At 60.5% G+C, this 54,597-nt stretch carries 59 protein-coding genes and 2 tRNA genes (2 of these 61 cut by a window edge); 33 read left to right on the plus strand and 28 right to left on the minus strand.

Going from position 1 to position 54,597, the window contains the following annotated elements; translation table 11 throughout:
• Together MUY21_RS07690 and MUY21_RS07695 are read right to left on the minus strand one after the other, a co-directional pair.
• Positions 1-191, minus strand: the 5' end (the start) of a protein-coding gene (locus MUY21_RS07690) for a cation-transporting P-type ATPase (protein ID WP_248409736.1). Its footprint begins 2,503 nt before the window's first position; the window shows 191 of its 2,694 coding nt (coding positions 1-191); its start codon is at positions 189-191; its stop codon lies beyond the left edge, outside the window.
• A 237-nt stretch (positions 192-428) separates the two neighbouring features.
• Positions 429-1,103 (minus strand): helix-turn-helix domain-containing protein, encoded by a 675-nt coding sequence (locus tag MUY21_RS07695; protein ID WP_248409737.1) that lies wholly within the window; start codon positions 1,101-1,103, stop codon positions 429-431.
• Positions 1,104-1,271: 168 nt separating this feature from the next.
• On the opposite strand from MUY21_RS07695, the gene MUY21_RS07700 reads away from it, so the two are divergent.
• Positions 1,272-2,027, plus strand: a complete 756-nt coding sequence (locus MUY21_RS07700) for a response regulator transcription factor (protein WP_248409738.1) — start codon at positions 1,272-1,274, stop codon at positions 2,025-2,027.
• Here the strand turns inward: MUY21_RS07700 and MUY21_RS07705 are convergent.
• Both MUY21_RS07705 and MUY21_RS07710 read right to left on the minus strand, forming a co-directional pair.
• Positions 1,994-3,544: a PAS domain S-box protein gene (locus MUY21_RS07705; protein ID WP_248409739.1), complete on the minus strand. Its 1,551-nt coding sequence runs from the start codon at positions 3,542-3,544 to the stop codon at positions 1,994-1,996. The genes MUY21_RS07700 and MUY21_RS07705 overlap by 34 nt on opposite strands.
• A gap of 162 nt (positions 3,545-3,706) precedes the next feature.
• The gene (locus MUY21_RS07710; protein ID WP_248409740.1) at positions 3,707-4,843 is read right to left on the minus strand and encodes a site-2 protease family protein; all 1,137 of its coding nucleotides are present in this window, start codon (positions 4,841-4,843) and stop codon (positions 3,707-3,709) included.
• 400 nt (positions 4,844-5,243) lie between these two features.
• Here MUY21_RS07710 and MUY21_RS07715 point away from each other — a divergent pair, with 400 nt between their 5' ends.
• From MUY21_RS07715 to MUY21_RS07735, 5 genes are all read left to right on the plus strand, one after another.
• Entirely contained in the window at positions 5,244-5,624 is a 381-nt protein-coding gene (locus MUY21_RS07715) for a hypothetical protein (protein ID WP_191284576.1), read from the plus strand.
• Positions 5,625-5,694: 70 nt separating this feature from the next.
• The gene (locus MUY21_RS07720) at positions 5,695-6,723 is read left to right on the plus strand and encodes a BMP family ABC transporter substrate-binding protein (RefSeq protein ID WP_248409741.1); all 1,029 of its coding nucleotides are present in this window, start codon (positions 5,695-5,697) and stop codon (positions 6,721-6,723) included.
• A gap of 9 nt (positions 6,724-6,732) precedes the next feature.
• A complete protein-coding gene (locus MUY21_RS07725) occupies positions 6,733-8,244 on the plus strand; it encodes an ABC transporter ATP-binding protein (protein ID WP_248409742.1) in 1,512 nt (503 codons plus the stop codon).
• Positions 8,241-9,365, plus strand: a complete 1,125-nt coding sequence (locus MUY21_RS07730; protein WP_248409743.1) for an ABC transporter permease — start codon at positions 8,241-8,243, stop codon at positions 9,363-9,365. The genes MUY21_RS07725 and MUY21_RS07730 overlap by 4 nt, the downstream gene beginning before the upstream one ends.
• Positions 9,362-10,603: an ABC transporter permease gene (locus MUY21_RS07735; protein WP_248409744.1), complete on the plus strand. Its 1,242-nt coding sequence runs from the start codon at positions 9,362-9,364 to the stop codon at positions 10,601-10,603. Before MUY21_RS07730 ends, MUY21_RS07735 begins: the two co-directional genes overlap by 4 nt.
• A gap of 34 nt (positions 10,604-10,637) precedes the next feature.
• Here the strand turns inward: MUY21_RS07735 and ppsA are convergent, their stop codons facing one another.
• Positions 10,638-13,025, minus strand: coding sequence for a phosphoenolpyruvate synthase (gene ppsA / locus MUY21_RS07740; protein ID WP_248409745.1), 2,388 nt, complete (start codon positions 13,023-13,025; stop codon positions 10,638-10,640).
• 181 nt (positions 13,026-13,206) lie between these two features.
• Here ppsA and MUY21_RS07745 point away from each other — a divergent pair, with 181 nt between their 5' ends.
• Genes MUY21_RS07745 through MUY21_RS07755 form a run of 3 tightly spaced genes read left to right on the plus strand, consistent with a single transcriptional unit; the run spans position 13,207 to position 14,393 of the window.
• Positions 13,207-13,566, plus strand: coding sequence for a spore germination protein GerW family protein (locus MUY21_RS07745; protein WP_248409746.1), 360 nt, complete (start codon positions 13,207-13,209; stop codon positions 13,564-13,566).
• Between the two features lie 9 nt (positions 13,567-13,575).
• Positions 13,576-14,136 (plus strand): DUF2953 domain-containing protein, encoded by a 561-nt coding sequence (locus tag MUY21_RS07750; protein WP_248409747.1) that lies wholly within the window; start codon positions 13,576-13,578, stop codon positions 14,134-14,136.
• On the plus strand, positions 14,133-14,393 hold the full coding sequence (locus tag MUY21_RS07755) for a hypothetical protein (protein WP_248409748.1): 261 nt from the start codon (positions 14,133-14,135) through the stop codon (positions 14,391-14,393). The genes MUY21_RS07750 and MUY21_RS07755 overlap by 4 nt, the downstream gene beginning before the upstream one ends.
• Positions 14,394-14,433: 40 nt before the next feature.
• Here the strand turns inward: MUY21_RS07755 and MUY21_RS07760 are convergent, their stop codons facing one another.
• From MUY21_RS07760 to MUY21_RS07810, 11 genes are all read right to left on the minus strand, one after another.
• Entirely contained in the window at positions 14,434-14,679 is a 246-nt protein-coding gene (locus tag MUY21_RS07760) for an acyl carrier protein (RefSeq protein WP_248409749.1), read from the minus strand.
• Positions 14,676-15,905: a dihydrolipoamide acetyltransferase family protein gene (locus MUY21_RS07765; protein WP_248409750.1), complete on the minus strand. Its 1,230-nt coding sequence runs from the start codon at positions 15,903-15,905 to the stop codon at positions 14,676-14,678. The genes MUY21_RS07760 and MUY21_RS07765 overlap by 4 nt, the downstream gene beginning before the upstream one ends.
• On the minus strand, positions 15,902-17,908 hold the full coding sequence (gene pdhA, locus MUY21_RS07770; RefSeq protein WP_248409751.1) for a pyruvate dehydrogenase (acetyl-transferring) E1 component subunit alpha: 2,007 nt from the start codon (positions 17,906-17,908) through the stop codon (positions 15,902-15,904). The genes MUY21_RS07765 and pdhA overlap by 4 nt, the downstream gene beginning before the upstream one ends.
• Positions 17,905-19,650, minus strand: coding sequence for an acetate--CoA ligase (gene acsA, locus MUY21_RS07775; RefSeq protein ID WP_248409752.1), 1,746 nt, complete (start codon positions 19,648-19,650; stop codon positions 17,905-17,907). The genes pdhA and acsA overlap by 4 nt, the downstream gene beginning before the upstream one ends.
• Positions 19,651-19,683: 33 nt before the next feature.
• Positions 19,684-19,941, minus strand: coding sequence for a hypothetical protein (locus tag MUY21_RS07780; RefSeq protein ID WP_248409753.1), 258 nt, complete (start codon positions 19,939-19,941; stop codon positions 19,684-19,686).
• 30 nt (positions 19,942-19,971) lie between these two features.
• Positions 19,972-20,667 carry a class I SAM-dependent methyltransferase gene (locus MUY21_RS07785; RefSeq protein WP_248409754.1) on the minus strand — a complete coding sequence of 232 codons (696 nt, stop codon included), beginning with the start codon at positions 20,665-20,667 and terminating at the stop codon, positions 19,972-19,974.
• 166 nt (positions 20,668-20,833) lie between these two features.
• Positions 20,834-21,553, minus strand: a complete 720-nt coding sequence (locus tag MUY21_RS07790) for a hypothetical protein (RefSeq protein WP_248409755.1) — start codon at positions 21,551-21,553, stop codon at positions 20,834-20,836.
• Between the two features lie 57 nt (positions 21,554-21,610).
• Entirely contained in the window at positions 21,611-21,826 is a 216-nt protein-coding gene (locus MUY21_RS07795; RefSeq protein ID WP_248409756.1) for a DUF1127 domain-containing protein, read from the minus strand.
• A gap of 74 nt (positions 21,827-21,900) precedes the next feature.
• Positions 21,901-23,331 carry a cytochrome c peroxidase gene (locus MUY21_RS07800; RefSeq protein WP_248409757.1) on the minus strand — a complete coding sequence of 477 codons (1,431 nt, stop codon included), beginning with the start codon at positions 23,329-23,331 and terminating at the stop codon, positions 21,901-21,903.
• A 70-nt stretch (positions 23,332-23,401) separates the two neighbouring features.
• Entirely contained in the window at positions 23,402-23,968 is a 567-nt protein-coding gene (locus tag MUY21_RS07805; RefSeq protein ID WP_248409758.1) for a hypothetical protein, read from the minus strand.
• A 121-nt stretch (positions 23,969-24,089) separates the two neighbouring features.
• Positions 24,090-25,025, minus strand: coding sequence for a homocysteine S-methyltransferase family protein (locus MUY21_RS07810; protein ID WP_248409759.1), 936 nt, complete (start codon positions 25,023-25,025; stop codon positions 24,090-24,092).
• 161 nt (positions 25,026-25,186) lie between these two features.
• Here MUY21_RS07810 and MUY21_RS07815 point away from each other — a divergent pair, with 161 nt between their 5' ends.
• Entirely contained in the window at positions 25,187-26,749 is a 1,563-nt protein-coding gene (locus tag MUY21_RS07815; protein ID WP_248409760.1) for a winged helix-turn-helix domain-containing protein, read from the plus strand.
• Here the strand turns inward: MUY21_RS07815 and MUY21_RS07820 are convergent.
• Positions 26,709-27,773 carry a hypothetical protein gene (locus MUY21_RS07820; protein ID WP_248409761.1) on the minus strand — a complete coding sequence of 355 codons (1,065 nt, stop codon included), beginning with the start codon at positions 27,771-27,773 and terminating at the stop codon, positions 26,709-26,711. The genes MUY21_RS07815 and MUY21_RS07820 overlap by 41 nt on opposite strands.
• Before the next feature lie 637 nt (positions 27,774-28,410).
• Here MUY21_RS07820 and MUY21_RS07825 point away from each other — a divergent pair.
• The 12 genes from MUY21_RS07825 to MUY21_RS07880 all read left to right on the plus strand — a co-directional run bounded on the left by MUY21_RS07825 (position 28,411) and on the right by MUY21_RS07880 (position 38,172).
• Positions 28,411-29,643 carry a site-specific integrase gene (locus MUY21_RS07825; RefSeq protein ID WP_248409762.1) on the plus strand — a complete coding sequence of 411 codons (1,233 nt, stop codon included), beginning with the start codon at positions 28,411-28,413 and terminating at the stop codon, positions 29,641-29,643.
• Positions 29,640-30,335: a hypothetical protein gene (locus tag MUY21_RS07830; RefSeq protein WP_248409763.1), complete on the plus strand. Its 696-nt coding sequence runs from the start codon at positions 29,640-29,642 to the stop codon at positions 30,333-30,335. The genes MUY21_RS07825 and MUY21_RS07830 overlap by 4 nt, the downstream gene beginning before the upstream one ends.
• 77 nt (positions 30,336-30,412) lie before the next feature.
• On the plus strand, positions 30,413-30,604 hold the full coding sequence (locus MUY21_RS07835) for an AlpA family phage regulatory protein (RefSeq protein ID WP_248409764.1): 192 nt from the start codon (positions 30,413-30,415) through the stop codon (positions 30,602-30,604).
• Positions 30,605-30,666: 62 nt separating this feature from the next.
• Complete coding sequence (locus MUY21_RS07840; RefSeq protein WP_248409765.1) at positions 30,667-31,104, plus strand: hypothetical protein; 438 nt, start codon at positions 30,667-30,669, stop codon at positions 31,102-31,104.
• 248 nt (positions 31,105-31,352) lie between these two features.
• Entirely contained in the window at positions 31,353-31,889 is a 537-nt protein-coding gene (locus tag MUY21_RS07845) for a hypothetical protein (protein WP_248409766.1), read from the plus strand.
• A gap of 91 nt (positions 31,890-31,980) precedes the next feature.
• Positions 31,981-33,513 carry a terminase large subunit gene (locus MUY21_RS07850; protein WP_248409767.1) on the plus strand — a complete coding sequence of 511 codons (1,533 nt, stop codon included), beginning with the start codon at positions 31,981-31,983 and terminating at the stop codon, positions 33,511-33,513.
• Positions 33,504-33,854 carry a phage head closure protein gene (locus MUY21_RS07855; RefSeq protein WP_248409768.1) on the plus strand — a complete coding sequence of 117 codons (351 nt, stop codon included), beginning with the start codon at positions 33,504-33,506 and terminating at the stop codon, positions 33,852-33,854. Before MUY21_RS07850 ends, MUY21_RS07855 begins: the two co-directional genes overlap by 10 nt.
• Entirely contained in the window at positions 33,851-34,174 is a 324-nt protein-coding gene (locus MUY21_RS07860; protein ID WP_248409769.1) for an HNH endonuclease, read from the plus strand. The genes MUY21_RS07855 and MUY21_RS07860 overlap by 4 nt, the downstream gene beginning before the upstream one ends.
• Complete coding sequence (locus MUY21_RS07865) at positions 34,167-35,396, plus strand: phage major capsid protein (protein WP_248409770.1); 1,230 nt, start codon at positions 34,167-34,169, stop codon at positions 35,394-35,396. The genes MUY21_RS07860 and MUY21_RS07865 overlap by 8 nt, the downstream gene beginning before the upstream one ends.
• Positions 35,396-35,956: an HK97 family phage prohead protease gene (locus MUY21_RS07870; protein ID WP_248409771.1), complete on the plus strand. Its 561-nt coding sequence runs from the start codon at positions 35,396-35,398 to the stop codon at positions 35,954-35,956. The genes MUY21_RS07865 and MUY21_RS07870 overlap by 1 nt, the downstream gene beginning before the upstream one ends.
• 2 nt (positions 35,957-35,958) lie before the next feature.
• Positions 35,959-37,002 carry a phage portal protein gene (locus tag MUY21_RS07875; protein ID WP_248409772.1) on the plus strand — a complete coding sequence of 348 codons (1,044 nt, stop codon included), beginning with the start codon at positions 35,959-35,961 and terminating at the stop codon, positions 37,000-37,002.
• A 150-nt stretch (positions 37,003-37,152) separates the two neighbouring features.
• A complete protein-coding gene (locus MUY21_RS07880; protein ID WP_248409773.1) occupies positions 37,153-38,172 on the plus strand; it encodes a hypothetical protein in 1,020 nt (339 codons plus the stop codon).
• Between the two features lie 110 nt (positions 38,173-38,282).
• Here MUY21_RS07880 and MUY21_RS07885 read toward each other — a convergent pair.
• Together MUY21_RS07885 and MUY21_RS07890 are read right to left on the minus strand one after the other, a co-directional pair.
• A tRNA-Asn gene (locus MUY21_RS07885) sits at positions 38,283-38,357 on the minus strand.
• Between the two features lie 59 nt (positions 38,358-38,416).
• Positions 38,417-39,322 carry an MBL fold metallo-hydrolase gene (locus tag MUY21_RS07890; protein WP_248409774.1) on the minus strand — a complete coding sequence of 302 codons (906 nt, stop codon included), beginning with the start codon at positions 39,320-39,322 and terminating at the stop codon, positions 38,417-38,419.
• A 166-nt stretch (positions 39,323-39,488) separates the two neighbouring features.
• Between MUY21_RS07890 and MUY21_RS07895 the strand changes: the two genes are divergently transcribed.
• Positions 39,489-40,778 (plus strand): ATP-binding protein, encoded by a 1,290-nt coding sequence (locus MUY21_RS07895; RefSeq protein ID WP_248409775.1) that lies wholly within the window; start codon positions 39,489-39,491, stop codon positions 40,776-40,778.
• 182 nt (positions 40,779-40,960) lie between these two features.
• Positions 40,961-41,395 (plus strand): RidA family protein, encoded by a 435-nt coding sequence (locus MUY21_RS07900; protein ID WP_248409776.1) that lies wholly within the window; start codon positions 40,961-40,963, stop codon positions 41,393-41,395.
• 101 nt (positions 41,396-41,496) lie between these two features.
• On the opposite strand, the gene MUY21_RS07905 is transcribed toward MUY21_RS07900, so the two are convergent.
• A tRNA-Ile gene (locus tag MUY21_RS07905) sits at positions 41,497-41,572 on the minus strand.
• A 123-nt stretch (positions 41,573-41,695) separates the two neighbouring features.
• Between MUY21_RS07905 and purM the strand changes: the two genes are divergently transcribed.
• The 3 genes from purM (at position 41,696) to rnd (ending at position 44,610) form a co-directional block, all read left to right on the plus strand.
• Complete coding sequence (gene purM, locus MUY21_RS07910) at positions 41,696-42,745, plus strand: phosphoribosylformylglycinamidine cyclo-ligase (protein ID WP_248409777.1); 1,050 nt, start codon at positions 41,696-41,698, stop codon at positions 42,743-42,745.
• A complete protein-coding gene (gene purN / locus MUY21_RS07915; RefSeq protein ID WP_348984584.1) occupies positions 42,742-43,353 on the plus strand; it encodes a phosphoribosylglycinamide formyltransferase in 612 nt (203 codons plus the stop codon). Before purM ends, purN begins: the two co-directional genes overlap by 4 nt.
• Positions 43,354-43,449: 96 nt before the next feature.
• Positions 43,450-44,610, plus strand: coding sequence for a ribonuclease D (rnd, locus tag MUY21_RS07920; RefSeq protein ID WP_248409778.1), 1,161 nt, complete (start codon positions 43,450-43,452; stop codon positions 44,608-44,610).
• Between the two features lie 24 nt (positions 44,611-44,634).
• Here rnd and MUY21_RS07925 read toward each other — a convergent pair whose 3' ends face one another.
• Positions 44,635-45,114: a hypothetical protein gene (locus MUY21_RS07925; protein WP_191284564.1), complete on the minus strand. Its 480-nt coding sequence runs from the start codon at positions 45,112-45,114 to the stop codon at positions 44,635-44,637.
• Between the two features lie 139 nt (positions 45,115-45,253).
• Here MUY21_RS07925 and MUY21_RS07930 point away from each other — a divergent pair, with 139 nt between their 5' ends.
• Positions 45,254-45,664 (plus strand): SufE family protein, encoded by a 411-nt coding sequence (locus tag MUY21_RS07930; RefSeq protein ID WP_191284563.1) that lies wholly within the window; start codon positions 45,254-45,256, stop codon positions 45,662-45,664.
• On the opposite strand, the gene MUY21_RS07935 is transcribed toward MUY21_RS07930, so the two are convergent.
• The 3 genes from MUY21_RS07935 to MUY21_RS07945 form a co-directional block, all read right to left on the minus strand.
• Positions 45,665-46,303 (minus strand): DUF1638 domain-containing protein, encoded by a 639-nt coding sequence (locus MUY21_RS07935; RefSeq protein WP_248409779.1) that lies wholly within the window; start codon positions 46,301-46,303, stop codon positions 45,665-45,667.
• The gene (locus tag MUY21_RS07940; protein ID WP_248409780.1) at positions 46,300-46,485 is read right to left on the minus strand and encodes a hypothetical protein; all 186 of its coding nucleotides are present in this window, start codon (positions 46,483-46,485) and stop codon (positions 46,300-46,302) included. Before MUY21_RS07940 ends, MUY21_RS07935 begins: the two co-directional genes overlap by 4 nt.
• A 78-nt stretch (positions 46,486-46,563) precedes the next feature.
• Positions 46,564-47,268 carry a B12-binding domain-containing protein gene (locus MUY21_RS07945; protein ID WP_191284560.1) on the minus strand — a complete coding sequence of 235 codons (705 nt, stop codon included), beginning with the start codon at positions 47,266-47,268 and terminating at the stop codon, positions 46,564-46,566.
• Between the two features lie 179 nt (positions 47,269-47,447).
• On the opposite strand from MUY21_RS07945, the gene MUY21_RS07950 reads away from it, so the two are divergent.
• Positions 47,448-48,533 (plus strand): PA0069 family radical SAM protein, encoded by a 1,086-nt coding sequence (locus MUY21_RS07950; protein ID WP_248409781.1) that lies wholly within the window; start codon positions 47,448-47,450, stop codon positions 48,531-48,533.
• A gap of 76 nt (positions 48,534-48,609) precedes the next feature.
• Here MUY21_RS07950 and bmt read toward each other — a convergent pair whose 3' ends face one another.
• The 4 genes from bmt to MUY21_RS07970 form a co-directional block, all read right to left on the minus strand.
• Positions 48,610-49,629, minus strand: a complete 1,020-nt coding sequence (bmt, locus tag MUY21_RS07955) for a betaine--homocysteine S-methyltransferase (RefSeq protein ID WP_248409782.1) — start codon at positions 49,627-49,629, stop codon at positions 48,610-48,612.
• A 235-nt stretch (positions 49,630-49,864) separates the two neighbouring features.
• On the minus strand, positions 49,865-51,238 hold the full coding sequence (locus MUY21_RS07960; protein ID WP_248409783.1) for a phosphatidylglycerol lysyltransferase domain-containing protein: 1,374 nt from the start codon (positions 51,236-51,238) through the stop codon (positions 49,865-49,867).
• A gap of 27 nt (positions 51,239-51,265) precedes the next feature.
• Positions 51,266-51,832 (minus strand): hypothetical protein, encoded by a 567-nt coding sequence (locus MUY21_RS07965; protein ID WP_248409784.1) that lies wholly within the window; start codon positions 51,830-51,832, stop codon positions 51,266-51,268.
• A gap of 198 nt (positions 51,833-52,030) precedes the next feature.
• Positions 52,031-52,342 (minus strand): DUF1476 domain-containing protein, encoded by a 312-nt coding sequence (locus MUY21_RS07970; protein ID WP_248409785.1) that lies wholly within the window; start codon positions 52,340-52,342, stop codon positions 52,031-52,033.
• 241 nt (positions 52,343-52,583) lie between these two features.
• Here MUY21_RS07970 and purC point away from each other — a divergent pair, with 241 nt between their 5' ends.
• The 4 genes in view from purC to MUY21_RS07990 are tightly spaced (at most 35 nt apart) and all read left to right on the plus strand, a layout consistent with a single transcriptional unit that may run on beyond the window.
• Positions 52,584-53,348 (plus strand): phosphoribosylaminoimidazolesuccinocarboxamide synthase, encoded by a 765-nt coding sequence (gene purC / locus MUY21_RS07975; protein WP_248409786.1) that lies wholly within the window; start codon positions 52,584-52,586, stop codon positions 53,346-53,348.
• Between the two features lie 12 nt (positions 53,349-53,360).
• Positions 53,361-53,591, plus strand: coding sequence for a phosphoribosylformylglycinamidine synthase subunit PurS (purS, locus tag MUY21_RS07980; RefSeq protein WP_248409787.1), 231 nt, complete (start codon positions 53,361-53,363; stop codon positions 53,589-53,591).
• The gene (gene purQ, locus MUY21_RS07985; RefSeq protein WP_248409788.1) at positions 53,591-54,259 is read left to right on the plus strand and encodes a phosphoribosylformylglycinamidine synthase subunit PurQ; all 669 of its coding nucleotides are present in this window, start codon (positions 53,591-53,593) and stop codon (positions 54,257-54,259) included. The genes purS and purQ overlap by 1 nt, the downstream gene beginning before the upstream one ends.
• Positions 54,260-54,294: 35 nt before the next feature.
• Positions 54,295-54,597: the start of an ATP-binding protein gene (locus MUY21_RS07990; RefSeq protein ID WP_248409789.1), read on the plus strand. Its footprint extends 1,467 nt past the window's final position; the window shows 303 of its 1,770 coding nt (coding positions 1-303); the start codon lies at positions 54,295-54,297; the stop codon falls past the right edge of the window.

The following is a 54,597-nucleotide window of genomic DNA, read 5'->3' on the forward strand; positions in this document are numbered from 1 at the left end:
TGATGCGCCAGGATCAGAAACGGGCTTTGCCGTGCGTGCGCGCGCAACTGGTTCGGGCCGTGGCGGTCGCGTCGAAGAGCAACGGTGTGCGCATCAAGCCCGCGCTCTGGATCCACATCAAGTGCTTTCGCCACGGAGATGACGGATTGGGCATATACGGCATTCTGGTTTTCGTCGTTCATAACCGCCATCGGGTCTGCTGTTGCGCTTCCGGATGGCGCACGCCCCCGAAAACCTTGAAGGGGCCATCTGCACTCGGCTGACCCGATAGGGTGTTTTCATGACAAGCTTATCACAATCACGGGGTGTTGAGTGGCGCGCGGGCGTTGCTTCTTGCTCCATCGCCGCCCACATGCGCTGTATGAGAAGACGGGTCATGCAGGCACATTCGCCCGTCCCGGCCCGGTGTTCGGGGTGACAGCCGACCCCTAGTCAGCATCGCCTTTCGACAGCGCGACAAGCGCCTCGGGCTGCAACAGGATGATCGTATAGATATTGTCGACGGCAATGATCCCGCGTCTGTGAAACTGTGCAAATGTCCGGCAAACCGTTTCGGTCGACAAGCACAGAAAATCGGCGATATCGGCGCGGGGCATGGGCAGGTCGATCTGGCGCTTGCCGTCCTGGTCCGTGCCATGGCGCGCGATCAGCACGCTCAGAAACGACGCGACTTTTTCGACTGCTGATTTATGTCCAAGCATCATGAAGTGATCCTGCATTGCGCTGATCTCGCGCATTGCAGCTTCAAGCAGCAGGGCGTGCAGTTTGTCATCCCGGCCGCCATGTTCCAGTGCGGATCTGTGAAGAGGCTGCAACCGGGCATCCGCAAGAGCGTCGCAATCGGTATGGTGGAGACCATCGGATGGGAAGCCGACGACATCGCCCGGATAACCGAAGGCAATGACCTGGCGTCGACCGTCCTCAAGCAGTCGTGCCAATCGCAATACACCCGACTTGACCTGATACAGCCAGTTCACCTTGTCCCCTTCGTAATACAAGTATGACCCGGCTTTCAGACGAGTCTCGGCCTGATTGCGGTGGGATGTCTGAAGGCTGAGAACCGGTCCAATGGTGCTGTTTACAGTCGGAAGGGTGACATACATCGCAGGGGTCTCCTCTGTTCGTCCAGAAGGAACCATGAACTGCGTTCGTATCAGCGATCGTGGTCAGCCTGCGTAGATTTGTATCATTTTGTATGCAGCCCTTTTCTTATAGGGTTCCGGCACCAACCTATTGGTTTTCATCGGCAGTCACCGAAAAAGGGGACAAAGATGTCGGCACAAACCATTCTTGTCGTGGAAGACGACGCGAAAATCAGAACGCTTCTTCGGAATGTCTTTGAAGCGGAAGGGTTTGCAGTGCTTGAATCAGCGCGCGGGCAATCTGTTCTGGACCTGATCAGAACCAAGCGCGTTTCATTGGTCACTTTGGATATCCATCTTGGGTCCGAGAATGGTCTGGACCTGGCCCGCCAGATTCGACGTGTCTCGTCGGTTCCCATCATCATGGTGACCGGACAGGACGACGTGATTGACCGCGTTGCCGGGCTGGAAATCGGCGCCGATGATTATATCACGAAACCGTTTCACATCCGGGAAGTGATTGCGCGGGTACGCAGCGTCTTGCGACGCGCGGCGATCACGGCAGAGGTCGCGCATTCCACGGCAGCCGGGGAAGACACAAAATACATCTTTGACGGAATGACGGCTGACCCTGACCGGCTTGCGCTTGTGGACCGCGTGGGAAAGGATTGCGGCCTGACAAGTGGAGATTTCAAGCTGCTGATGGTCTTTCTGAAACACCCGAAACGGGTCTTGTCGCGTGATCAGCTGATGGATCTGACGGGCGGACGGGAATGGAACCCCCTTGATCGGGCCATTGACAATCAGGTCGCCCGTTTGCGCAAGAAAATCGAACACGACCCGGCAGAACCAAGGCTGATCAAGACCGTGCGCGGTATCGGATATACGTTTTCAAGCGACGTTCAGGTCATTCAATCGTCCGGGTCGTCCGCAAAAAGCGCCTGAAGGCTTTCGATCAGGTCAGCCTGTCGATAGGGCTTGTGCAAAATGTCGTAGGTCTTGCCCTGCGACAGTTGAGTAGTAACCACATCGCTGGCGTAACCGGATGTCAGCAGCACTTTCACATCGGGAAACTCTCTGGATGCCAGTGCGGCAAGATCATATCCGTTCAAATCGCCGGGCATGACAAGATCGGAAAACAGAATGTCAGCCCGCATTCCCCCGGCAAGCATCGCATAGGCCGCGTCACCGCTTTGCGCTTCTTCCACATCGAAGCCCAGTTCGCGAATCCGCGCAACCGACAGCTTGCGCACCTTGGCGTTGTCCTCGACCACGAGCACGGTCTTGCCTTGCCCAAACGGCGCGTTCGACCGTGTCTTCTGATCTGTTTCAGAGGGGGCGGGGGTCGCGGTTTCCTCAAGGGCAGGGAAGTATAACCCAAAGCTGGTTCCCAATCCCTCTTCGCTGTACAGCGTGATGTGACCACCGGATTGCTTTACGAACCCGTAAACGGTTGCCAGCCCGAACCCGGTGCCGCCACGATCGGCTTTGGTTGTGAAAAACGGTTCAAACACATGCTCTTGCGCCCTGGGGCTCATCCCCTCGCCATTGTCGCTGACCGACAGGCATACATAGTCGCCGGTTTCGACATCAACCTCTTGCGCCATATAGTCATCGTCGATCCTGACATTCTTCACCGAGATCAAAAGCTCACCACCATCGCCCATCGCGTCCCGGGCATTGAGGGCCAGGTTCATCAAGGCCGACTGAAGCTGAACGGGATCAACCATCACCAAACTGATCACCGGTGCAAAGTCTGTCTTGATCTGGATTTTTGCACCAAGCGTCCGCTTCAGGATCACCAGCGTATCCTCGCAAAGCGCCTTCAGATCGACCCTGACCGGGTTAAGGTCGCTTCTGCGCCCAAAGGCACTGAGCCGCGCAATCAGATCAGAGCCGATCGTGGCGGCGTGAAGCGCGTCGCGGATCAAATTCAAGTCGCGCTGATCTGCATTGCGCATCTCAAGCAATTCAAGATTGCCGATGATGACCGTCAACCAGTTGTTGAAATCATGGGCGATCCCGCCGGTCATCTGGCCGATGGCATTCAACCTTCGCGATCGCGCCAATGCGGCTTCGGTGGCCTTTCGCTGGGTAAGGTCATGCAAAATACCGATGAAAACGCGGCTCTCACCCACTGTGGCACTTCCAACAGACAGGTGCAGCGGAAAACGCGTTCCGTCTTTGCGCACCCCTTCAACGTCACGGCCTTGGCCGACGATCCGGTCTTCGCCTGTCTCGATATGCTGTTTCAGATAGCGGTCATGGAGCGCCCCGGCCGCTTGCGGCATCAGCTCGTTGACACTGTGCCCGACCAGGTCCTGTTCCGTATGTTGAAACATCGCAATGGCTGCCGGGTTGGCCCGCAGGATCAAGCCCTTCTCGTCTGACACGATGATGGCGTCCGCGGCCGCATCCAGGATTGCATCGACCAGTGCCTTGTCGTCACCCGTGCTGTTCATTGCGGTGCTCCACCGTTGGTTTCCATCTGTCAAATCGCATCGCGTTGAAGCAAGGGTAAATACTTGGCGTTGTCTTGTCATTCGGCGAAACCACGATCTTTGCCGGGAGATGGGATTGACGGCACGCTGTCATGCGCGGCCGGTTGTGGTGCATCCGCGGTCTTACCTTTCTGCTGCGATGCTCAGGTCAGAGAGCTGTAGATGCCGAACTAGGTCCGACAGCGAGATGATCCCAACCAATCGGTGCCCTTTGACAACAAGAAACTTCCGCCTGCCGGTTTTCGTTATGATCGCCATAAGCTCCTGGATGGGCAGGTCGGGTGACACCGTCGATGTGTCGTCCAATCCGGCAAAAATGTCATCGACACGGGTGCTTGGCCAGTGTTCGCGGTCGATGCCGGTGATCATTGCCTGGTCGATATGGCCAAGCAGCGTTTCGCCTTCGACCACAGGGACAAAGTTTCGTCCGTGCCGCAGCATCACGTGGTTGACGAATTCGGCCAATGTGACCTCTGGCCCGACGGTAACGGGATGATCCTGCATCAGATCGCCAACGGTCCGCGAGGCAAACACGGCGCGGGCCAGTTGGTCATTGTAGCTTGCACGCGCCGCCATCAAGACAAAGCCGCCGATCATCATCTGCCACAGCGCCGTGACAAGGGCGCCCTGAAACAAGGTCAGCAACCCCAGCATCATCAGAACATAGGCAAAGATCGTGCCGGATCTTGCCGCCGTTTCGGTCGCTCGCAACAGGTTGCCATGCCTGTGCCAGAGATAGGCGCGAAGGACGCGGCCCCCGTCCAGCGGGAATGCCGGCACGAGATTGAACAAGGCGAGGATCAGATTGATGGCGGCCAGATAGGACAGAACGGTGGCAATGGTTTCAAGGCCACTGACAAGCCCGGCAAGCAAGGCAAGCGAACCGAAAGCGAGCGACAGAAGCAAGCTCATGACCGGCCCGGCCAAGGCGATCCAGAATTCGGCCCGTGCCGATTGCGGCTCTGCCTCCAATTCAGCGACACCGCCGAACAGGAAAAGCGTGATGCCTTTGATGGGCACGCCCAAACGACGCGCAACGATCGAATGAGCCAACTCGTGCAGCAGAAGAGAGGCGAAGAAGCACAGCGTGGCGGTCACGGCCATGAACAGATAGACGCCCCTGGTTTCCCCCGGATGTGCGGACGGAAAATAGTGTTGCGACAAGCTCCATGCGATCAATGCCGCGATGATCAGCCAGCTCGGATCAATCTTGATGTCGAACCCTTTGATCTTGAAGATTTTCAACGCGTTTTCGAACATTGGACAACTGACCTCTGCCCTGAAGCTATCGAAAATTTGCGATGATGGATTGATTTAGCTCACACGCGTCGCCCGGCCCGATTGACCGAGGTCAATGGATGGCACGGCGCCACTGCTACGCTTTCCAAGAAACAGTGATCCAAAGGACCGGGCGCATGAGGGCCGATCGTTTTGCGACAGGAAATATGATCCACGAAGAAACCGGCCCGTGCGGCGTCAGTGGTTTTGTGTCCGGATCAGGGGCCGCCTGCCATTCCCGGTCCTTTCGTCAAAGCGGTCGAATGCGGGCATTTATGTTTGAACCGGCCCATCCCGGATGCCTCAGGACGCATGGTGCCACCTTGTCGCCGGGATTGTCGCGTTCAGGCCTGGCAAACCTAAACAATCGGAGCGATTTACGATGAAAGACCCTGAACTGGATATCCTGATCGAAGAACTTGAAACACAGGCTGATATGCCGATTGCGGATTTCGCGGGCGCGGTTCATGCGCTGCGGTTTCTGCTTCCCGGCCAGATCGGCCAGGAGGTGACCGCCGAGCGCATATCCACGACAGATGGGGCCCTTCTGGTCGCTGATGACGCCTATCCCAATTGGGCGGTGAGCATTCACGGTCGGGCCAATGACCGCGACGGTCACTGGCGCTGTTCCTTGCGCGAAAACGATGCGCGCGACAATGATGAAGCCATCGGCATCGGGCGGTCGCCTGTATTGGCACAGGCCATATTGGCCGCGGTGCTGAGGCTGTCGATGATCTTCAAGAAAGACACTGGCGACGATTGATATGCCTCAATCGACCGGGGGAAGGGCGCGCTAGTCTTCAAAGCAATCTTGCTTGAGGAGGAAGTGCATCATGAAACGGACGCTATGGACAAAACCGCCGGCGCTTGGCGCTGCGCTGGTGTCGCTGCTGCTGGCGGGGCCAGCCCTTGGGTTCACCGCCTGTCAGGTCACGGACACGGGCGGCATTGACGACAACAGCTTTAACCAGACGGCCTGGAAGGGCGTGCTGGATGCGCAGGAAAGTCTTGGCATTGAAGGGCGTTTTCTGGAATCGCAGGCCGAGACGGATTACGACGCCAACATCAACTCGCTGATCGAAGGTGATTGCGACATCATCATCACCGTCGGCTTTTTGTTGGGTGATGCCACCGCGAAGGCCGCAAAAGGCAACCCGGATCAGCCGTTCTCGATCGTCGATTTCGCCTATGATCCGCCCATCCCAAACGTTCTGGGGCAGGTCTATGCAACCGATCAGGCCGCGTTTCTGGCAGGCTATCTGGCGGCTGGCATGACCAAGACCAAGATCTTGGGCACCTTCGGAGGGATCAACATCCCGCCCGTGACCATCTTCATGGACGGGTTTGTCAAAGGCGTGAACCACTGGAACGAGACGAAAGGCGACAGCGTGGTGGTGTTGGGATGGGATCTTGAAACCCGCGAAGGGCTGTTCACCAACAACTTTGATAACCTCGATGACGGCCGTGCATATGCACAGAACCTGTATGACGAAGGCGCGGACATTGTCCTGCCGGTGGCCGGTCCGGTTGGGCTTGGGTCTGCGACGCTGGCTGATGAACTTGGGGTCGACAAGCTGAAGATCATCGGTGTGGATGCAGACTTGTATTTCACCGACACCGAACGGCAGCATGTCTATCTGACCTCGATCACCAAACGCATGGATGCGACCGTTACGCGCGTGATCGAAGACACAATGAAAGGCGCATTTTCGGGCGGTGTCCTTGTCGGCACGTTAGAAAATGGCGGCGTCGATCTTGCCCCGTTCCATGACATGGGAAGCGCAGTTTCAGACGGCTTGAAGGCCGAACTTGACGCCCTTCGCGCCGGGATTATCGACGGCAGCATCTTGGTCTCGGACTAGGTCGGGATCATGCGGGTCGAGCTGAAAAATATCACGAAACGGTTCGGCCCGGTAGTCGCGAACAAGGGGGTCAACCTGACGATTGAACCTGGTCAGGTTCTGGGGCTTCTTGGCGAAAACGGCGCGGGCAAATCAACGCTTATGAACGTGCTTTGCGGCCTTTACAGCCCGAACGAGGGTGAGATCCTGATTGACGGTCAACCGGTGCGCTTTGCCGGACCGGGCGATGCGATCCGCGCAGGCATCGGCATGGTGCATCAGCACTTCATGCTGGTGCCTGTTTTTACGGTCGCGGAGAACGTGATCCTTGGGATCGAACCGGTTGGTCGGTTCGATCATCTGGATCTGGCGACGGCGCGGTCCGAGGTCAGTCGTCTGAGTGCCGATTATGGTCTGGCTGTCGACCCCGATGCGATCATCGAAACACTTCCCGTCGGCATCCAGCAACGGGTCGAGATCATCAAGGTTTTGTTTCGCGAGGCCGACGTCTTGATCCTGGACGAGCCAACAGCGGTTCTGACCCCGCAAGAGGTTGACGAGTTCTTTCAAATCGTCCGGTCGCTTTGCGAGGCGGGCAAGGCGATCGTCTTCATCACCCACAAGCTGAACGAGATTCTTGACATATCGGACCGTATCGCCGTCATCCGCCGTGGCGAGATTGTCGGAACCGGCGATCCGAAAAAGCTGACACGCCCTGATCTGGCTGAGATGATGGTCGGTCATCCGGTCGATTTCGACGTTGCCCGCGCCCCGTTTGCGCCCGGCGACGTCATTCTGGACATTCAGGATTTGACCGTTCTCAGAGATGACGGCGCCGTGGCTGTCGACGACATCTCGATTCAGGTGCGAAGTGGCGAGGTGGTCGGCATTGCTGGGGTGCAAGGCAATGGACAATCGGCACTGATCGAGGCGTTGGCGGGTCTGCGTCGGGTCGTATCTGGTCAGGTGCGGTTCGATGGCACGGATATCACCCACGCTTCGCCACGTGAACGCCACCGTATGGGCATCGCGCATATCCCCGAAGATCGGCAGCGTGCGGGGCTGATCAGCACCTTCACGGTTGCCGAAAACATGGTTCTGGACAGCTATTATGCCCCACCTTATTCGGCGGGCACCAGCATCGACTGGGGCCGCGTTCATACCGACGCCGCGACCGTGGCCGAGCAGTATGACGTGCGCACGCCCTCGGTTCATGCGGCGGCGGCGCATTTGTCGGGTGGCAATCAGCAAAAGCTGGTCGTGGCGCGGGAGCTGTCGCGCGACACCCGTTTCGTGATCGCCGGGCAGCCGACACGCGGGCTGGACGTGGGGTCGATTGCCTTTGTCCACGAACGCCTGATGGCTGCGCGCGACGAAGGCGACGGCCTGTTGATCGTGTCGTCCGAACTGGACGAGATCATGGCGCTGTCCGACCGGATCCTTGTGATGTTCAAGGGTCGGATCGTGGCGGAGTACGCCCCGCATGACGCACCTGTCGACAAAGGGGACATCGGACTTGCTATGGCGGGGGCGGGGGCATGAGCGACATGACCGATCACGCCACGAAAGGCAGGCTGCTGGGACGCAGCCAAGTCGAAGATCTGGTGATCGTGCCGGTGTTCGCCCTTGTCGCGGCCTTGATCCTTGGGGCCGTGGTGATGGTCGCCACCGGGGTTGATCTGGCCACAATCGGCCGGTCCTATCTGGCCTTGCTGCAAGGCTCGGTCGGGTCGGTCAATGCGATTTCGGAAACGCTGACGGCCGCGCTGCCGCTGGTCCTTGCGGGTCTGGGGCTGGCACTTGGTTTCCGCGCCGGGCTTTTCAATATCGGGGCCGAGGGGCAAGTTGTCATGGGCGGGCTTGCCGCCGTGGTCGCCGGGGTGGCTCTGGGGGATCTGCCCGCCGTCATCGCGCTGCCCGGTGCGATATTGGCCGGTGCCGTGACCGGCGCATTTTACGCAGGCATTGCAGGCTGGCTTCGTGCCGCAACCGGTGCGCACGAGGTGATCTCGACCATCATGCTGAATTTGATCTCGTATCGGCTTCTGGATTATCTGCTGCGCACGCCGCTGATCCAAAAGGAAGGGCGCGCCGATCCGATCTCGAAATCCGTGCCTGAGGTCGCCGAGCTTCCCAGACTTCTGACTTTCATCGACCCCAATCTGCGCCTCCATGCGGGCATCTACCTGACGCTTGCCATGGTGGCGCTTGCCTATTGGTTGCTGTTTCGCAGCAAACTGGGGTTCGAATTTCGCGCCAGTGGCGAGAATGCCGTGGCCGCGCGGTTTGCAGGCATGAACGCCAGTCTGACCATCGTGTTGGCCATGGCGATTGCCGGGGCGCTTGCCGGTATCGCGGGGGCGAACCAGACATTGGGTGTGCTTGGCCGCGCCACGCCGGGGTTCTCGGCGGGGATCGGCTTTGACGCGATTGCGGTCGCACTTCTGGGCCGATCACACCCGGTCGGTGTGCTTTTTGCGGGCATCCTGTTCGGCGCGTTGGAGGCGGGCGGGCGGCAGATGCAGGTGGACGCGGGCGTCAGCATTGATCTGATCGGCATCATCCAGTCACTTATCGTCGTCTTTATTGCGGCACCTTTGCTGGTCAAAGCGCTCTTTCCATGGGGATTTCGCCGCAACCAAGCAAAGGAGGGCGGATCATGAGCGCCCTTCTGGACAAAGTCCGTCAACGGCAAACCCGCATCAGCGGCGCAATCCTGATCGCGCTTGGTGTTCTGCTGGCCGTTTTCATGGCCCCGGATGCAACCGGGGTTGCCACCTTTCGCCTGTCACGACCGACTGATGTCTGGCCTGTGCCGAACCTCGTGGTGCCCGGTGGTCCGTTCATCTATGTCGTTTCGGCCTTGCTGGCCTTTCTGGGCGTGCGCCTGTTTCTGCGCGGGGGCGCAAAGTGGGCCGCCATGATCCTGGGCATAGGCCTTGCCATCGCGGTTGCCGCGTTTCTGGTCTGGGCGACGGCAGGCAAGTCCTTTTCGCTGACCGGCATGTTGCAGGCGACGCTGGTACGCGCCGTCCCCATCGCGCTTGGAGGGTTGGCGGGGGTGTTGTCCGAACGGGTGGCCGTTGTGAATATTGGCATCGAGGGGATGTTGCTGGCAGGCGCCTTTACCGGCGCGCTGGTCGGATCGCTGGCGGGCGGGATCGCCGGGCTGGTCGCCGCCGTCGCGGTTGGCGGCATGTTCGGGTTTATTCTGGCCGCGCTGGTGGTGACGTACCGGATGGATCAGATCATCGCGGGCGTCTTCATCAATCTATTCGTGCTGGGGCTGACCAGCTACATCTCAAGCCAGGTGTTTCAGGAATACCGCGCGCTGAACAATGCGCCCGTGTTCCGGACCATAAAGATACCCCTTCTCAGCGACGTGCCGGTGATTGGGCCGGTGTTCTTCAACCAGAATATCTTTGTCTACGGCGCTTTCATTCTGGCGGGGCTGGCAACTTATTATCTGTTTCACACCCGCCACGGGCTGCGCGCGCGTGCCGTCGGGGAACAACCACGCGCCGCCGACACGCTGGGGATCGACGTCTATCGCACGCGCTATGTCAATGTGACGGTTGCGGGCATGGTCGCGGGGTTTGGCGGGGCGTGGTTCACGCTTGGGTCGGTCGGGCGGTTTGACGAAGGCATGACCGGCGGGCGGGGGTTCATCGGGCTTGCGGCGATGATCTTCGGGCGCTGGCATCCGGTGGGGGCCTTGCTGGCCGCTTTGGTATTCGGTTTTGCGGATTCGTTGCAGCAGAAACTGGCACTTCTGGGCACACCGATCCCGTCGGAGTTTCTGGCGATGGCGCCCTATGTTGCAACGATTGTTGTGGTGGCTGGCGTGGTGGGCCGCGCCCGTCCTCCAGCCGCAGATGGCAAGCCTTACGTGAAAGAGTAGGGCAGGGGGACGATAGGAGCGGCTGATAGCGCCGTCACTTTCCTCGCTTTTCTTCCGCGTCCGATACGTTGCGCAAGACCTGAACGAAGCTGTCCGGCGTCACCGAGATTGAATCGATCCCATATCCGACCAGATGACGGGCATAGGAGGCATCATTGCTGGGCGCTTGGCCACAGAAGCCGACCTTGGAGCCCACCTTATGCGCCTCGCGGATGACCGTTTCGATCATCTGAAGCACGGCCGGGTCATCCTCGCGGAACAAATCTGCAAGCGCATCGGAGTCCCGATCGACGCCCAGGGTCAGCTGCGTCAGATCGTTCGAGCCGACAGAGAACCCGTCAAACCGCGTGGCAAATTCCTTGGCGCGCAAGACGTTCGTCGGGATTTCGCACATCACATAGATTTCCAACCCATCCTCGCCGCGGGCAAGGCCATGCACTGCCATGACAGCCTGAACCTTGTCGGCTTCCTCAGGGGTGCGGCAGAAGGGGATCATGACGATGACATTGTCGAAACCCATTTTCCCGCGCAGTCGCGCAATTGCCCGACATTCAAGCGCAAATCCGTCCCGATACAACTTGGAGTAATAACGCGACGCCCCGCGGAACCCGAGCATCGGGTTTTCCTCGCTCGGTTCAAAATCGCGACCGCCCAGCAGATCGGCATATTCGTTGGTCTTGAAGTCGCTCATCCGCACGATGACAGGCTTGGGATAGCAAAACGCCGCGATCCGCGACAGACCGCGCGACAGGCGGTCGACGAAATACTCGGGCATCGTGTCATACCCCGCGGTCAGCTGTTCGATCTTCGCCCGCGCCTCGGGGTCGCGCACCTTTTCGATATGCGCCAAAGCCATCGGGTGAACTTGGACCGAATTGTTGATGACGAACTCCATCCGGGCCAGCCCGACACCATCGACCGGCAAACGCCACCAGCGCAGCGCCGCACTGGGATTGGCGAGGTTCAGCATGACTTTCGTATTCGTCGTGGGCAAAGTGTCGAGCGTTTCTTCCGTGACCAGGATCTCGGAAATGCCGGCGGTTACGATGCCTTCTTCGCCTTCCGCGCAGGATACCGTGACGTCCTGTTCGTCGTGCAGGATATGCGTGGCGTTGCCGCAACCCACGATGGCTGGCAACCCCAGCTCGCGGCTGACAATGGCGGCGTGCGAGGTGCGTCCGCCATGATCGGTCACGATCGCGGCCGCGCGTTTCATGATCGGAACCCAGTCAGGGTCAGTCGTGCCCGTCACCAACACAGACCCGTCGATGAACTTGTCGATATCGGCAGCACTTTCGATGATCGAAACGCGCCCGGCAACAGCGGCACTGCCCACGCTCAGGCCGCGCAGCAATTCTGCTCCGGCCTCTTTCACCGCATAGGATTTCAGGGTGCCCATATCGGCGCGCGACTGAACCGTTTCAGGGCGGGCCTGAACGATGAACAAATCACCGCTTACACCGTCGCGGGCCCATTCCATATCCATGGGTTGACCATAATGCGCCTCGATCACTTTGGCCTGGCGGGCAAGATCAAGGATTTCGGCATCGCTCAGAACGAAGCTCTGCCGTTCTTCGCGTGACGTGGGGACATTGCGCGGTGTACCGTCGCGGTCGTGGATCATCTTGATGGCCTTGGCGCCCAGACGTTTTTCAAGGATCGGCGCCAGATCGGGATTGTCCAGAAACGGCTTGAAAACCTGATACTCATCGGGGTCCACCGCACCTTGCACGACGTTTTCGCCCAATCCCCACGCGGCATTGATCAGGACCGCATCGGGAAACCCGCTTTCAGTATCAATCGAGAACATGACCCCCGACCCGCCGGTGTCAGCGCGCACCATCTGCTGGACACCAACAGACAGGGCCACCTGATCATGCGCGAACCCCTGCATCTGGCGATAAGAAATGGCGCGGTCGGTATAGAGCGACGCATAGCATCGTTTGCAGGCATCCAGCAAAGCCTCTTCGCCAATGATGTTCAGAAAGGTCTCTTGCTGCCCTGCGAAACTGGCATCGGGTAAATCTTCCGCCGTGGCGCTGGAGCGAACCGCGACCGGCACATCGGTTTCGCCCGCCGCATCACAAAGCGCCCGATATTCAGACCTTATGGCTGCGGCGATATCATCGGGCCAGTCGCCGTTCAGCATCCGCTTGCGAATGCGCTTTCCGGTTTTCTGAAGCGAGGTTTTGCCTGACGACAGCGCCTCCAGATCATTCGCGATCTTCCGGTTCAGGCCATTGCTGACCAGATAGGCGCGAAATGCGTCCGAGGTCGTGGCAAACCCCGGTGGCACGCGGATCCCTTTCGGTTGAAGCGCACCGATCATTTCACCGAGCGAGGCGTTTTTGCCGCCCACGGTTCCGACATCAGTTCGCTTCACTTTCGAGAAATCCACGACGAGCTGCTTGGATTGTGTCATGTGCCACCGTCCTTCGATCTGTTTCGGTCCAAGCATGAAGGTTTTTGGGAATGGCGCGTTGACACAGATCAGCCGGTCAGGGTGCGAAATCATGCTTCGATTGAGAGAGATCATTCGGTTTCGACACCTACCTGTCAGACTTGCTGCATCAAAAATCATCTAGAAATTGCGAGGACGGATCATGGAAAATGTTGAACGCCTGTTGAAAGGCACCGTTGAAGAACTGGACCGGCTGCTGAACGCCAAGAACGTACTTGGTGCCCCCATTGAAAAGGGAAACTCGACCGTTATTCCCATCGTCAGCTATGGCTTCGGGTTTGGGGCCGGTGGCGGTGTGAACACAAAGTCAGGAGACGGAGCAGGCACCGGGGCAGGGGGTGGCATCAAACCATTGGGTGCGATCATCATCGACGATGAAGGCGCGCGTGTGGAATCGGTGCAAGGCCCGATGACCACACTGGCCGAGGTGTTGGGTCAAACCGCGGGAAAAGCCATCGACAAGGCTGCCGTGGCGGCGAAATCCAGCAAAAAAGACGCCTGAGTCAGCGATATGGCAACGGCATTTGTCATCGTGCTGTGGACTTTGGCGGCGCTTCTGGCGCTGCTGTTGGCGGCCATCCTCATGCCGCTGCGTCTTGAACTGAGTGCTACGCGCGAAGAGTGTTGGCACGTCTTTCTGGCACTCAGGCCATTTGGGCGGTTTGGGCCGCGCATTCCGTTGCGGCGTAACGTATCCAAGCGCGAAGAAAAGCCCGAAAAGGTGCCGGGCAAAGCCAGAAGTCGCCGACACGGGCGACGCGATCCACGCAGGCTCGTGCCCGCGGCGATCCGACTTCTAAGTGATGTTCTTGGCTCTGTTCGGGTGCACAAGGCATCCGTGGACCTGCGTTTCGGCTGTGAGGATCCCGCCGATACGGGGCAGACGTTTGGCCTTATGGCCCCGCTGATCTATGGCACAGCAGGGATGTCACGGTTTGATGTCAGGGTCGAGCCGGTGTTTGACCGCGCCCTGCTTGCTGGCCGTGCCGCGCTGGATATCTCGATCATCCCCGCACGTCTGGTGCCACCTTTCATCCGCTTTGGCTGGTCGGCATTTGGTCCGAGGCGATGACTTGGTCCATTGATCCTCCGATACAAGTCGGCGGATACGCTTGTGCGGCTGTTGTCGAGGTCGATTTCTCGGTTCGGCCGTTCGCAGGAATGCTTGCGGGCCATGGCGACAAACGTCCCCTTTTACTGCTTCTTCTCAGGGATGGGGTGGTCAGAGGGTTCGACCTGAACGGGCAGGTCTTTCAAAGGGATGAGATCGAAAACCTGTTTCCGGACGCGATTGTGCGGATGAAAAACCTGTTGTCCGACACGATTTAACGCGACCGCAGACGATTACGCGCCATCCGCCGTCGCGCGATCAATCTGTCTTGCGTGAAAGATACCGCGCCATCGCATCAAAACTTGCCATCTGGGGATAGTCTGCTTCGGGCATCGGAAGATCGAACCGTTTTCCCAATGCCGTGACAAGCCGCAGGAAATCCATCGAGTCGATGTCGAATTCCTCAAGCAGATCAGCGCTCTTGTCGATCTCGTCCAGCGTTACATCGGGCGCGATCTTGTGAAGTTCATCTGCCAGGGCAGTCTGGATGTCTGACTCTGTCATAGGGTGTCTGGCTCCTGTAAGTTGGCGGTGACGGCTTGCAAGAACATGGCCCCCCGGTGCCCGTCGCTGACCCGGTGATCGGCTGCAAGCGAAAGCGTTGCGACACGCCCTGGCACGATCTGACCTTCGTTGACGGTTGGGGCAAATCGCGGTGTGCCAATGCCAATGATGGCGACCTGCGGCGGATAGATGACGCCCACGACCTGATCCACACCCCGTTCCCCCAGACTTGTCAGCGTGACGGTGGCCTCACTTAGCTCGCGCGCCTTGAACCGACCCTTGCGGACACGAGAAACCAGATCGCCAAGATCTTGCATCACCTGATCCGTCGATTTCGTATCTGTGTCGAAAATCGCGGGCGCGACCAATCCGCCAGATCTGATGCGAATTGCAATGCCCAGATGCACGGCGTCTGACGGTTGAAACCCATTGTCGCTGTAATGCCCGTTCAGCTCGGGAAATTTTTGCAAGGCAACGGCCACCGCGCGGGCGTAAACGGCGCCGGCAAGCAGCCGGTCTTCTGGTGTGCGGTCTGCGTTGACCGCCTTCAGATAGGCGTCGACATTTTCAAGATTGACCTGATGCGTCAGATAATAGTGGGGAATTTCACGTTTGGACCGGCTCATCGCTGACGCAATGGCCGCGCGCATGCCTGTTTCAGCCTCGGACGATCGGTCGGTCGTGCCCGGGGGCGAGGCCGTGCCAGAGGTCAGAACCGCTTCGACATCCTTCAGGGCGACCGTCTGCCCCTTGGCCCCGTCTATCGACGCAAGATCAACCCCATGCTGGGCCGCAAACCGCCGTGCTGCCGGTGTGATCCGCCTGCGAGCGAGCGACGATGGTCGTGGGGCAGGGGGGCGCGCGACAGGTCGAGTTTTCCGGTCCGACACAGGGTCGGTGTCCAGCGGGGCGGGAGCGGGTTCGCCAAGCGGTTCGGGGGAAGCAGGTGCCGGAGCGGCCGGGATTTCGGGCGTTTTAGTTTCCGGCTCACCTTCCTTGCGAAGCTGGGCAAGCGGTGCACCGACCGGCACTTTTGCCCCCACCTCGACCAGCCACTGATCCAAAATTCCATCTTCGTAAACCTCGACCTCGATCACCCCTTTCTGCGTTTCGACGGCTGCGATCACGTCGCCCCGGTGAAACGCCTCACCGACCGCAATCGTCTGTTCAACCAGCGTCCCGGCGGTCATATCTGACCCAAGCGAAGGCATCAGGAAAAGTGTCATGGCTCCTCCTTCACCAGTCGCAGCACTGTCGCGATGATCTTTTCGGTTTGCGGAATGGCCGCCTGTTCCAGATGGTGCGGATAAGGGATCGGCACCTCTTCGCTGCAGACACGGGCCAGCGGCGCGTCAAGCTCGAAAAACGCCTCTTCCGCCAAACGCATGCCGATTTCGGCAGAAAGGCTTCCGCTGCGCCAGCCCTCGTCCACGATCACCGCGCGACGGGTCTTCCGGACCGAGGCCAGTATCGTGTCCATGTCAAGCGGTCGCAGCGTGCGCAGGTCAATGACATCGCTGCTGATCTGGTGTTCCTCGCCCAGCCGTTGCGCCGCGATTAAGGTTTTGGACAGGGACCCGCCATAGGTGATCAGCGTTACGTCATCACCAACATGGCGCAACGCCGCGCGGTCGATATCAACCGGCCCCGCGTTCTGCGCAAGTGCGCCTTCGCTGTTGTAGAGCATGACATTCTCGAAGATCAGCACCGGGTCGGGGTCTTGTAATGCCGTCCACAGCATCCCTCGTGCGTCCTCAAGCGTGGCCGGGGCCACCACCCTGAGACCGGGAATATGCGCATACCAGCCCTCCAAACTGTGCGAGTGCTGGGCGGCCAGTTGCTTGCCCGCGCCGGTGGCCATGCGGATCACCAAAGGGACGCCGAACTGGTTGTTTGACATATGCCGCATCGTGGCGGCGGTGTTCAGGATCTGATCCAATGCGAGCAGCGAAAAATTGACCGTCATGATTTCGACGATCGGTCGCAGTCCTGCCATCGCCGCTCCGATCCCGGCCCCGGTGAACCCGGCCTCGGAAAGGGGGGTGTCGCGGATACGCGCAGGCCCGAACTGGTCAAGCAATCCCATGCTGACCGCATAGCAGCCGCCATAGTGCCCCACATCCTCGCCCATCAAAAACACCCGGTCATCACGTTGCAGCGCGTCGATCAGTGCCTCGCGCATGGCGTCGCGATAGGTTGTGGTGCGCAACGTATCGGCGATCACAGGCGACGGCGGGTCAGGTCGGTCGGGGGACATCACGTATCGGGTCAGATCCTCAACCGGTTCGTCGGTTCCCGCTTCGGCAAAGGCAACAGCGGTTGCGATTTCGGCATCCACCTCTGCCTCGATCTGGGACACCTCGTCGTCATGTATCAACCCGTTTTCGATCAGCCATGTCTGGAATCGAACGATCGGCCCCTTGGCGCGCCATTCCGCGACCTCGGCCTTGTCGCGATAAAGCTGGGCGTCAAACATTGAATGGGCGCGAAAACGGTAGGTCTTGCATTCAAGGAAGCGCGGCCCGCCGGTCTCCGAGATGGCGCCGAGCGCCCGGCGCGCTGCGACTTCGACGGCAACGACATCCATTCCATCGACGGTCTCGGCCGCCATGCCGTAACTTTGCGCGCGACTGGTCAGATCCGTCGCAGCCTCGGTTAAGTCCAGGGCCGACCCCATCGCATAGCCATTGTTTTCACAGACAAACAGCACCGGAAGGTTCCAAAGGGCAGCCAGGTTCATCGCTTCGTGAAACTCGCCTTCTGCGACCGCCCCTTCGCCGAAAAAGCAGACGGTGACAGCGTTGGTGTTTGTCATCCGGTCGGCAAGGGCAAGGCCGGCGGCCATTGGCAAGCCACCCCCCACAATCGCATTGCCGCCATAGAAATTGTGATCGCGGCTGAACAGGTGCATCGAACCACCCCGCCCGCCAGAACACCCTTCGCTTTTGCCAAACATCTCGGCCAATACCGGCCCCATCGGCACGCCCTGAACCAGAGCGTGCGCGTGTTCGCGATAGGTCGCGACTATGCGGTCAGCCTTGCCGAGAAGCGGAATGATCCCGGCGGCGATCGCCTCCTGCCCGTCATAAAGATGCAAAAACCCTCGGATCTTCTCGCGGGTGTAGTATTCGGCGCAGGTATCCTCGAACCGGCGAATGCGGATCATCGTTTTCAGAAGCTCGCGCACATGTGCATGGTCGAGACGGGGTTTCAGGTCGCTCTGGCTCATGTCTCGTCACTTTCAAGGGTTGATATGTCGCCTTCGGGCAGGCCGAGTTCACGGGCCTTGAGAAGGCGGCGCATGATCTTGCCGCTGCGCGTCTTGGGAAGGTTCTGCCGAAACTTGATCTCTTTCGGAGCCACGGCTGGGCCAAGCCGCTTGCGTGCGTGCCCGGTCAGGTCCAGTCGCAAATCGTCAGATGCGTCAAAGCCCGGCTTCAGGGCAACGAAGGCTTTGACGATCTCGCCTGCGGTGTCATCCGGTATGCCGATGACGCCTGCCTCGGCCACAGCCGGATGTTCCATCAGGGCGCTTTCAACCTCGAACGGGCCGATCAGATGGCCTGCGCTTTTTATCAGATCATCACCGCGCCCGACGAACCAGAAATACCCGTCGCCATCGCGCATCGCCAGATCGCCTGACAGATACCAGCCGTCCCGAAAACACTTTGCATACCGCGCCTCTTCATGCAGATAACCGCGCATCATCGAAGGCCAACCGGGGCGCAATGCCAGTTCGCCCACCGCCAAGGGTTCAGTCAGTTCCCGAAGCCCTGTGTCGTCAATGTCGACAATCCCCGCGTCGATCCCCGGCAGGGGCTTGCCCATCGACCCCGGACGCACATCCATCGCAGCGTAATTTGCGATCATGATGCCGCCGGTTTCCGTCTGCCACCAGTTGTCGTGAAACGGCTTGTCAAAGGTGTCGTTCGACCAGATCACCGCCTCGGGATTAAGGGGTTCGCCCACGCTGGCCATGAAGCGAAGGGCAGGGAACGCATGTGCTTTCGCAATGTTTGCCCCGGCTTTCATCAGCATTCGAATGGCCGTCGGCGCGGTATACCAGACATTCACCGCTTCGCGCTCCAGCGTCTGATACCACCGCTCGACGTCAAACTCGGCTTCGTCAACGATCATCGTCGTGCGATTGGTCAGGGGGGCGATGATCCCATAGGACGTGCCCGTCACCCAACCGGGATCAGCCGTGCACCAATAGACATCGCCGGGGCGAAGATCGAGCGCCATTTGCCCGGTCGCATGGTGCGCGACCACTGCCTGATGGACATGCACGACGCCCTTGGGTTTACCGGTGGTGCCCGAGGTGAAATGAAGCAGCGCCGTGTCCTCGGGGTCCATGCGCTCGACCGTAAAAGCATCACTGGCCGCTTCCATCGCCGCATTCACAGATATGGTGTCAGGCAGGTCTCCGTCCGTCAGGAAAACGCGACGCAAATCCGGAAGACTGTCGCGTATACTGCTGATCTTGCGTCTGAAAAGCCGCGATGACGTGATAATTGCATTTGCCTGTCCGATCTGCATTCTCGATTGTATCGGCTCTGGCCCGAAGGCCGAGAAAAGTGGGCAGAATACACAGCCCGCCTTCAGGCTTCCAAGTGCTGCGATATACAGCTCCGGCACTCGCCCCAGCAAGGAATAGACCCTGTCTCCGCGCACCAGACCTTCGTTTCGCAGGGCATTGGCAAAGCGATTGGTGCGCCGTTGAAGCTCGTCATAGGTTATGTCCAGGCGGGCGCCAGACTTGGCAATCCAGCGCAACGCGACCTGCGCACCGTGACCGGCCTCAACATGGCGGTCCACGGCCTCGTGTGCGATGTTGAGCCTGCCGCCTTCGAAGCCATCAATGTTAGCTTGCGCCGTCGTCCAGGTGAAGGTGTCGCGCGCGGCGGCATAGTCAGGCATGTTGGCGCTGTCACGCATCTCGCGGGTCTTTTTGATCGAAGGTGTCTGCAAGGCCAATGCTCCGTTGCCGGTTCTGAAAGAAGGCTAACAGTCGGTGGTGCTGTAAAAGTGACGCAGATCAATGGCACAGGCTGGCGTCGCGCCACGCCGGGTTTCAACCGTTTCCATCCGTGCAAGCGACAGATCCACGACCTTCGACCGAAAGGAGAGGAGGGTTTTCACCGATCCCGGGTTCGGATGAACCGCCGAGAGGCCGCAAGCGGTCAGCGCCGTTTGAAGCGCACGCAGGATCGACGGACCGGGAAGGACCGGAAACGCGGCCAGTACGGCACGATTAGTCAAACGTGTCGCAAGTTTCGGGGATGTGGCGATCTACGTTGCGGCATCGACGCCACTGACCCAGCAACGATACCACAATGTGCGAAACACCTCGCGCGGGGGGGCAAGACCGGCCTCACGGAACAGCGCGCGGGTGCGCGACGGCGTGATGATCGGTAGCCGCGATATCGCGTCAGTTTCAAGGTTGATGACGTGCTCAGCGACCCCGGCGGATTTTGCATGAGCCACATATGCCGGGCGCAACGCCTCGAACTCATCCGCCCCGTCGCATGAGACATCCGCGTGGATCAGCAGACCGCCGGGGGCGATCCGGGCTTTCAGGGCTGTAAGATAGTCCAGCTTCGCGCCGTCATCTTGCAGCTGTTGCATGACCAGCAACGACGTTGCGGCATCGAACCGTGGTTGTATCGGCAATGTGTCGATTGTTCCTGTGACAAAATTGACCCTGTCGCATGCCCCGGCTTTTTCGGCCGCCAGCCGCGACAATTTCAGGTTTTCATCGGACGGGTCAAGCGCCACCAGATCGAGCGTCCGCGCCCGTGCCCCAAGCGCCTCGATTTCGCGACCACCCCCGGCACCCGTGATGAGCACGCGGCCACCCGGGGGGACATGTTGAGAAATCAGCGCGGCGGCGAGGTCATACATGCCGCTCAGCCCGGGGACCGAGCGCAGGATATCCCGATATAAAGCCACACGATCAGTGCTTTGTCCGGGTGACTGCGGTTTCATTGGTTTCCCCCCAGATGGCGCACGCGGGTGTCCTTTGCGTCTTTGCGACCGGATTGCGGTCGACGCCGAGATTTTAGCATCCCTGCAGCATTCGGCCAGTTTTTTGACGGCAAGGCATCACTGACGGCAGGTCGCGCCCGTGCGCGACGGGTGATACTTCATCAGATCACCGAAACACCCGTGGAACCAACTTCGGCACGTGTTTTTGATAAACCCGATAATCCGCGCCAAACTCCCGGACCAGATCGCGCTCTTCACAGGTGAGGCCGATCAGTATGTAGGCGAGCATGACGCCGGCCAGAAGCAGACCGTCCACAGTCATTGTGGGCCTGCAGAACAACATCAGGACCAGACCCAGTTGCAGCGGATGGCGGACCACCCGATAGAGCCATGGCGTTCGGAACTCGGGCGTCGCGCGGCTGTGCCCGCGCAGATGGCTCCAGGCCTGGCGCAATCCGGTGAACTCGAAATGATCGAGCGCGAATGTCGACAGGACGATCACCGCCATTCCGCCGAAAAACGCCGCGTAAAGTGCGGCGGCAAACATGCCGTCGGCACACCAGACGGTGCCCCCGATCGGTTGCCAATGATAGATGATCGTGCCGAGCAGGATCGACGATTGCAGCACAAAGGTCGACCGCTCGGCAGCCGTGGGGATGATCCTTGTCCAGACCCGCTTGAAACCGGGGCGCGCCATGACGCTGTGCACCAGCCCGAAAAGCGCGATCAGGGCAACGTCGAAACCAGCCGCAAGCGGGATCGGCAGGCCAAGTCGGGCGTTTTGGATTGTATTTAGACCCAGCAGGAATGCTGCAAACCACAGAAACACGGTCAGGAAGGCCGCATAGGCCGCGATGGCATAAAGCAGGATAAGAAATCTTTGCATCTGATGTCCTTTATTTTTCTGGTGCCGCAGCGCTTCACCGGCCTTTTGGGATTGCCGCTACCAAGTGTTGAGCCGGATCGCTGGGATGCGTCGTTCCTTGACGCGCTCCATTCCGATGTCGCGCAGCAGGTGGTCGGGCAGTTGCGCAAGTGCGTGCATGACGCGCTGATCGCGCCGTCTGCGCGTGGCGCTGCTGATCAATCTGGCGGTGGCGGCCAGCAGGGCTTTTGTCGGGTGAGGTTTTGCACCAGTTTCGATAACATTCATGGTCATATCGTTGATCCTTTGCGTTGCCGCCCGAAAGCGGACCGGTTTGTTCGAGGTAAGACGGGAAAGTGCGTGCATTTTCACTTTGCAGGGGAAGGTTGCGGCGGCAGACCGGACGGGACCGTCGGCGGCACGAGATGGGAACGGTCAACCGCCGTCGGGTCGGTGAGCGTCTCCAGAAATACGAGAATGCTCGCGATTTCTTCCTCGGACAGATCCACCGGTGCAAGCATGTTGGCACTGGCAATCCTGCTTCGCAGCGGTGTCGAACTGTGCACCCAGGTGTCGCGCAGATCATAGGCCCCGCGCTGCATCGGGCTCAGGACCTGATAGCTGACGCCGGTTCGGTTGCGCACCGGCTGGATGACGGTCTCCAACGGCGGAAGATCATTCGGGACGTAACTTGCCAGCGAGGCCACCGTATCAAGATGGTGACGCACCATATCCTCGAGCGATGCGAAGGCACCGTTGTGCCCCCATGGACCGGTGAGCGCGACATTCCTGAGTGACGGGGTGCGAAAGCCAAACAGGTCTGCCGCGTCACTGGTTACGTTGAAGCGGCCTTCATCCTCGACCCTATGCGGGTGCCCGGTATGCGCCGCATAGCTGCCGTCCACCCCCTGATACTTTCCGGGGCCGATTTGTGGAACGGCGATGGCGTGAAATTCATGATCCGTCAGCAAAGGGCCGTTGTGACAGGAACTGCATCCGGCTTTGCCAAAGAACAGCTCCAACCCGGCCTCCTCGGCTGCGTTCATCGGCCAGCCCGCAAGACGTGCGTCGAACCGGCTCTGGTCAGACCGGAACGCCACCGTTTCAAAAGCGGCAATCGCCCTGGCCGCGTGATCGAACCGGATGTCATCCGGTTCCTTTATGTCATCAAAGGCACCGATAAACTGTCGGGCATAGTCCGGGGTCGCGGACAGCCGCTCGGCCAGAAGGCCCCAGGCACGTTTGAAATCACGTCTCGAAACGGCGTCGGCGACCGGATTTTCACCGGGCTGGCCCGCCATCTCGACGGCCGAAAGGACCGGGAACATGGCCTGCGCCGTCAGGGTGTTGTCCAGACCTTCCGGAAACTGCTCGCTGGCAGGGCTTCTCAACCGGCTTGGAAACCCGCCCCAGCGGTCAAGTTCAAGACGCCCGTCATGGAACATCGAGGTATAGGCGCGCGCGCCGATATTGTAGAGCGGCTGCGCATTGCGGGGCACACGCCCGATCACGCCATCCTGTGTGACACGGTCGGGTCCAAATCCCGTGCCGCCTTCGCCGATGGACAGCGCCACCCCATCCCCTGTTCCGCGTGCCGGGTCGTGGCAGGTGGCGCAGGCGATGTTGCGGTTTCCGGACAGAACAGGATCGAAAAACAGGCTTCGCCCAAGCCCATAGAGCTTTGGGTCCGGCGCCCCGTTCCACAGATAATCCCCGTCTGTCAGCGGGCGGGGCAGATCGGCGGCATACGCGCCGACAGCGGCGGTCATGATCAGGGCAATGGTCAGCGGGGCTTTCATGGTCTTGTCCTTGGTTGGGTGCTTTCGCCGCGACAGGGCGGCGAAAGCGGTTTGTGTTCGGGGGATGTGGTCAGTCGCTGCTCACGGGCGCCAGCGCCGCATGTTCTTCCGGCTTGACGTCGATCAGCAGCCGCACACCATAGCCTTCGGACATGCCCAGCAGAACCTGCGTCATCTCGCCCGACATGCCCTCGAAGGCGCCGGTGCCGCCGGTGATCACGCGCGGCGCCCTGACATTGACGTCCACCAGTTCGGTGCCCTGGTTGATCAGGATGTCGCCATTGTTGAATTCAAAGACCTGCCGGGTGATGACAACAGCCCCGGTTTGCGTGCGCATTCCGTCACCCACGAAATACCCGTCGCAGGTCCAGCGGCCGATCACCTTGTCGGGAAAGGCGGGACTGCCATCGGGCAGCGTGCCTTCGACCCCGCTGTCCAGTGTGCCGTCTTCGTAGATGTAGCCCTGCGTGATGAACGCATTGCCATAGGCGGGCATGCCGTCATCGAAGACCGGGGCAGATGCAAAGACGAAGCGGGACATGTCTTCGGCCACGTCGAAAGACATCGGCGTGCCGCCAGCGATGGCGTGGGCCGAGGTCATCGCCAACAGGGCGATTGCAGAGAGAGTTGATTTCATTGTTGAATTTCCTTGTTTGGGTTATGTTGAACGTCAGTGTTCACAGTCCGCGAGCCGATGTGCCGCACGGCGCTGTCTTGGTCGGATGGCGGGGCCCCCGCCAAACGGTTTTCTTGAAAGATCAGGCGATCTGCGTGGCCCGGCACATCTGTTCCACATGGCGGTGATCCGTGCCGCAGCATCCGCCCAGGACGGTCAGGTTGGGCAGCAGGTCCGCAAGCCCTGCGTGAAGCAGGCCAAGTTCCTCGGGATTGCCGTCGTCGAGCGTTTCGGCTTCGTCCAGTTCGGCGTGACTGAGACGCGAGGCATTGGTGCGCAGCCCCATGATGCGCTGCGTCCAGTCTCCGTTCAGAATATGCGAGAAATGCTCGGGATGGGCACAGTTGATCATGTAGTAGGCGGGATAGTCTTTGGTGGCCCTGTCAACTGCGGCAATCGCCTCGGCCAGGGATTCACCCGAGGGCAGGCGACCATCCGTCTCGACCGTGAACGAGATCACGACCGGCATCCCCGCATCCTTCGCAGCCCGTGTGATGCCAATGGCCTCATCGGAATAGGTCAGCGTCATGGCGGTGATCATGTCCGCACCGAATTCTGCGAACCACGCGGGTTGCTGCTTGTGATAGTCAGCAGCCTGATCGGCGGTCAGTTTGGTGCCGGGGGAATAACCATCATCCTGCGGACCCATGATGCCATTGATAACGAAAGGGCATTCGGGGGTTTCATAGGCCCGCCGAAGGTTGTCCAACGTGGCGATGGCCTCGCGGTGGACCTCGCGCAGGTCATCCTGGGTCATGCCCAGTTCAGCGGCCCAGCGTGCACTTGCCCGCCAGGTGGGGGTGTCCATGATGAACCCCCTGCCTTGGGCGACCGCCAGTTTTGCAAACCCCTTCATATAGGTATCCATCGCTTTCAGACCGGCATCGGTTTCAAGCGCCTTGAAGGCTGCAAAAAGCGGCAGGTCGATCCCTTCGAGGAAGACGAGGGTGGTTTCCAGCCCGCCATCCGTTATCATTTTTTTGCCGGCCAGTTGCGGCAAAGCGTTTCGGTATTTCATTGTGTCATCCTTTATGTTGATCCTGCGCAGTGCAGGTTGTGGATGAACCAGGTCCTACCGGGCGGGTGACGGCCAAGCTTGAGGTATGGCTGAGAAAACCCTGAGATAACGTGAGGGATGTGCTAACTCATGACGCATCGGAGCAGCGCATCGGACATGACATGAAGGTGATGATCGCGGATTCAGTGGTCGATTTTGACCGAATGAGTGTTGCGAGCGGCGGGCAAACCCACCGCCTGACGCGGCAGTCCGCAGGCATTCTCAGGGCGCTTTTTGAGGCAGGCGGAGACATCGTCAGCAAGGATGACCTGATCCAAAGGGTTTGGGACGGTCGGATCATCACGGACGCCACCCTGTCGACAGCGATCAAGGAAGCGCGGCGCGCCGTGGGCGACACGGGTGCGGATCAACGGATCATCAAGACCGTTCACGGTATCGGGTTCTGCCTTGCGGTTCCGACCCGTCAGGCACCCGGCGCCCAAGGTATGGATGCTTTGAAACCTTGTGTGGTCGTGCTGCCATTTCGCAATATGGGTGCCAGTTCCGACGATCAGTTCATCAGTGATGGTCTGACAAACGAGATCATCTCGAACCTGTCGCGGTTTCGTGATCTGAAAGTCCTCGCCCGCACCACATCCGAGGCGATTTCCGCCGCCGCGCTGGACCACGCGAAGATGGGAGAGGATTATGGGGTCGGCTTTGTTGTCGAAGGAAGCGTGCGCCGATCCAGCGAACGGCTCCGCGTGACGGTTCAGGTTGCCTCGACCGAGGACGATGCCATTCTGATGACCGAGCAGTTCAACCGCGAGGCGTCGCTTGACGCCTTGTTCGACGTTCAGGACCGGATCGCCGAGCTTTGCGCCGGACGGGTGGCCAGCCCGCATGGCGCCCTGGCCCTTGACGCTGGCCAGCGGGCAGGACGCGCGACAAGCTGGGACATGTACCGGTTGGTTGCGGATTTCCGACGCTTCTATCGGACCTATGACCCGGAACTTCATTCCACGCTGCGCGACGCCTTTCCGGCCGCATTGGCGCGCGATCCGGAGGCGGCGGACGGGTGGAGCGCCTATGCGGTGATCTTGCTGGAAGAACACCGCTATCACGTCAATGAGCGCGCCGGCCTGGACGTTCTGCCCCTTGCGACGGAGGCGGCAGAAAAGGCGGTTGCTGCCGATCCGCGCAGCGCCTTTGCCTACGCCGCTCTCGCCATGTGCCGCTTGTTCGCGCTTGATGTGGATGGGTTCAATCTGGCGGCTGAACGGGCGCTGGACCTCAATCCCGCCAATTCAGACGTTCTGTCTGAAATCGGCCATTGCTATGCCTTTCTGGCCCGCGAGGATGAAGCCATCGCGCTTCTGGACCGCGCGATGGAACTGAGCCCGGTACATCCGGGGTGGTACCATTTCGCAAAGACCTGGCGCTATATCCGGCTGAACATGTATGACGCCGCGCTGCTGGAGATCCAGAAATTCCCGATGCCGGGTTTCTACTGGTACCATGCCCAGTTGGTCTGGCTGCATTCTTTGTTGGGGCAGAGCGATGCCGCAGCGACCGAAGCAGATCTGCTTCGGCAGGTGTTCCCCGAATTTGAAGAGCGTGTCTATGAAGAGGTGTCCATGTGGCAGGCCAATGAAGACCTTGTACGCTCGGCGTTGAAGTCCTGGCAGTCTGCCGGTTTGAAGATCAGGATCGGGCCGGGGTCGGAAGACGGCCCACACCCATAAGACCGGCCATCGCGATGGCAATGGCAAGCCCGATAAAACCGGCAATATGCAAAAGGCCAGCACCTGCTGCCCCTCCCAAGGCAAAGCCCAGAAGATAAATGGCCATTTTTCGTTCGGAAGTGCTGCGCCCGTTATTGGTGCCACGCCCGGCCAGATACAGAGGGAAGTAAAGGTACAGGAAAAACCCGTTTGCCAGAACACTGACCCCCAGCACCGCGAATGTCGGGGCGAGGTAGCTGACCGCGCCTGACATCGCGGCACACAGAAGCGCGGTGTTGGGCAGGTATCGTCCTGACGTGGCCCCGAGTTTTCCTGCAATCAGTGAACCGAGCACCCCCATCAACAGACTGCCCAGCAGCCACAGGGACAGATCGCCAGCAGCCTCCAGCGAGGAGGCAAACAGCTCGATATAGGTCCAGTACGCTCCCATCATCACAAAGAAGGGAAACTGCAGAACTGGAAAGTCCGACAAGACCGAATGACCGTCACGACCAGAAGTCTGGCGCGATACACTGTCGGAACCGCCCGCAGCAACAAGCGACAGAGACAACACTGCCAATATCCAGAGCGATTTCAGGTCGGTCATGGGAAGCAACAGGTAGATCAGAAGAGCGGTCATCAATCCGAAGCTCAGCGCGGTGCTGATGATCTTGTGACGTTCCGCATGACTGCTCGCTTCATACAACGCCTTCGCGGTGAGTATGCCAAGTGCAGCGCCGAGACAGGCGCTCGCGGCCAGCGCAAGGCCTGCTGAGTTGGATGCAAACGGGGCCGCCATGACCACCAGACAGATCGGCACCAAAACAGCGGAGCCACGTGCCAACCCCGCAACCCGCCACGACGCCGCAATGCCGCATGAAAGCGCCGCCGCCAGCAAAGTAACGCTGGCATGCATCCCGGCAGCAGCATCGGACAGTGCATATGCCTGTGAGATCTCGGCAATCCAGATCGGCATGGTGTTTATCAACGCTGCGCCGAAGCCCAGTATCACAATGGCGCGCAGGGAATATCTGGTTGCGGTCATGGTCGAAGGGTAAAGCGTGGAGCGTTTCGTTGGCAAGCAAAGCAGCAATGGAGAAATCGCGCGCAGCTTAAACGGCCATGGTTAAGCTATGGGTTGTCATCTATGCCGATTGATCATTGCCACCTCTGTCGAACCGCGTCGTCCAGACACGTCTGTATCGAGATTGGATACCATAAAGAACGAAGGTGAGGATATCGGCAAACCTATGGGTGATGGCACTGTGACCGCCCCCAAAGAGTTCTGAGTTTGCCAAACTTTTCCGGCCACTCGAAAAAACGGCATTCATTGTCCCGAATATCGAATGTCAATCCTAGATGGACAAGCTCTATTCAGTATCGGAACGGGCACAGAATGGGCACAAGTGCTGCTAATTCAGCACTCGTTCAGCCTCTGTCTTTGTGGGCAGTTTGTTTTAAAGGTTTTTGGCTCCGGCGGTAGGGATCGAACCTACGACCAATTGATTAACAGTCAAGTTTTGGGGCCAAACTGGTCCTAACTGTGTAAAACTATCTCTGCATAAATTTGCGTTGTAATGCAGTTATTTGCTTGCAATGTGAGCCTCTGTTAGTAACTTGGGGTAACGGTCCAAAACCGGCCAATCTGTTACCCCAGTGTTACCCCGGAGGGAAAATTGATTATGGGAAAGGCTCTCACGACCAAGGCGATTGAAGCCGCGAAACCAAGCGATCATCGCCGCGAAATCCCCGACCCGGCACTGTCCGGGCTTTATCTCGTGGTGCAGCCGAGCGGGGTGAAATCCTGGGCCTTGCGCTATCGCTACGCGGGCAAGCCGAAGAAACTGACTCTTGGCCGCTGGCCGGTCATGGGGCTGGCCGATGCGCGCGCCGCTGCGACCGATGCTATCGAGGCGTTGGAACACGGGAACGATCCGAGCGCGGCGAAGAAGGCGACCAAGGCCGCGCGGATGGAAGCGCAGCTGTCCGAGCGCGACAAGATCAAGACGCTGGTGGAGCAATTCGGCAAGCGGCATCTGTCCACCCTGAAATCCGGTGAAACCGTCAAGCGCGAGTTGAACCGGCATGTTGTCGCGGTTTGGGGCGAGCGGGATATTCACGACATTGCCAAGCGCGACGTGATCGACCTGCTGGACGGGATAGCCGATAGCGGGCGGGTTGTGACCGCGAACCGCGTTCGGGCGTATCTCAACAAGTTTCTAAGCTGGTGTGTCGAGCGTGATATTATCGACCAATCGCCCGCGATGGGCGTCAAGCCGGCCGCCAAGGAAAAGAGCCGCGACCGCGTGTTGTCGGATGATGAAATCCGCTTGTTCTGGCAAGCCTGTGACCGCGAGGGGCAACCGTGGGGCCACCTTGGCAAAATGCTGCTGCTGACCGGCCAAAGGCTTGGCGAGGTTGTGAACATGACCGACCGAGAAGTGAGCGGCGATCTGTGGCACCTTGAGGCTGACCGCACCAAGAACGGGCGCGCGCATGACGTGCCGTTGTCAGGCGCCGCGCAGGACGTTCTGGGAGCCATGGAGCGCGTCAAGAGCGATGCGGGCTACATCTTCACCACCACCGGCGAGAGCGCATTGCAGGGCTACCACAAGGGCCGAAATCACATTGCCGACCGGATGACAGAGATTGCGGGGCAGGAAATCCCGCATTGGACTTTTCACGATCTGCGGCGCACGGCGGCAACCGGGATGGCGCGGCTGGGCATTCCGGTGCGCGTAACTGAGGCAGTTCTGAACCATGTAAGCGGCACCGCCGGGGGTGTAGTGAGCGTTTATCAGCGGCACGACTATGCCGATGAAAAGCGGGATGCACTGAACGCATGGGGGCGGCTTGTCGGTGAGCTGGTGGAAGGCACGGCGGATAACGTGGTGCGGCTGGAGGCGAAGCTATGAACCTAGATGCGCTCCATATCTATCATGACGAGGCAGTAAGAAACCGAGTAATCAACATTGCAAAGAATCAACTAGACCCTGACGAAGAGCGCGCCGACAATTACGCTGAAATGATACTTGAAGCGGCTTTTGTAAATGGACGGTCGTTCTTCCATAGGTCTGCCGATCTAAACGCATTGTCTGAGTTGGAAAAAGCGATTGCGAAGCTGGTTTATCAATTAGATTCTTCACTTACGTCCGAGGCGCGCCACACACTTAATATGTATTTCCTATATGGCTCAGCCTTTGACACACTTTACCAAGGTGACAGCATTAATAACGAGAAAGCCAAAGACTATCGTGAAGAAAAAGGGAATACGATAAATCGTGCGGTCAATGAGCTTGTCCGCAATATTAAGGAGATCAGGTGCGCGATCAATCTCACCAAGAAACGGATCGAAAATTCTTCTCAGGCAAAACAATCACCATCAAAGATCAATATCCACGGTATCAATCTAGTGGATATATCGCGCCACGTTTGGGCTGTGGCACACAAGCGAGATGCCCCAAGTTCAGACTTGAACATTGCGACGGCTTTCGGTCATTTCTTATCTGATTTGTTTGATGCTTGCGGTATTGAAGGCGATCCGCGATCTGCTTTCCGCGCATGGGTTCGTGAGCAAGAAGCGCAGTCCCTAGACCGCCCTGAATAAACTGCGTTATCTATGTACGATTAACCCGTTCAAGCTGTCTATCTAAAGCCTATCGTAAAATAACGAGAGGCCACGAAATGGAACATAAACTTATCTCTGCGGCTGCTGTCCGCGATCTTTGCGGCGGTATCTCCGACATGACCCTTTGGCGCTGGCTCAACGATCCTGAGTTGGATTTTCCGAAGCCCGTATACATCGGCAAACGGCGCTACTGGCGTGAGGCCGATATGGGTGAATGGTTGCAGGCACGAGCCGCCGAGGCAGTCTAATGGGCCGCGACCGGCGAAACGAGGGGCGCGGCGAACACTTCGCGGCAATGGTCCGAAACACCATGAGCACCGACGCTTGGCGCGCTCTATCACCGAGCGCGCAGGCTCTGTATCCTTGGCTCAAACTAGAATGGCGCGGGCCGAAGGCGAATAACAACGGGCGGATTGCCCTGAGCGTTCGACAGGCGGCAGAGCGTCTAGGCGTCGGCGTCAATACAGCGGCGCGCGCATTCCATGACTTGCAGGCCAAAGGCTTCCTTGTGGTCAAACGTCCCGCTCAATTGGGCATGAAGGGACAAGCCACGTCGCCAGAGTTCGAGCTGACCGAAATCGCCCTTCCTGGACAGGGTGCAAGGCCGAGGCGCTTGTATGCTGATTGGAAAAAGGGCGGCGATTTTCCCGTGCAGAAAGCAGCCGTTCACAACCCGCGCGGCGTCAAGCAAATGCAAAACCCTGTCATCAATTTGGTGACGGCACGTAACCAATATGGTGACGTTTGATGTATGGGCGTCACCAAAACGGTGACAGGACGTAACCAAAATGGTGACGAAACCGGCAATTTGACCTGACTGCCCGTCACCAAATCAGTGACATCCTTAATATACCATACCCATGAGGGCCTGCCGTCTATGACCTACGGCGTGGGCAAGCGGCGATTGGCTGGCGATAGAATGAGTGAGGCAGTGATAATCTAGGTAAGCATTGCTGACTTTGTTATGATGGCAGCGTCATAGCTTCGAGGCATTCAATGCGGATCATATCGCGCACCCCGATCAGCACGGCGGCACCGGTTGATCCTACGGACTTCACCGATCACATGCGCGTTGACGACGCGCTCGGTTCGCTGCGGTATGCCTTCACGGCGGCGCGGGAGATCGAGGCATACGCGGATATTGCGCTGCTGGATCAGACCATCACGGCGCAGGCCGATCCCCTCACCGGCAAGGTGCTGTCATTGCCCGTTGGTCCGGTTGCCCTGGGCGCGTCTGTCGTGGTGGAGTTGATCGAGTTGGACGGCAGCGCCACCCCGATCCCAAGCGGCTGGTTTCTGGTGGCAGGGCCAAGGCCGCAACTGTTCTTCGACACCATCCCCGGCGGGCCTATCCGCGTCACCTACACGGCAGGCTATGGGGCAGAGGCCAGCACCATCCCCGACGATCTGACACACGCGATCATGGATCAGGCGCTAAAGCTCTACGACATGCGGGGAGACGTGGACGCACCGGCAACGCTGGCACCTTCTGCGGCACGCATCTGCGCGCGCTACAGGCGGGTGAAGGTATGAGAATGGTCCCAATGCCGGGACTTTCGCCAAACACTGAAACCGGTGGTGGACTGTTCTTTTCTCACTCCCGAAAAATTCCGGGGGCGAGGCAATGACGCGGGCCACGAAAGACGCATCGGCGGCGCTGCGGTTCCTTCCCAGGCTGATCGTTCCCGAGGGCAGGCTTGCGGGTAGAAAGCTGCGGCTGGCCAAGTATCAGAAGCAGTTCATCCGGGGCGCGTTCGCGAAGGGCGTCAACGTGGCGTGTCTGTCGATCGGCAGGGGCAACGCCAAAACGGCTATCTCTGCGGGCATCGCCTTGGGGCATCTGATGGGCGAGATCGAGCGCCAGCCGAAACGCGAGATCATCTTCGCGGCCCGCAACCGCGACCAGGCGCGCACGGCGTTCGGGTTCCTGGTCGGGTTCATCGAAGGCTTGCCCGAGGAAGAACAGGAGCAATTCACGATCCGGCGCGGGTCCAAGCTGGAGGTTGAGACGGCGGAAAACGGCGGCGGGCTGGCGCGTGTGATCGCGGCGGACGGCAAGTCGATCCTGGGCGGCGCGCCGACGCTGGCCATTCTGGACGAGCGGGCGGCATGGGAGCGCGAGAAGGGCGACAACCTTGAAAACGCGATCTTGTCGGGCCTTGGCAAGCGCGACGGGCGGGCGCTGATCATCTCGACCAGCGCGCCCGACGATAGCAACACCTTCAGCCGTCACTTGGACGAGCCTTCCCCCGGCACCTACGTTCAAGAGCATCGGCCCGCCCCCGGCCTTCCCCCGGACGATCTGGAAAGCCTGCTGGAGGCCAACCCCGGCGCGAAAGAGGGCATCGGGCCTTCGCCCGACTGGCTGGTCGCGCAGGCACGGCGGGCGATAGCGCGGGGCGGCTCAGCCTTGTCGAGCTTCCGCAATCTCAATCGCAATGAGCGTGTCGCCTCTGACGATAGGTCAGTATTGTTGACCGTTGACGAATGGCTGTCCTGCGAGGTTTCCCCGGACGCGATCCCGCCCCGCGACGGTCCCGTCGTTCTGGGCATCGACCTGGGCGGTTCCCGTTCCATGTCGGCGGCGTCGCTCTATTGGCCGCAAACCGGGCGGCTGGAATGCGTCGGCGCGTTCCCCTGCACCCCGAGCCTTGCGGATCGCGGGCAGGCTGATGGCGTCTCAAACCGCTACACCGAGATGCACGAGCGCGGCGAGCTGGTGACGATGGGCGATACGACCGTTCCCGTCGCTCGGTTCATGGCTGACGTTGTGGACCAACTGGAGGGGCAGGCACCGGCGGCAATCGTGGGTGACAGGTTCCGCCATGCCGAGTTCCTGGAGGCGCTGCGCGACGCTGGCCTTGAACGTGTGCCGTTCATCTGGCGGGGCTTTGGCTGGAAGGACGGCAGCGAGGATTGCGAGCGTCTGCGGCGCGCGGTGTTCGAGGGGCAGGTCAGGGCCAAGCCGTCGCTGCTGCTGCGCTCTGCTTTCGGAGACGCGATCACGCTGGTGGACCCGGCGGGCAATCACAAACTGGCGGCGGGGCGTTCGACCGGGCGCATCGACCCGGTGGCGGCAACGGTTTTGGCGGTAGCGCAGGGCCAGCGCATGAAGCGCGCCCCGGCGAAGGGAAAGGGGCGCATGGCATGGGCGTAGCATCGGCACTTGATCGGCAGGTTCAGTTCCGGCGGTTCGTCGGGGTTCCTGACGGGTTCGGCGGCGAAACAAAGGAATGGCAGGACCACGGCGGGCTTGTATGGGCGCTGCGGCGCGACGTGAAGGACGAGGAAGCCATGCGGGCGGGCGTGTTCGGTTCAAGCCTGCTGACGCGGTTCCAGGTGCGGTATTCGCCCTTCACCCGCGATCTGACGACCGAGGATCGTGTCGAATGCGAGGGCGTCACCTTCGAGATCATCGGCATCAAGGAGCCTGCCACGGGGCAGCGTCGGCAGTTGCTGGAAATCACCGGGCAGACCGCGACAGGGGGCAGCACATGACCGCGCGTCCGGGCAGATGGGCGCTGGTGCGCCCCGAGTGGCAGGCGGTGCGTCATGCCGTGCTGGAGCGCGACAAGTGGTGTTGCCAGCACTGCGGTTCCCGGCGGCGGCTGGAGGTTCACCACGTCAAGCGCGTGGCGGACTTCCCCGAGCTGGCGTTCCAGCCGGACAATTGCCTGACCCTCTGCGGTCCCTGCCACACGCAGGAAACCAATCGGGAATTGGGGCGCGTCCCCGATCCGAAGCGCCAGCAATGGCGCAAAGCTGTCGCTGAATTGGCGACGAAACCAATCGAGCAACAGGAGAAAACACATGCTTGATTCAGTGAAGGTCCAGCGGCGGCAATCTGAAATCCGCCAAGAGCTGGCAGAATTGGCCGGGGCCGAGACCCTGACCGAAGAAACCCGGTCCAGGATGGACAAGCTCGACCAGGAGTATCAGGACGGCGAACGCAAGTTCCGCGCGGCGCTGATTGCCGAGGCCGAGGAACGCGAGAAGGCCAAGGGCGAGCTGGAGACGCGCAGCGATACCGAGTGGTCCGAGATGATGGGCCGGTTCGAGCTGCGGCAGGTGGCCTTTGCCCTGGACGAAGGGCGCAAGCTCGACGGCGCGACCGCCGAGATCATCGAGGAAATGCGCGCGGCTGGCGGGTATCAGGGCATCCCGATTCCCTACGAGGCGCTGGAAACCCGCGCGGGCGAAACCGTCTCGACCGGCACCCCCGAGCCGAAGGCAATCCGCCCGATCATCGACCGCATCTTTCCCGGCAGCGTGGCCGAGCGTCTGGGCGTCCAGCGGATCGGCATTGCGCAAGGCGAGGTCGCATTCCCCGTGGCCACGTCCGGCGCGGTGTTCGGCTGGCAGACTGACGAGCTGGCCAACGTAGGCGCGGCCAATCCCTACGCCACGTCCGAGCGCAGCCTGACCCCGGATCACACCGGCGGCGCGCAGATGGTCATTTCCCGCAAGGCGATGAAGCAATCGGGCGCTGGCCTTGAAAGCGCGATCCGGCGTGATCTGAATGCCGTGATCGGGGCGGAGCTGGACCGCGTTGTCGTCAACGGCAGCGGCGCGACGGGCGAGCCTCTGGGCATCGTTCCGGGCGCGGCAACCTACGGCATCACCGACACCGATGTTGCGGCGGCGGCGTCCTGGTCGGCGTTCCGGGCCGAGATCGTGGCCTTCATGGAGGCCAATGCGATCAGCAGCGCGGGCGCGGTGAACCTCGCCTTTGATCCGGCGATCTGGGCCACCCTGGACGATACGCTTATCAGCGGCACCGCGACGAGCGAATGGGACCGCCTGACAAAGCATGTCGGCACCCCGGCGATCAGCAACACGATTCCGGCGGCGTCCGCGATCATGACTGCCAATGTGCAGGGCGTGGCACCGGGCTACCTGGGCGTCTATGGCGGCGTCGATCTGATCCGCGATCCCTACACCAAGGCGGGTTCCGGTTCGCTGGTGCTGACCGGGCTGGTGACGGCGGACTTCACGGTTCCCCGCGGCTTGCAGACCCGTATCCTGAGCGGGTTCCTCTGATGCTTTGGGGCGCAGCATCTGGCGCGCTGGAGCTGCGCGCCGACAACAAGGGAGGCGTCCGGGTTTCCGGGCGCTTCCCCTACAACCACGAAACCGAATTGGCACCGGGCAGGGCCGAGCGGATCGAGGCGCGGGCCTTCGCGGCCCGGATCGAGGCGGGCGAGGATATTCACCTGCTGTTCGGCCATGACTATCAGCGCCCCCTTGCCAGTCGGCAGGCGGGTTCTCTGGAGATCACCGATACCGATGACGCGCTGGAGTTCCGGGCCACCATCAACGGCAGCACGAGCTGGGCGGCTGACTTTCTGGCGGCGCATGAGGCTGGCCTTATCCGGGGCATGTCACCCGGTTTCAGGGTTTCCAAGGGCGGCGAGCGGATCGAGCGGCGCGGCGATGGCTTGTTGCGATCCGTGAGCAAGGCCGAGTTGTTCGAGATCAGCGCCGTCACGCGCGGAGCCTACGGGCAGGCGCAGATCGAGGCGCGGGCGTGGGAGTGCGATCAAGACGAAAAGTTTTCGTCTTGCACCGGCCTTCACCCGCTCAACCGCTGGAGGCTTTGAGCATGTGGCCATTCACGAAACGGGCCGAGCCTGAAACGAGATCGAGCGGGGCCAACTATACCGCGTCCATCATCGCGGCACGGGCCAGCTACTTCGCAGGCGGCGGCGAGGTTGCCGAGCTGACAAGCGCGGTGCAGACCTGTGTGAGTCTGTGGGAGAGCGTTCTAAGCGGCGCTGACATATCCGGCACCGATCTACTCGACCGGCGCACAATGGCGCTCATGGGGCGTTCGCTGGCGCTGCGGGGCGAGTTCGTCGGTATCATTGGCGGGGGCATCATTCCGGCAACTGACTGGGACGTTTCCACCCGCAACGCCAAGCCGGTGGCCTATCGCGTGAGCATCCCCGAGGCATCGGGCGGGCGCAGCGAAACCCGTCTTGCGGGCGAGGTTCTGCATATCCGCATCGGATCCGATACCGCGACCCCGTGGGCCGGGACGCCACCCCTGCGGCGCGCGGCCTTGTCGGCAAATTTGCTGCACGAGATCGAAACCGCGCTGCGGGACACGTTCCGCGATGCGCCGATAGGTTCGCAGGTTTTGCCCCTGCCGGATTCCAGCGCCGAGGACATGGAAGCCATGCGGCAGGCGATCCGGGGCAAGCAGGGCCAAACCCTTGTGATCGAGGGCGTGGCGCAGGCGACGGCGGCGGGCATGAATCCGCAACTAGGCCAGCGCCGGGACGATCTGACACCCGATCTGCACCGGGCCGAGGCGGCAACCCTGCTAGAGAGTTCGCGCGGCGCGGTGGCTGAGGTGTTCGGCGTTCCGCGCGCATTCTTCAACCCGGCATCAACCGGGCCTGTATTCCGCGAGGTGCAACGGCATCTTGTGCAATACACCTTGTCACCCCTTGCCAAGCTCATCAGCGATGAGGCCAGCACCAAGCTAGGCGGGGCTGTGTCTGTGGACGTGGAAACCCCAACGCAAGCCTATGACACCGGCGGCAGGGCGCGGGCCTTGTCTGGCATCGTTAAGGCGATGGCCGAGGCGCAAGAGGCGGGCATTGATCCTGAGAAGGCAATGCGGCTGGTGGGATGGGAGTGATTCCATGGTTGAGGCCCAGACATGAAACCGGCGGCAGCGCCACACCATCGCCGGACACGTTCGGGCCTAAAGTTCCCGCAGCGCTTGAAAATTGACTTAACACTACATAACGTAGGGCAAGGCAGCCTAGGCACAATATGAGGGTTTTTTATGGCGAAGTGGAAGAAGGGATTTCGGAAGACGCCAGCAAAGATTTTAACCAAGCTGGAAGGGTTTGATGAACGAAACGTACGTGTCATTGCTGGAAAGGTCATTGGCAGTGATGCCGTAGATGCCGGGACGTATCAGCATCTCGGTCTTACGCAGGACACGCTTGAAGTTGGGAAGGTCTGGACGATCATCCCACCTGAGAGCAGTGGAGCCACCGCGAAAAAGAACTCGGAGGGCTGGACCGTTGTTCGCAAAGACCTGCCGAAGTTCAAGAAGTACTTTTATCAGGATGTGCCGATCTACGGGGATGCTGCGCGAAACGGCTGGACTACTGCTGCTATCCCCCGCGAGGTATACGTGAGGGACCAAATTCCTCCGTACCTCTTCGAGCTTTCAATCGAAGTGAGGGAACAGCATCAAGATGGACGCTATGGGATCGTATTCTCGATCAGCGACGTCCTTGATAGAGAAACGACATCGTTTTCAGATGATTTGCTCTTCGCATTGAACTTGCTGCAAGAGTGTACCGGGGTCAGCGATGTTGCACCCGGAAGTAGCCAAAGCGTTGTTTTCACGTCGTCACTGGACTGGCAACTCTTCCCGCCGGGCGATCTGGACGACTTGGTTGATCGTCTCACGAAGGGGAACAACGGTAGAGGCGGCGCTGATCCAGAAACAGTTCGCGAGCGACTTGAGCTTTTTGAGCAGTACCAGCCGACGGAGTATCTCAAGGGCATGGGCGGAAACGATCACTACATCGGCGCAAAGTTTGCCGATGATTTGGTGGCCTTTGAGAATCTTAAGTATGGCAATGCCCTCTATGTTCTCTACGGCGACTGGGTGGAGCTTTCGCAGCGTCCGAGAAGCGAGCTACTGAAGCTAACGAACGCGGAGTTCGATAGGATCGTACATCGCAAGGGCTGGGAACTAGAGTTCGCAAAACTGATGCAAACCGAACTGCAACAACGGGGCGTTCGCATTCGGATAGGCCGCAACGTGCGCCGTAGGCAAGCACAGTAGGTCTATATCGCGGCCTTCGGCTTGTTACCCCAACCGTTACCCCGGCGCTTCACAGGCCGAAGCTCAAAAACAAAAAAGCCCTCTAAGTCTTTGACCTAGAGGGCTTTTTATGGCTCCGGCGGTAGGGATCGAACCTACGACCAATTGATTAACAGTCAACTGCTCTACCGCTGAGCTACGCCGGAACACGAGGGGCGATATAGCAAGAGCGATTTCGGGCTGCAAGAGGGATTAGCGTTTTTCTTCAGTCTATCCTACGAAAATCTGCATTGGCGTCCAGGTGCGGTTCCGCCGTGACGATTTTGCGCATCGCAAGGTCGATCAGGTGCGCGAAAACGTTGCGTTCGGCGGCGGGAATCAGGGTGGTTTGTGTGTCGGTATAGATCGCGCGGGTCAGGGTGCGGACGGATGCCGGGCGGCCGTCCGACAGGGCAGTCAGTATCTCGGTTTCGCGCGATTGTCTGTGCGCGATCAGCCAGGCCAGGCGGGCGGCAGGGTCGGGGATGGATGCGCCATGGGCTGGCAAGTAAAGCCGATCCTTCCGGGCGGCGAGTTTCGCGCAAGAGGCCATGAAGGCGGTCAGATCTCCATCCGGAGGCGAGACCAGTGAACTGGCCCATCCCATGACGTGATCTCCTGTAAAAACAATATCCTGCCAGGCAAAGCTTATGTGGTTCGAGAAGTGGCCCGGGGTCCAGATCGCCTCGACCTCAAGCCCTGCGGCGCGAAAGACCTCTCCGTCTTCCAGCAGGATGTCGGGGCGAAATCCGGTATCGACGCCTTCGCCACCCGAGGTCAGGCCACGTGCAACCAGATCGCGCATGATCTCGCTGCGTCCGGATTGCGCGTCGCCAAAGGCCATCACCGGCGCGCCGGTGGCATCGGACAGGGGGCGGGCCAGGGGGGAATGGTCGAGATGTGCGTGGGTGACAAGGATATGCGTCACCCGTTCACCGCGCTGAAGTCCGGACAGGATCGCCTTCATGTGGGTGGGGTCTGCCGGGCCGGGGTCGATCACCGCCACATCGCCTTCGCCCAGAACGAATGTGTTGGTCCCCCAATAGGTCATGGGCGAGGGGTTGGGCGCGATGATGCGACGGATGCCCGGCTCCTGCCGGGTCATCACGCCTGTGGGTGGTCGGTCTGTCATGTCGATCCTGTTGGCCACGCGCGGGCCCCCCCGAGTTTCGCGAATCTCCCCCCTCAGTAACCCCGCACGGTCGCCGCTTGGCAAGACGGGCGCTGCGTCATAGGGTCTGGCCATGGTTCAATTGCCCAAGAACAGATTTCTCGATTTCGGCTGGTTGAAGCAATTCATGCCGCGGGGCCTTTATGGACGGGCGGCACTGATCCTGATCGTGCCGATCGTGACCTTGCAACTGGTCGTTTCGGTGGTGTTCATTCAGCGGCATTTCAACCGGATCACGGTGCAGATGACATCGGCGGTGGTGCTGGAGCTGGAATATCTGTTGGAGGAGGTGAATGCCGCCGCCACCTCCCGGTCCGCGCTTGACCGGATCGCGCCGGTTATCCGGCCGCTGGCGATGTGGGTCGAGCTTCCGGGGGCGCCGGTCGACACGTCCATCCGGCTGACCGACCTGACCGGATCATGGGTGTCGCGCACCTTGCAGGCGGGGTTGCCGAACCTGACCGGGGTCGATCTGTCATCGACGCGTGATGGCGTGATCGTGGGGGTCATCACCAGTCACGGGCCGATGCGGGTGGGGTTTTCGCGTGATCGGGTGTCAGCGTCGAACCCGCATCAACTGCTGGTGCTGATGGTGGCCACCGGTATCCTGATGACGCTGATCGCCTATCTTTTCCTGCGCAACCAGTTGCGTCCGATCCGCCGGCTGGCCACGGCAGCCGAGGCGTTCGGCAAGGGGCAGGTGGTGCCTTACAAGCTGGCGGGTGCGACCGAAGTCCGGTCGGCGGGCAAGGCATTTCTGGATATGCGCTCGCGCATCGAACGGCAGATCGAACAGCGCACATTGATGCTGTCGGGCGTCAGTCACGACTTGCGTACACCGCTGACCCGCCTGCGGCTCGGGCTGGCGATGATCGAGGACGACAGCCGCGAAGATCTGGAGCGGGATGTGGAGGACATGGAACGTCTGGTTGATCGGTTTCTGAGTTTTGCCCGCTCGGACGCGCTGGAAGATGATCCGGAACCCGTCGATCTGGCAACTCTGACCCGCCATCTGGCCGAGAACGCGGCGCGGGCGGGTCAGAATGTCGTATTGGGCGACGTGGCCGAACCCGGCACCTATCCCGCACGCCGCGCGGCGCTTGAGCGGGCGTTGGAAAACCTGCTGGGCAACGCCACGCGCTATGGCTCACACGTGCGGCTGTCGCTTGTCACTGGGCGCGGCGACTTGCGCCTCGTGGTCGAAGATGACGGGCCGGGCATCCCGCCCGAGGCGCGCGAGGAAGCCTTGAAACCCTTTGCGCGTCTGGACAAGGCGCGCAATCAGGACAAGGGGTCGGGCGTGGGTTTGGGACTGGCCATCGCCAGCGACATCGCGCGCGGTCATGGCGGGCATTTGCGGTTGGGCGACAGCGCCGATCTGGGTGGGTTGAAGGTGGAACTGGTGCTGCCAAGATAGCGGGGTGACAGCCGAGCCAGTGCAGGGCATGGTGAGGTTTGCCTTTTGCTCACTCTGCTTTGCGTATCCGTGCAGCGGTCTGGGTCAGGTCATGCCGGTCGAAGGGCTTGGTATGCATGTAATGCAGATACTGTGGCTGTACTGCATTGTTTCCAAGCATAAATGACTTGGAGGACATTGGAATGTCAGGTCAAAGGATAAATGTGGAAAACGTTTGGCGCGATTCCGAGTTTCCAATGTGCCATGCAGTCGTTGAACCGGAAGGAAAGCGCGTTCATTTAACCGGACAAGTCGGCTGGACCGAAGATTTCAAGGTCATTGGCGAGGGCGACGCGGGAAAGCAGGCGCACGCCGCCATCGACAACATAGAGAGGGTGCTCGCTGGATTAGGCGGGAGAATCGAGGACATTGTATCGACTACGATGTATTACGTACGGGACGAAGACCTTGCAGCCATCCAAGCGGCAAGGCGAAGCCGTTTTTCGTTTGATGCGGGACCGGCGGTGACAGGCGTGAGAGTTGCGTCACTCGTCGACAAGGCGCTTCTCGTCGAACTGACTGTAATGGCTGTCATTCCGCATGAAAGGTTCAGAACACCATCGGATGGGGAAGAGTAGGATTACGCCCGTTCACGACTGTCGATGTGCCGGGGCGCATGTCGCTGTTGAGCATGAAAGCAAATCAACGCAACACATTGTGCATATATGTCAGATAAGTGTGGTAGGCCCGGAGGGATTTGAACCCCCAACCAAAGCGTTATGAGCGCTCTGCTCTAACCGTTGAGCTACAGGCCCACTGTATTCCCCGGTGCCACCCTTGCTAGCAAACTGGCGCGCGGCGTCAAGCGAGGCGTGGACTCTTTGCCCCCCTTAAGCTATCGCAGGCGCAACTTTTATGCAGGTCAATCGGGGGACCAGATGAGCGACGCATCCAAGGGCATCACCTATGCCGACGCAGGCGTGGATATTGACGCAGGCAATGCACTGGTTGAACGGATCAAGCCCGCCGCCAAACGCACCAACCGTCCGGGCGTGATGGCAGGTCTGGGCGGCTTTGGTGCGCTGTTTGACCTGAAGGGCGCGGGGTTCAATGACCCGGTTCTGGTGTCGGCCACCGATGGCGTCGGCACCAAGCTGCGCATCGCGATTGACACAGGCAATGTGGATACGATCGGGATTGATCTGGTGGCCATGTGCGTCAATGACCTTGTCTGCCAAGGGGCCGAGCCATTGTTTTTCCTGGACTATTTCGCGACCGGGCGTCTTGAGACCGACAAGGCGGCGCGGATCATCGAAGGGATCGCAAAAGGCTGCGAGCTTTCGGGCTGTGCCCTGATCGGGGGTGAAACCGCCGAGATGCCCGGCATGTATGACGATGGCGATTTCGACCTGGCAGGCTTTGCCGTCGGCGCAATGGAGCGTGGTGAAGATCTGCCGAAGGGCGTCAAGGAAGGCGATGTGCTGCTTGGCCTTGCCTCGGACGGCATGCATTCGAACGGATATTCGCTGGTGCGCAAACTGGTCGAGGTCTCGGGGCTTGGCTGGGACGCAGACTGCCCATGGGATGCGCAAATCACCTTGGGCGAGGCGCTGCTGGCCCCGACCCGCCTTTACGTGCGTCAGGCGCTTGAGGCCGTGCGGGCAGGGGGCGTGCATGCGCTGGCGCATATCACCGGCGGCGGTCTGACAGAAAACTTGCCGCGCGTGCTGCCCGAGGGGCTGGGCGCGCTGGTTGATCTGGACGCATGGGACCTGCCGCCCGTGTTCAAGTGGTTGGCCGCAACTGGCGGGATGGATCAGGCGGAACTGCTGAAGACCTTCAATTCCGGTCAGGGCATGGTGCTGGTCGTTGATGCCGCGCAGGCCGCGGCCGTGACCGAGCGTCTGAAGAATGCGGGCGAGACGGTGACGCAACTGGGCCGCATTCAGGCGGGCGAGGGCGTCAGCTATCTTGGCTCGCTTCTGTGACAGAGAGGTCCGGGGCACATAAGCGGGTCGCGATCCTGATTTCAGGCAGCGGCTCGAACATGCTGACACTGGCGAACAGCATGACTGGCGACCACCCGGCGCGGCCCTGTCTGGTCCTGTCCAATGTGCCGGATGCGGGCGGTCTTGCAAAGGCGCAAGCCCTTGGCATTCCGACCGCTGTTGTCGACCACCGCGACTTCAAGGGCGACCGTGCGGGGTTCGAGGGCGCATTGACCACCGCGCTGGAACAGGCCCGCCCCGACATCATCTGTCTGGCCGGGTTCATGCGTATCCTGACCGAAGGGTTTACAGGAAAATGGTCCGGGCGGTGTCTGAACATTCACCCGTCACTCCTGCCGAAATACAAGGGGCTCAACACCCATCAACGCGCGCTCGACGCCGGCGATGCGGAAGCTGGCTGTTCGGTGCACGAAGTGACGGCAGAACTGGATGGCGGCCCGATTCTGGGTCAGGCCCGGGTGCCGATCCTGCCGGATGATACGGCGGCGACCCTGGCTGCCCGGGTGCTGGAACAGGAACATCGCCTCTATCCCGCCGTGCTGCGCCGTTTCGCAAGTGGCGACCGCACGCCGATATACCTGCCCTGATGCGCCCATGTCGCCCAAGGCTTCCCTTTTTCCCGGTTTCACCGTAAACCCGTCGAACGGCCAGAAGGCACACGAAAACGAGCAGAAAGACCCTGTATGATAACGATCACCACGACCGAGGCGCTGGCCGAGTTTTGCACCCGCGCCGCCACCCATCCCTATGTCACGGTCGACACGGAGTTTCTGCGCGAACGCACCTATTATTCCAAGCTCTGCCTTGTGCAGCTTGCCGTGCCCGGCGATGCGGATGACGATGCGGTGCTGGTTGATCCGCTGGTCGAGGGGCTGTCGCTGGAGCCGCTCTATGACCTGTTTCGCGATGAAAACGTGGTCAAAGTGTTCCACGCCGCGCGCCAGGATCTTGAGATTTTCTTTGTTGAAGCGGGCGTCTTTCCAAAACCCCTGTTCGACACGCAGGTGGCAGCGATGGTCTGCGGTTTTGGCGATCAGGCCGGGTATGAGACCTTGGTGCGCAAGATCGCGCGCGCGCAGATGGACAAGTCCAGCCGTTTCACCGACTGGTCGCGCCGCCCGTTGACCGAAGCGCAGAAGAAATATGCCATTGGCGACGTCACACATTTGCGCCAGATTTACGAATACCTCTCTGCCGAGCTTGAGAAAAGCGGGCGCGGTGCATGGGTCCAGGAAGAACTGGCTATTCTGACCGACCCCGAGACCTATACCATCCATCCCTCGGACGCGTGGAAGCGTCTGAAAACCCGCACCAATTCGTCGCGTTTCCTTGGGGTTGCCAAGGAACTGGCCCGGTTTCGCGAAGCTTACGCGCAGTCGCGCAATATCCCCCGGAACCGGGTGATGAAGGATGACGCGCTGTTGGAACTGGCCTCGACCAAGCCCCGCAGCATGCAGGATCTGGGCCGGTCGCGTCTGCTCTTGCGCGAAGCCCGCAAGGGCGAGATTGCCGAAGGGATCCTGAACGCCGTCACCGCTGGCGTTGAAATGGCGCAAGAGGATCTGCCGCGCGCGCCTGACAAATCACGCGACAAGCTGCAAGTAAACCCGGCACTGGCGGATCTGCTTCGCGTGCTTCTGAAAGCGCGATGCGAGCAGGAGAAGGTGGCGCAGAAACTGATCGCTTCAGCCGCCGATCTGGATGCGCTGGCGGCCGGCAAGCGCGACGTGCAAGCCCTGCGTGGCTGGCGGGCCGAGGTGTTCGGAAACGATGCGCTTCGCCTGTGCGAAGGAAAACTGGCGCTGGCCGCCAAAGGCCAGCGGGTCGAGGTGTTCGAGGTCTGAAGTCCGGTCGTTCTGACCGCCGGGTCAGCGGCTGGAGGATCGGCTGTTGCGTTCACCCACCACGCGGATCGTGCGCACGCCCTGCAATTTGGTGTTCGACACGAAATGTCCCACCAGCACCTCGCGCTGTTTCGGGCGCCCTGCAATGGTGTGATAGGGTGGTTCGCTGATGCGGAACATATAGGTCAGAACACCATCAACAGGGCGTTCGAAGTTCTCGGGCACCAAGTCGGCGTCCCAGTATCCAAGGCGGGGCGGCAGGCCGGTCGCCCGCACAATGGCCCCTCCGGTGCTGCGCTGCACCTGCAAATCAATCACTTGCGTGACCAGCCCGCGAAACTCCTGATCCTCCAGAAACCCGCCTTCGGGAATGACCGCCACTTCTTTCACGCCATCCGATCTGAACCAGTTGAACGGGTTCAGGTTCGACGTGCTGCCACAGGCGCTCAGCCCCAAGACAAGGCTGGTCATCACGGCGGGCAGGGCAAAACGGCGCAGGGTCATGGTCGCTCCTCTTCTTCTGACCAAAGGGTTAGCCCATGCGCGGGGCTTTGAAAAGAGAACACTGCGCCGTTGGCCGGGGGTCTGGACCTTTCGCGCGGTTCGCCCTAACTGATGAAGGGTGAAGCAGAAGGACCACCCCATGGCCAGTCAAGCCTTTGAAGAGATTGTCGACGATTTTGCCTTTCTGGACGAATGGGAGGATCGCTATGCCATGGTCATCGACATGGGCAAGGCCCTGCCGCCCTTGGAAGACGCGTTGAAAGTGCCGTCGACCAAGGTGGAAGGTTGCGCCAGCCAGGTCTGGTTGCATCCTGAGATCGACGGCCAGACCTTTCGTTTTCGTGGAGACAGCGATGCAATGATCGTCAAGGGGCTGATTGCTGTCCTTGCGGCACTTTACAATGACCTGCCCCTGTCCGAAGTCGGCAAGGTCGACGCGCCCGCCGAGCTTGCGCGATTGGGGCTGAACGAACATCTGTCATCGCAACGGTCGAACGGGCTGCGTGCGATGGTCGAACGCATCCGCCACCACGCAGCCGAAGCGGTGTGATCACGCCAACGTCTGCAACGCCGTTGCCAGATCGCCAAACCCGGTAAACTTGCGCTCGTATTTCAGACCCAGCCGGTCGGCCGCGTCCTGTGCCATGCGGTCCAGGTCGGGATTGTCCGTCTGCGCCAGATAGATAAGCCGCGTATAGTGCTGGAAATACATGTCGCGCAGTTCGGGGTGTCGATCCAGACCCAAGGGCTTGATGACGAAGTTCTCAAACCCGCGCGCCAGAAAATCGGTCAGATAGAAGACGTCGATTTCTCCGTCCGCGTGGGCGGCGAAGGCGTCGTTGCCTTCAAAAAAGCTGTAACAATGGGGGCCGCGGATCATCTCGATCCCGAGTTCATCGCATAGCGCCGCCAGTTGTCCGCCGGTGCCGCAATCGGCATAGGCCAGAAAAACCTGGTCGAAATCCGCTTTGTGCTTGTCGAATGCCGCGCGCACCGCCGCGGGGATGCGGTCGGGTGTGTTGTGCAGAATGGCGGGCAGGCAGGTCAGGCTCATGTGATCCCAGCCGTTCAGGCGGATCAGCGCCAGAATTTCGTTTGCCAGCGCCCCGCAGGCTAGCACGAGCACTCTGGCCGAGGCATCCGTTGGTGCCAGCCCCGTGCGTGTCAGTTCCTCGTCCGTCGGTTTCATCTTCCTTTGCGTCCCGATAAGGCCCGAACACCGATCGAGGCCAGCATCAGCAAAGGCAACAGTGCCATTGCGACCCGACCATCCAGCTTGCCCGACGCCATCGCCAGACCGGCCACAAAGATCGTCAACCCGCCCGACAGGATCACAAGAGTGATCAAAAGGATGAAGCGTGTCTTGCTCATGACCCTCATCTGGGGGTTCGGGGTTCAAAAGAAAAGGCCCCGCCGCGCGGGCAGGGCCTGAGAGGCGTTTGATGCGGCTTAACCTGCGGCAAGCTGGTTGTGCTTGCGGGCCATGTAATCCTTGGCGGTTTCCACCGCCACGGCCGCGTCGCGGCAATAGCTGTCGGCACCGATGGCCTTGCCGAATTCCTCGTTAAGGGGCGCGCCGCCGACCAGGATGGTATAGTCGTCGCGGATGCCTTTCTCGACCAGCGTGTCGATCACCACCTTCATATAGGGCATGGTGGTTGTCAGCAGGGCGGACATGCCCAGAATGTCGGGCTGTTCGGCCTCCAGCGCCTCAAGATAGCTTTCGACAGCGTTGTTGATGCCCAGGTCGATCACCTCGAAGCCAGCGCCCTCCATCATCATCGACACAAGGTTCTTGCCGATGTCGTGGATATCGCCCTTGACCGTGCCGATCACCATTTTGCCCATGCGCGGCGCACCGGTTTCGATCAGAAGCGGTTTCAGGATCGCCATACCGGCCTTCATCGCGTTGGCAGCCAGCAGAACCTCGGGCACGAACAGGATGCCGTCGCGGAAGTCATGGCCCACGATGGTCATGCCGGCGACAAGGGCTTCGGTCAGGATGTTGTAAGGCTCCCACCCGCGTTCCAGCAGGATGTTGACGCCTTCCGTGATCTCTTCCGCAAGACCGTCATACAGGTCATCATGCATCTGCTGGACAAGCTCTTCGTCGTTCAGCTCGCTCAGGATGATATCGTCTTCTTGGTCGGACATGGCTGTCGTTCCCCAGCTAAAGGTCGTTGTCTCAATTCTCACATGCGACGATTTCGCACGTCTGGTCTGAACCGATTGCGACACTGAGTGCCCTTTGACCGACCTAATGGCAAATGAATAATTCGCGGATAGATCGTGAATTTGCTTCATATGTTCCTGTTATGTTCCTATGATGAACCATGGAGTCGGATCAGGACAGCAAGATCAGGGCCGAAGCACGGCGGGGGCGGGGCGCCGTCAGCAATGCCAGCGGGCGGTTCGAGCCTTATCAAAGGGTTGCGATCGACGACGGTTGGGACCAAGAGGTGCCGCGCGCACTCAAGACCCATGTGGCAATCGAAAATCCACGAAGTGTGATCACGCACAACCAATCGCCCGATATCGGGTTTGACCGCTCGATCAACCCCTATCGAGGCTGTGAACATGGCTGCATCTATTGCTTTGCGCGTCCGACCCATGCCTTTCTTGGGTATTCCCCCGGGTTGGATTTCGAAACGCAGCTGATTGCCCGCCCGAACGCCCCGCGGCGACTGGAACAGGAACTGTCGCGCCCGCGCTATCAGGTGGCGCCGATTGCCATTGGCACCAACACCGATCCCTATCAGCCGATCGAGGCACAATATCGTGTGATGCGCGGGGTGATCGAGGTGCTGTCCGACTTTCGCCACCCCGTGACCATCGTCACCAAAGGCACGCTGATCGAGCGTGACCTTGACCTGTTGGCGGACATGGCGAAGGCGGGGCTGGCGCATGTGGGGATCTCGGTCACGACACTGGACGCAGGCCTGTCGCGAAGGATGGAGCCGCGCGTGCCCAGCCCGGTGCGACGACTGAGGCTGATCGAACGGCTGGCCGGGGCGGGGATCCCGGTGCGCGTGATGGTCGCGCCCGTCGTGCCGGGTCTGACCGATCACGAGCTTGAGGCGATCTTGAGCGCAGCAAATGATGCAGGTGCCCGCGCGGCCAGCTATATCCTGCTCAGGCTGCCCGGCGAAGTGTCGGGACTGTTTCAGGACTGGCTGGCAGAACATGCGCCCGACCGTGCCACCCGCGTGATGGGACGAATGCGCGAGATGCGCGGCGGGGAGGATTATGACGCGGCCTTCGGCACCCGGATGGTCGGGCAGGGGACGTTTTCGGCGCTATTGCGCCACCGTTTCGCGATTGCGCGAACGCGGCTTGGGTTGAGCAGGGATCTGCCGGCGCTGCGCCGCGACCTCTTTGCGGTGCCGCCCAGGGCGGGCGATCAATTGTCGCTGTTTTGACGCCACATGCGCATGGCCTGAAAAGTAAACGAGGGCATTGGTGCCCTCGTTCCCGTGACCTATCCCGTCCGTGTGGTTAACTACGCCGACGACGCGACCGGCGGTCCGGTCGCGGCCCGGCATCGTCGCCCGTGCCATCGGACGCTGATGAGAAGCCGCCAAGGGCAGATGCGATTTGATCCAGTGTCGGGCGCATCTCGCCGCGTGGCCGGGTTTCCAGCGCCTCGCGCATCGCGCGCAGGTGGTCAGGCGTCGTGCCGCAACAGCCGCCGATGATCGTCGCCCCGCAATCGCGCGCCAGAACGGCATAATCGGCCATCAGGTCAGGCGTGCCGTCATAGTGAATATGCCCATCCACATATTGCGGAATGCCTGCGTTGCCCTTGGCGATGATCGGGCGCTCGCTGCCTTGGGCTGCAAAGCCCAGCACGGTGCGCAACAGGTCGGCCGCGCCAACCCCACAATTCGCCCCAAACGCCAGTGGCGGCAGGCTGAGCGTTTCAACCATCTTTGCCAGATCGGCCGAGGTGACGCCCATCATGGTGCGCCCGGCGGTGTCAAAGCTCATCGTGCCGCACCACGGCATTCCGGCCAGTTCGGCGGCGCGGGCAGCGGCCTTGTATTCCTCGGGCGCCGAGATCGTCTCGACCCACAGCACATCCGCGCCGCCCTCCTTCAGCCCTTCGGCCTGTTCGTGAAACATCTCGACCGCGCTGTCGAAGGTCAGGCTGCCCATCGGCTCCATGATGTCGCCGGTCGGCCCGATGGACCCGGCAACCACCACGGTGCGGCCCGAGGCATCGGCAACCTCGCGCCCCAGTTCGGCGGCGGCGCGGTTCAACTCACGCACCCGGCTCTGCGCATCATGCAGTTTCAACCGCGACGCGTTGCCCCCGAACGAGTTGGTCAGGAAGATATCCGACCCGGCATCCACGGCCCCCTTGTACAGCGCGCGGATATTGTCAGGTTTGTCGACATTCCACAGCTCGGGCGCATCGCCCGAGGTCAGGCCCATGTTGAACAGGGTGGTCCCGGTTGCTCCGTCGGCCAGCAGCCAATCGCGTTCGGTCATCAGTTGGGTCAGCGCGTCCGTCATCGGGGGCTCCGCTTGTTGTGAGACGAGGTTTGGCCGCTACCTGCCACGGATTGCGTGCAGGCGCAAACCCAATGCGTCAACCATGCGCGGGGGGAACAGGAAAAATACTTGTTGCGACTGGATATGTCGCCTGCGCGCCCACCTCGCCCTGTTGTGGCGGGGTGGCACAGGAACCCCACTGGAACACCACGGGAGTGTCATGGGCGCAAGATCATGGACGCAGGTTTGGATGCGCTCACCTTGCCTTGGTCTGATGAATTTCGCGCATGACATCCAATGCCCCAATCCCCAGCGCAACGGCCGAGGGGGCGGCGGCATACAGGGTTTCCCAGTGGGGCGAAAAGGCGGATTTGAACTGGCGCAACCCGTCTGCACCGCAGGCTGCATTCAGAACCCGCCGGATGAGTTGAAAGGCGGTGCGTTCGTTCCGGCAGGCACCCAGCGGCACGGCGGCCAGTGAAAACCGGGCAATGCCATCGGCCTTGGCCGCGGCAATCGCCTGCGTCACAAGCGCGTGCATGGTGCCGTCCGGGGCCGACGGGTCGATACGCATCAGGTCCAGCGCGTGTTCGTTGGCATTTGCGTGCAGGGTCAGGAAGCCGACCAACCGCCCATGATAATAGGCCAGAAATACTTGCGCAAAAGGCAAGGTCGCGGGGGACCAGACCCCCATGGAAAACCCGCGCTCGCCACCATGGGTGGCAGACCAGCGTGCCGCAATCCGGTCCATATCGGCAAATGGCAGGTCGACCCCACCGGGCTGAATGACGACGCCTGCCTTGTCGGCTTGCCGCAATTTGCGGCGCAATTGGCGCTTGTCGGATCCGTCCAGGGTAAACCGCTGGGGGTCAAGGGTGGCCTCGCGCGCAAGCGGCAACACCCGCCAACCCGCCCGCCGTGCCGCACAGGCTATGCGCCCGCCGATCTTGTACAGGAACGGCGCATGAAATCCGCGCCGGGCAAGGTCTTCAAGCTCGGACAGGAATGTGTCCGGCGACAATGCGGGGTCCATGGGATCGGACAGCACAATCAGGCTCTGCCCGCTTGTGGTCCCCATCGCAACCGGGGTCGCATTGCCACGCTCGATCAGCGAAAACCGACCGTGGCGCAGCAGCCCGGCTTCCGCGCGCGGGGCGGTGCGCAGGGCCTGGGCGACATGCGTGGGCAGGTGTGGGCCGAATGGCGGGCGCAATCTGGTTGTGGCGGGCTGGTTGGCCTGGCCACGCCGATGGCTCAGCACTGCACGTGGCCCGCGAATGGTCAGCGCGGCGGCCAACAGCGCCGGCAGGGCGAAATAGACCGCCCGAAACGCCAGAATTGCGGCCAGAAGCGGTTCAGGCCCGGCTGTGGGCAGAGCTGCCAAAAGCGTCAATTCGAACGGACCCATTCCGCCCGGTGTGCCCGAGATCAACCCGGCACCAAGTGCCAGCATATAGGCGGCAATCAACTGCAAGGGTGAGATATCACAGCCCGCGGGCAGCAAGACCCACAACGCCGCACCCGCCGCCACCATATCCAGAACCGCCAGAACAAGAAACGCGCCAACCGCGCGCAGCGGGGGCAGGCGCACACCTGACAACAGGCGCGGTCGCAACAGTGAGGCGACCATCGCCAGCGCGGTGACGATCAGAACCGTTCATGCGACCCCCTGAACCCAATCGCCCAAGGGCAACGCCACCGGCACCACAACGACCACCGCCGATGTGATCACCGCCCAGGCCGCCAGAAACGATGCCGATACGATGGCCGTCAGCCGTACCGCCTGGGTCAGGCTGGCATCGGGCAACATGCGCCAGCGCACGAAGCTGGCCGAAATCACCCCCATGCCGACCGTCTGGGAAATCGCGATCGCGGCGATCCCTGCCTGTTCGGCCTGTTTCATGTCGGCGGATGTGCGCAGCAGGCGGTGCAGCACGCGATCATATCGCCCCAACGCCCAGAAAGAGACGGCGGTGAACCCGCACGCGGCCAGCCATTGCCAAGGGGCCACCGATTTCAGCGCCGCGCGGATGGTGTAAAGGTCAAGCTGTGCAATCTTGTCCCACATCAGGACGATCACACCCAGCACCAGCAACGCGGCCAAGAGCTGGCGCAGCGCGGTTTTGCGCAGGTCGATCCCGTCCGCGATCGACAGCGCCCGCGTCGCGCGCCGCTTTTGCAAGATGTCTGGGTGATCCCGCAGGATATCCGTGTGTTCGTGCATGGCGTCACCCCTTTCCGATCCCGTCATCAGGGTTTCGCAAAGACACGAAGATGCTGTTAACAGATCATGTTTTAACGACTATTGCCGATCGACCTGTCCCGCCGGACGTCGAAATGGAAACGGGCGCATCCCCGGAAGGTGCGCCCGTTGGCGTGTGTCGTTTTAAGTGTCATTGGACACGCGCGTGGTCCGGGGCGATCAGGCCTCCGAAACCAGTTCGGCCTTGGCAATGGCCAGCAACTCGGCCCGTTTGGCGCGGACTTCGTCGGCGCTGACGGTGTTCAGGTCGCCGGTGACCTTACGTACCACGTCTTCGTGGCCAGCCTCTTCGAAATCGGACTTGATCACTTCGCTTGCATAGGCCAAGGCGTCGTCCCCGGTCTTGCCCAGTTTCTCTGCAGCCCACAGGCCCAGCTTCTTGTTGGCGCGTGCTTCTGCCTTGAATTGCATTTCTTCATCATGCGCAAACTTGGCCTCAAAAGCGTTTTCGCGATCATCAAAGGTGGTCATGGCGTTCCCTTGTTCATGGTCTGGTGCCCTCGGCAGGCCGAACGGCGCTTGTCGATACTGATATGCCAATGGCGGACGTTCATCGCAACCCCGGTTGCGCTCTCAATGCCGGGAAATTGTACCGGATCGGCGATATTCTTGCCCAGCGTCGGGCTTTCACGTATAGGGCGGGCAATGGCGGGAGTCGCACGGGCAGGGGGCCCGTCCAAGGTTGCATCCCGCACCGACCGACGGAGGTCTTATGGCACGGCGCAAGAAACTCTATGAAGGCAAGGCGAAGATCCTGTATGAAGGCACCGAGCCGGGCACCATCGTGCAATATTTCAAGGACGATGCCACCGCTTTCAACGCCGAAAAGAAGGACGTGATCGACGGCAAGGGCGTTCTGAACAACCGCCTGTCAGAGTTCTTCATGAAGGGGCTGACGCAATTGGGCATCCCCAACCATTTCATCAAGCGGCTGAACATGCGCGAACAGTTGGTGCGCGCCGCCGAAATCATTCCGCTTGAGATCATCGTGCGCAATGTTGCCGCCGGGTCGATTGCCAATCGGCTGGGGATCGAGGAAGGCACACCGCTGCCGCGCCCGATTGTCGAGTTTTCCTATAAGGACGACAGCCTGGGCGACCCGCTGGTGCCCGAGGAATACATCGCCGCCTTCGGTTGGGCCAGCCAGCAGGAGATGGACGAGATCGTGTCGATGGCGCTGCGCGTGAACGATTATCTGTCGGGTGTGATGTATGGCGTCGGCATCAAACTGGTCGATTTCAAGATCGAGATGGGGCGCGTTTACGAAGGCGATTTTCCGCGTCTGATCGTGGCCGATGAAATCAGCCCCGACAGTTGCCGTCTGTGGGACATCGAAACCGGCCAGAAGCTGGACAAGGATGTGTTCCGTCGCGACCTTGGCAATCTGGCCGATGCCTATACCGAGGTGGCGCGCCGACTGGGCGTCATGCCGTCGAACGTGACCCACACCCCCACCAAACCGACCCTGATCAACTGAGGATTTGCCCCGATGAAAGTTCGTGTAGACGTGATGCTGAAAACAGGCGTTCTGGATCCGCAGGGCGAGGCCGTCCGCCACGCGCTTGGCAATCTGGGCTTTGACGGAGTCGAGAAGGTCCGCCAAGGCAAGGTGATCGAACTGGACCTGGCCGATGGCACCTCGGAAGATGACGTGAAGAAGATGTGTGAAAAGCTGCTGGCCAACACCGTCATCGAAAACTACGCCATCAAGGTGCTGTGATGAAGGCGGGCGTTATTGTTTTTCCGGGGTCCAACTGCGATCGTGACCTGGCTGTGGCGTTCGAACGGGCCGGCGCACAGGTCAAGATGATCTGGCACAAGGAAACCGAACTGCCGGATGATCTGGACATCGTGGGCGTGCCCGGCGGTTTCTCGTTTGGCGACTATCTGCGCTGCGGGGCCATTGCGGCACAATCGCCCATCACCCGGTCGCTGATCAAACACACCGAGCGGGGCGGCTATGCCATCGGCATCTGCAATGGGTTTCAGGTGCTGACCGAAACCGGTATCCTGCCCGGTGCGCTGATGCGCAATGCCAACTTGAAGTTCATTTGCAAACCCATTGATCTGAAAGTTGAAACCACGGATTGCGATTTTCTGTCCGGCTATGTAAAAGGGCAGGTAGTCACCGTGCCGATCGCCCATCACGACGGCAATTACAACGTCACCGACGAGAAACTCGCGCAGCTGCGCGACGAGGGCCGGATCGCCTTTACCTATCTGGACAACCCGAACGGGTCGACGGGTGACATCGCGGGGGTGATTTCCAAAAACCGGCGTGTGCTGGGCATGATGCCGCATCCGGAACGCTGCGTGGATGAAATGCATGGCGGCACGGATGGCGTGGCGATGTTCCGCTCGTTGGTGGACAGCGTCGTCGCTGCGTGATTGCGAAGCGGGTCGCGCGGACTTATCTTCAAGCCATGGTCGACCTAAAGAAACGTCCAGTGCCGCCCCCGCGCCCGGGGGTCAGTCTTCGCGCACGCCTTGTGCTTGTGGCGTTGATTTCGCTTGCTGTTTTCGTGGTCTTCTTTTCAAACCGCCTGCTGACCGAACGCTACACCGAAACCACCCGCAATCGGGCTGAACTACGCGTGGCGCTGTATTCGGGCAACCTGCTTAGCGAATTGCAGCGCAACTCGGTCGTGCCGCTTCTGCTGTCGCGCGACCCGGCGCTGATCAACGCTCTGAATTCGGCCGATTATTCGCAAAGCACGGCCCGGCTG

Source organism: Aliiroseovarius sp. S2029, from assembly GCF_023195575.1.
GTDB classification, from domain to species: domain Bacteria; phylum Pseudomonadota; class Alphaproteobacteria; order Rhodobacterales; family Rhodobacteraceae; genus Aliiroseovarius; species Aliiroseovarius zhejiangensis.

What these genes read in the sequence shown, in the direction of transcription:
- MUY21_RS07695 (WP_248409737.1), bottom strand. Translation starts at nt 1,103, where the DNA reads ATGTATGTCACCCTTCCGACTGTAAACAGCACCATTGGACCGGTTCTC.
- MUY21_RS07700 (WP_248409738.1), top strand. Translation starts at nt 1,272, where the DNA reads ATGTCGGCACAAACCATTCTTGTCGTGGAAGACGACGCGAAAATCAGA.
- MUY21_RS07705 (WP_248409739.1), bottom strand. Translation starts at nt 3,544, where the DNA reads ATGAACAGCACGGGTGACGACAAGGCACTGGTCGATGCAATCCTGGAT.
- MUY21_RS07710 (WP_248409740.1), bottom strand. Translation starts at nt 4,843, where the DNA reads ATGTTCGAAAACGCGTTGAAAATCTTCAAGATCAAAGGGTTCGACATC.
- MUY21_RS07715 (WP_191284576.1), top strand. Translation starts at nt 5,244, where the DNA reads ATGAAAGACCCTGAACTGGATATCCTGATCGAAGAACTTGAAACACAG.
- MUY21_RS07720 (WP_248409741.1), top strand. Translation starts at nt 5,695, where the DNA reads ATGAAACGGACGCTATGGACAAAACCGCCGGCGCTTGGCGCTGCGCTG.
- MUY21_RS07725 (WP_248409742.1), top strand. Translation starts at nt 6,733, where the DNA reads ATGCGGGTCGAGCTGAAAAATATCACGAAACGGTTCGGCCCGGTAGTC.
- MUY21_RS07730 (WP_248409743.1), top strand. Translation starts at nt 8,241, where the DNA reads ATGAGCGACATGACCGATCACGCCACGAAAGGCAGGCTGCTGGGACGC.
- MUY21_RS07735 (WP_248409744.1), top strand. Translation starts at nt 9,362, where the DNA reads ATGAGCGCCCTTCTGGACAAAGTCCGTCAACGGCAAACCCGCATCAGC.
- ppsA (WP_248409745.1), bottom strand. Translation starts at nt 13,025, where the DNA reads ATGACACAATCCAAGCAGCTCGTCGTGGATTTCTCGAAAGTGAAGCGA.
- MUY21_RS07745 (WP_248409746.1), top strand. Translation starts at nt 13,207, where the DNA reads ATGGAAAATGTTGAACGCCTGTTGAAAGGCACCGTTGAAGAACTGGAC.
- MUY21_RS07750 (WP_248409747.1), top strand. Translation starts at nt 13,576, where the DNA reads ATGGCAACGGCATTTGTCATCGTGCTGTGGACTTTGGCGGCGCTTCTG.
- MUY21_RS07755 (WP_248409748.1), top strand. Translation starts at nt 14,133, where the DNA reads ATGACTTGGTCCATTGATCCTCCGATACAAGTCGGCGGATACGCTTGT.
- MUY21_RS07760 (WP_248409749.1), bottom strand. Translation starts at nt 14,679, where the DNA reads ATGACAGAGTCAGACATCCAGACTGCCCTGGCAGATGAACTTCACAAG.
- MUY21_RS07765 (WP_248409750.1), bottom strand. Translation starts at nt 15,905, where the DNA reads ATGACACTTTTCCTGATGCCTTCGCTTGGGTCAGATATGACCGCCGGG.
- pdhA (WP_248409751.1), bottom strand. Translation starts at nt 17,908, where the DNA reads ATGAGCCAGAGCGACCTGAAACCCCGTCTCGACCATGCACATGTGCGC.
- MUY21_RS07785 (WP_248409754.1), bottom strand. Translation starts at nt 20,667, where the DNA reads ATGAAACCGCAGTCACCCGGACAAAGCACTGATCGTGTGGCTTTATAT.
- MUY21_RS07790 (WP_248409755.1), bottom strand. Translation starts at nt 21,553, where the DNA reads ATGCAAAGATTTCTTATCCTGCTTTATGCCATCGCGGCCTATGCGGCC.
- MUY21_RS07795 (WP_248409756.1), bottom strand. Translation starts at nt 21,826, where the DNA reads ATGACCATGAATGTTATCGAAACTGGTGCAAAACCTCACCCGACAAAA.
- MUY21_RS07800 (WP_248409757.1), bottom strand. Translation starts at nt 23,331, where the DNA reads ATGAAAGCCCCGCTGACCATTGCCCTGATCATGACCGCCGCTGTCGGC.
- MUY21_RS07805 (WP_248409758.1), bottom strand. Translation starts at nt 23,968, where the DNA reads ATGAAATCAACTCTCTCTGCAATCGCCCTGTTGGCGATGACCTCGGCC.
- MUY21_RS07810 (WP_248409759.1), bottom strand. Translation starts at nt 25,025, where the DNA reads ATGAAATACCGAAACGCTTTGCCGCAACTGGCCGGCAAAAAAATGATA.
- MUY21_RS07815 (WP_248409760.1), top strand. Translation starts at nt 25,187, where the DNA reads ATGAAGGTGATGATCGCGGATTCAGTGGTCGATTTTGACCGAATGAGT.
- MUY21_RS07820 (WP_248409761.1), bottom strand. Translation starts at nt 27,773, where the DNA reads ATGACCGCAACCAGATATTCCCTGCGCGCCATTGTGATACTGGGCTTC.
- MUY21_RS07825 (WP_248409762.1), top strand. Translation starts at nt 28,411, where the DNA reads ATGGGAAAGGCTCTCACGACCAAGGCGATTGAAGCCGCGAAACCAAGC.
- MUY21_RS07830 (WP_248409763.1), top strand. Translation starts at nt 29,640, where the DNA reads ATGAACCTAGATGCGCTCCATATCTATCATGACGAGGCAGTAAGAAAC.
- MUY21_RS07835 (WP_248409764.1), top strand. Translation starts at nt 30,413, where the DNA reads ATGGAACATAAACTTATCTCTGCGGCTGCTGTCCGCGATCTTTGCGGC.
- MUY21_RS07840 (WP_248409765.1), top strand. Translation starts at nt 30,667, where the DNA reads ATGAGCACCGACGCTTGGCGCGCTCTATCACCGAGCGCGCAGGCTCTG.
- MUY21_RS07845 (WP_248409766.1), top strand. Translation starts at nt 31,353, where the DNA reads ATGCGGATCATATCGCGCACCCCGATCAGCACGGCGGCACCGGTTGAT.
- MUY21_RS07850 (WP_248409767.1), top strand. Translation starts at nt 31,981, where the DNA reads ATGACGCGGGCCACGAAAGACGCATCGGCGGCGCTGCGGTTCCTTCCC.
- MUY21_RS07855 (WP_248409768.1), top strand. Translation starts at nt 33,504, where the DNA reads ATGGGCGTAGCATCGGCACTTGATCGGCAGGTTCAGTTCCGGCGGTTC.
- MUY21_RS07860 (WP_248409769.1), top strand. Translation starts at nt 33,851, where the DNA reads ATGACCGCGCGTCCGGGCAGATGGGCGCTGGTGCGCCCCGAGTGGCAG.
- MUY21_RS07865 (WP_248409770.1), top strand. Translation starts at nt 34,167, where the DNA reads ATGCTTGATTCAGTGAAGGTCCAGCGGCGGCAATCTGAAATCCGCCAA.
- MUY21_RS07870 (WP_248409771.1), top strand. Translation starts at nt 35,396, where the DNA reads ATGCTTTGGGGCGCAGCATCTGGCGCGCTGGAGCTGCGCGCCGACAAC.
- MUY21_RS07875 (WP_248409772.1), top strand. Translation starts at nt 35,959, where the DNA reads ATGTGGCCATTCACGAAACGGGCCGAGCCTGAAACGAGATCGAGCGGG.
- MUY21_RS07880 (WP_248409773.1), top strand. Translation starts at nt 37,153, where the DNA reads ATGGCGAAGTGGAAGAAGGGATTTCGGAAGACGCCAGCAAAGATTTTA.
- MUY21_RS07890 (WP_248409774.1), bottom strand. Translation starts at nt 39,322, where the DNA reads ATGACAGACCGACCACCCACAGGCGTGATGACCCGGCAGGAGCCGGGC.
- MUY21_RS07895 (WP_248409775.1), top strand. Translation starts at nt 39,489, where the DNA reads ATGCCGCGGGGCCTTTATGGACGGGCGGCACTGATCCTGATCGTGCCG.
- MUY21_RS07900 (WP_248409776.1), top strand. Translation starts at nt 40,961, where the DNA reads ATGTCAGGTCAAAGGATAAATGTGGAAAACGTTTGGCGCGATTCCGAG.
- purM (WP_248409777.1), top strand. Translation starts at nt 41,696, where the DNA reads ATGAGCGACGCATCCAAGGGCATCACCTATGCCGACGCAGGCGTGGAT.
- rnd (WP_248409778.1), top strand. Translation starts at nt 43,450, where the DNA reads ATGATAACGATCACCACGACCGAGGCGCTGGCCGAGTTTTGCACCCGC.
- MUY21_RS07925 (WP_191284564.1), bottom strand. Translation starts at nt 45,114, where the DNA reads ATGACCCTGCGCCGTTTTGCCCTGCCCGCCGTGATGACCAGCCTTGTC.
- MUY21_RS07930 (WP_191284563.1), top strand. Translation starts at nt 45,254, where the DNA reads ATGGCCAGTCAAGCCTTTGAAGAGATTGTCGACGATTTTGCCTTTCTG.
- MUY21_RS07935 (WP_248409779.1), bottom strand. Translation starts at nt 46,303, where the DNA reads ATGAAACCGACGGACGAGGAACTGACACGCACGGGGCTGGCACCAACG.
- MUY21_RS07940 (WP_248409780.1), bottom strand. Translation starts at nt 46,485, where the DNA reads ATGAGCAAGACACGCTTCATCCTTTTGATCACTCTTGTGATCCTGTCG.
- MUY21_RS07945 (WP_191284560.1), bottom strand. Translation starts at nt 47,268, where the DNA reads ATGTCCGACCAAGAAGACGATATCATCCTGAGCGAGCTGAACGACGAA.
- MUY21_RS07950 (WP_248409781.1), top strand. Translation starts at nt 47,448, where the DNA reads ATGGAGTCGGATCAGGACAGCAAGATCAGGGCCGAAGCACGGCGGGGG.
- bmt (WP_248409782.1), bottom strand. Translation starts at nt 49,629, where the DNA reads ATGACGGACGCGCTGACCCAACTGATGACCGAACGCGATTGGCTGCTG.
- MUY21_RS07960 (WP_248409783.1), bottom strand. Translation starts at nt 51,238, where the DNA reads ATGGTCGCCTCACTGTTGCGACCGCGCCTGTTGTCAGGTGTGCGCCTG.
- MUY21_RS07965 (WP_248409784.1), bottom strand. Translation starts at nt 51,832, where the DNA reads ATGCACGAACACACGGATATCCTGCGGGATCACCCAGACATCTTGCAA.
- MUY21_RS07970 (WP_248409785.1), bottom strand. Translation starts at nt 52,342, where the DNA reads ATGACCACCTTTGATGATCGCGAAAACGCTTTTGAGGCCAAGTTTGCG.
- purC (WP_248409786.1), top strand. Translation starts at nt 52,584, where the DNA reads ATGGCACGGCGCAAGAAACTCTATGAAGGCAAGGCGAAGATCCTGTAT.
- purS (WP_248409787.1), top strand. Translation starts at nt 53,361, where the DNA reads ATGAAAGTTCGTGTAGACGTGATGCTGAAAACAGGCGTTCTGGATCCG.
- purQ (WP_248409788.1), top strand. Translation starts at nt 53,591, where the DNA reads ATGAAGGCGGGCGTTATTGTTTTTCCGGGGTCCAACTGCGATCGTGAC.